At 66.9% G+C, this 45857-nt stretch carries 45 protein-coding genes and 1 pseudogene; 25 read left to right on the plus strand and 21 right to left on the minus strand.

The annotated features are described in order from the left end of the window. Positions 1-61: 61 nt before the first annotated feature. The 6 genes and pseudogenes from ABD088_RS07640 to ABD088_RS07665 form a co-directional block, all read right to left on the minus strand. A pseudogene (locus ABD088_RS07640) lies at positions 62-355 on the minus strand (RidA family protein); the annotation flags it as partial. 130 nt (positions 356-485) lie between these two features. Further along, complete coding sequence (locus ABD088_RS07645) at positions 486-1778, minus strand: ethanolamine utilization protein EutH (protein WP_343901223.1); 1293 nt, start codon at positions 1776-1778, stop codon at positions 486-488. A 30-nt stretch (positions 1779-1808) separates the two neighbouring features. Next, entirely contained in the window at positions 1809-3083 is a 1275-nt protein-coding gene (locus ABD088_RS07650) for a D-arabinono-1,4-lactone oxidase (protein ID WP_343901225.1), read from the minus strand. Between the two features lie 63 nt (positions 3084-3146). Next, a complete protein-coding gene (locus ABD088_RS07655; protein WP_343901339.1) occupies positions 3147-4643 on the minus strand; it encodes an aminobutyraldehyde dehydrogenase in 1497 nt (498 codons plus the stop codon). A 244-nt stretch (positions 4644-4887) separates the two neighbouring features. Continuing rightward, positions 4888-5631, minus strand: coding sequence for a cache domain-containing protein (locus tag ABD088_RS07660; RefSeq protein ID WP_343901226.1), 744 nt, complete (start codon positions 5629-5631; stop codon positions 4888-4890). Then, positions 5628-6368 carry a FadR/GntR family transcriptional regulator gene (locus ABD088_RS07665; RefSeq protein WP_343901228.1) on the minus strand — a complete coding sequence of 247 codons (741 nt, stop codon included), beginning with the start codon at positions 6366-6368 and terminating at the stop codon, positions 5628-5630. Before ABD088_RS07665 ends, ABD088_RS07660 begins: the two co-directional genes overlap by 4 nt. 297 nt (positions 6369-6665) lie before the next feature. Between ABD088_RS07665 and ABD088_RS07670 the strand changes: the two genes are divergently transcribed. Further along, a complete protein-coding gene (locus ABD088_RS07670; RefSeq protein ID WP_343901229.1) occupies positions 6666-6869 on the plus strand; it encodes a hypothetical protein in 204 nt (67 codons plus the stop codon). A 104-nt stretch (positions 6870-6973) separates the two neighbouring features. Here the strand turns inward: ABD088_RS07670 and ABD088_RS07675 are convergent, their stop codons facing one another. After that, positions 6974-7390, minus strand: a complete 417-nt coding sequence (locus tag ABD088_RS07675) for a RidA family protein (RefSeq protein WP_343901230.1) — start codon at positions 7388-7390, stop codon at positions 6974-6976. A gap of 123 nt (positions 7391-7513) precedes the next feature. Here ABD088_RS07675 and ABD088_RS07680 point away from each other — a divergent pair, with 123 nt between their 5' ends. The 8 genes from ABD088_RS07680 to ABD088_RS07715 all read left to right on the plus strand — a co-directional run bounded on the left by ABD088_RS07680 (position 7514) and on the right by ABD088_RS07715 (position 16204). Continuing rightward, positions 7514-8377, plus strand: a complete 864-nt coding sequence (locus tag ABD088_RS07680) for a fumarylacetoacetate hydrolase family protein (RefSeq protein ID WP_343901232.1) — start codon at positions 7514-7516, stop codon at positions 8375-8377. A 25-nt stretch (positions 8378-8402) separates the two neighbouring features. Then, entirely contained in the window at positions 8403-8882 is a 480-nt protein-coding gene (locus ABD088_RS07685; protein WP_343901233.1) for a cupin domain-containing protein, read from the plus strand. A gap of 3 nt (positions 8883-8885) precedes the next feature. After that, a complete protein-coding gene (locus ABD088_RS07690; protein WP_343901234.1) occupies positions 8886-9788 on the plus strand; it encodes an acyl-CoA thioesterase in 903 nt (300 codons plus the stop codon). A 34-nt stretch (positions 9789-9822) separates the two neighbouring features. Next, a complete protein-coding gene (locus ABD088_RS07695) occupies positions 9823-11478 on the plus strand; it encodes an AMP-binding protein (RefSeq protein ID WP_343901235.1) in 1656 nt (551 codons plus the stop codon). A gap of 13 nt (positions 11479-11491) precedes the next feature. After that, positions 11492-13870 carry a bifunctional salicylyl-CoA 5-hydroxylase/oxidoreductase gene (locus ABD088_RS07700; RefSeq protein ID WP_343901236.1) on the plus strand — a complete coding sequence of 793 codons (2379 nt, stop codon included), beginning with the start codon at positions 11492-11494 and terminating at the stop codon, positions 13868-13870. Positions 13871-14059: 189 nt separating this feature from the next. After that, a complete protein-coding gene (locus ABD088_RS07705; RefSeq protein ID WP_343901237.1) occupies positions 14060-14215 on the plus strand; it encodes a hypothetical protein in 156 nt (51 codons plus the stop codon). 19 nt (positions 14216-14234) lie between these two features. Further along, a complete protein-coding gene (locus ABD088_RS07710; protein WP_343901239.1) occupies positions 14235-14876 on the plus strand; it encodes a LysE family translocator in 642 nt (213 codons plus the stop codon). Positions 14877-15052: 176 nt separating this feature from the next. Next, positions 15053-16204: a hypothetical protein gene (locus ABD088_RS07715; protein ID WP_343901240.1), complete on the plus strand. Its 1152-nt coding sequence runs from the start codon at positions 15053-15055 to the stop codon at positions 16202-16204. A gap of 16 nt (positions 16205-16220) precedes the next feature. Here ABD088_RS07715 and bla read toward each other — a convergent pair whose 3' ends face one another. Continuing rightward, entirely contained in the window at positions 16221-17165 is a 945-nt protein-coding gene (gene bla / locus ABD088_RS07720; RefSeq protein WP_343901241.1) for a class A beta-lactamase, read from the minus strand. Positions 17166-17312: 147 nt separating this feature from the next. On the opposite strand from bla, the gene ABD088_RS07725 reads away from it, so the two are divergent. Continuing rightward, entirely contained in the window at positions 17313-19172 is a 1860-nt protein-coding gene (locus ABD088_RS07725) for a serine hydrolase (protein WP_343901242.1), read from the plus strand. An 11-nt stretch (positions 19173-19183) separates the two neighbouring features. Here the strand turns inward: ABD088_RS07725 and ABD088_RS07730 are convergent, their stop codons facing one another. Together ABD088_RS07730 and ABD088_RS07735 are read right to left on the minus strand one after the other, a co-directional pair. Next, positions 19184-20401 (minus strand): MFS transporter, encoded by a 1218-nt coding sequence (locus ABD088_RS07730; protein WP_343901244.1) that lies wholly within the window; start codon positions 20399-20401, stop codon positions 19184-19186. Further along, the gene (locus ABD088_RS07735) at positions 20398-21630 is read right to left on the minus strand and encodes a multidrug effflux MFS transporter (RefSeq protein ID WP_343901246.1); all 1233 of its coding nucleotides are present in this window, start codon (positions 21628-21630) and stop codon (positions 20398-20400) included. The genes ABD088_RS07730 and ABD088_RS07735 overlap by 4 nt, the downstream gene beginning before the upstream one ends. A gap of 271 nt (positions 21631-21901) precedes the next feature. Here ABD088_RS07735 and ABD088_RS07740 point away from each other — a divergent pair, with 271 nt between their 5' ends. The 6 genes from ABD088_RS07740 (at position 21902) to ABD088_RS07765 (ending at position 27777) form a co-directional block, all read left to right on the plus strand. Continuing rightward, on the plus strand, positions 21902-23491 hold the full coding sequence (locus tag ABD088_RS07740) for a long-chain-fatty-acid--CoA ligase (protein WP_343901247.1): 1590 nt from the start codon (positions 21902-21904) through the stop codon (positions 23489-23491). Beyond that, positions 23484-24236, plus strand: a complete 753-nt coding sequence (locus ABD088_RS07745) for an alpha/beta fold hydrolase (protein WP_343901249.1) — start codon at positions 23484-23486, stop codon at positions 24234-24236. Before ABD088_RS07740 ends, ABD088_RS07745 begins: the two co-directional genes overlap by 8 nt. A 171-nt stretch (positions 24237-24407) precedes the next feature. Next, the gene (locus ABD088_RS07750; protein WP_343901250.1) at positions 24408-25544 is read left to right on the plus strand and encodes an aromatic ring-hydroxylating dioxygenase subunit alpha; all 1137 of its coding nucleotides are present in this window, start codon (positions 24408-24410) and stop codon (positions 25542-25544) included. A gap of 13 nt (positions 25545-25557) precedes the next feature. Next, entirely contained in the window at positions 25558-26544 is a 987-nt protein-coding gene (locus tag ABD088_RS07755) for a PDR/VanB family oxidoreductase (protein WP_343901252.1), read from the plus strand. Positions 26545-26652: 108 nt separating this feature from the next. Further along, complete coding sequence (locus tag ABD088_RS07760) at positions 26653-27135, plus strand: pyridoxamine 5'-phosphate oxidase family protein (protein WP_343901254.1); 483 nt, start codon at positions 26653-26655, stop codon at positions 27133-27135. Between the two features lie 99 nt (positions 27136-27234). After that, positions 27235-27777 carry a GNAT family N-acetyltransferase gene (locus ABD088_RS07765; protein WP_343901255.1) on the plus strand — a complete coding sequence of 181 codons (543 nt, stop codon included), beginning with the start codon at positions 27235-27237 and terminating at the stop codon, positions 27775-27777. Between the two features lie 31 nt (positions 27778-27808). Here the strand turns inward: ABD088_RS07765 and ABD088_RS07770 are convergent, their stop codons facing one another. Next, complete coding sequence (locus ABD088_RS07770) at positions 27809-28600, minus strand: SGNH/GDSL hydrolase family protein (protein ID WP_343901256.1); 792 nt, start codon at positions 28598-28600, stop codon at positions 27809-27811. Continuing rightward, positions 28597-29340, minus strand: coding sequence for an SDR family oxidoreductase (locus ABD088_RS07775; RefSeq protein ID WP_343901258.1), 744 nt, complete (start codon positions 29338-29340; stop codon positions 28597-28599). The genes ABD088_RS07770 and ABD088_RS07775 overlap by 4 nt, the downstream gene beginning before the upstream one ends. A gap of 89 nt (positions 29341-29429) precedes the next feature. Here ABD088_RS07775 and ABD088_RS07780 point away from each other — a divergent pair, with 89 nt between their 5' ends. Further along, on the plus strand, positions 29430-29768 hold the full coding sequence (locus ABD088_RS07780; RefSeq protein ID WP_343901260.1) for a YnfA family protein: 339 nt from the start codon (positions 29430-29432) through the stop codon (positions 29766-29768). Positions 29769-29783: 15 nt separating this feature from the next. Here ABD088_RS07780 and ABD088_RS07785 read toward each other — a convergent pair whose 3' ends face one another. After that, positions 29784-31022 carry an acyl-CoA dehydrogenase family protein gene (locus ABD088_RS07785; RefSeq protein ID WP_343901261.1) on the minus strand — a complete coding sequence of 413 codons (1239 nt, stop codon included), beginning with the start codon at positions 31020-31022 and terminating at the stop codon, positions 29784-29786. Between the two features lie 290 nt (positions 31023-31312). Here ABD088_RS07785 and ABD088_RS07790 point away from each other — a divergent pair, with 290 nt between their 5' ends. Next, positions 31313-32569: an acyl-CoA dehydrogenase family protein gene (locus tag ABD088_RS07790; RefSeq protein ID WP_343901262.1), complete on the plus strand. Its 1257-nt coding sequence runs from the start codon at positions 31313-31315 to the stop codon at positions 32567-32569. A gap of 18 nt (positions 32570-32587) precedes the next feature. On the opposite strand, the gene ABD088_RS07795 is transcribed toward ABD088_RS07790, so the two are convergent. Both ABD088_RS07795 and ABD088_RS07800 read right to left on the minus strand, forming a co-directional pair. Continuing rightward, complete coding sequence (locus ABD088_RS07795) at positions 32588-33034, minus strand: SRPBCC family protein (protein ID WP_343901263.1); 447 nt, start codon at positions 33032-33034, stop codon at positions 32588-32590. A gap of 53 nt (positions 33035-33087) precedes the next feature. Further along, complete coding sequence (locus ABD088_RS07800; RefSeq protein ID WP_343901264.1) at positions 33088-34227, minus strand: ABC transporter permease; 1140 nt, start codon at positions 34225-34227, stop codon at positions 33088-33090. Between the two features lie 93 nt (positions 34228-34320). Between ABD088_RS07800 and ABD088_RS07805 the strand changes: the two genes are divergently transcribed. Further along, positions 34321-34914, plus strand: coding sequence for a TetR/AcrR family transcriptional regulator (locus ABD088_RS07805; protein WP_343901265.1), 594 nt, complete (start codon positions 34321-34323; stop codon positions 34912-34914). Here the strand turns inward: ABD088_RS07805 and ABD088_RS07810 are convergent. Beyond that, complete coding sequence (locus tag ABD088_RS07810) at positions 34902-35069, minus strand: hypothetical protein (RefSeq protein ID WP_343901267.1); 168 nt, start codon at positions 35067-35069, stop codon at positions 34902-34904. The two genes, ABD088_RS07805 and ABD088_RS07810, sit on opposite strands and share 13 nt — an antisense overlap. Positions 35070-35162: 93 nt before the next feature. Here ABD088_RS07810 and ABD088_RS07815 point away from each other — a divergent pair, with 93 nt between their 5' ends. After that, complete coding sequence (locus tag ABD088_RS07815; protein WP_343901341.1) at positions 35163-36707, plus strand: long-chain-fatty-acid--CoA ligase; 1545 nt, start codon at positions 35163-35165, stop codon at positions 36705-36707. Here the strand turns inward: ABD088_RS07815 and ABD088_RS07820 are convergent. From ABD088_RS07820 to ABD088_RS07835, 4 genes are all read right to left on the minus strand, one after another. Next, complete coding sequence (locus ABD088_RS07820) at positions 36698-37195, minus strand: hypothetical protein (protein WP_343901268.1); 498 nt, start codon at positions 37193-37195, stop codon at positions 36698-36700. The genes ABD088_RS07815 and ABD088_RS07820 overlap by 10 nt on opposite strands. Before the next feature lie 91 nt (positions 37196-37286). After that, positions 37287-38066 carry a carbon-nitrogen hydrolase family protein gene (locus tag ABD088_RS07825; RefSeq protein WP_343901269.1) on the minus strand — a complete coding sequence of 260 codons (780 nt, stop codon included), beginning with the start codon at positions 38064-38066 and terminating at the stop codon, positions 37287-37289. Positions 38067-38105: 39 nt separating this feature from the next. Then, positions 38106-39446: an APC family permease gene (locus tag ABD088_RS07830; protein ID WP_343901270.1), complete on the minus strand. Its 1341-nt coding sequence runs from the start codon at positions 39444-39446 to the stop codon at positions 38106-38108. Further along, positions 39443-40330: a carbon-nitrogen hydrolase family protein gene (locus tag ABD088_RS07835; protein ID WP_343901271.1), complete on the minus strand. Its 888-nt coding sequence runs from the start codon at positions 40328-40330 to the stop codon at positions 39443-39445. The genes ABD088_RS07830 and ABD088_RS07835 overlap by 4 nt, the downstream gene beginning before the upstream one ends. A gap of 91 nt (positions 40331-40421) precedes the next feature. On the opposite strand from ABD088_RS07835, the gene ABD088_RS07840 reads away from it, so the two are divergent. Further along, positions 40422-41198 carry a FadR/GntR family transcriptional regulator gene (locus tag ABD088_RS07840; protein WP_343901273.1) on the plus strand — a complete coding sequence of 259 codons (777 nt, stop codon included), beginning with the start codon at positions 40422-40424 and terminating at the stop codon, positions 41196-41198. Between the two features lie 17 nt (positions 41199-41215). Here the strand turns inward: ABD088_RS07840 and ABD088_RS07845 are convergent, their stop codons facing one another. Next, a complete protein-coding gene (locus ABD088_RS07845; RefSeq protein ID WP_343901274.1) occupies positions 41216-41890 on the minus strand; it encodes a GntR family transcriptional regulator in 675 nt (224 codons plus the stop codon). 171 nt (positions 41891-42061) lie between these two features. Between ABD088_RS07845 and ABD088_RS07850 the strand changes: the two genes are divergently transcribed. The 4 genes from ABD088_RS07850 to ABD088_RS07865 all read left to right on the plus strand — a co-directional run bounded on the left by ABD088_RS07850 (position 42062) and on the right by ABD088_RS07865 (position 45852). Continuing rightward, entirely contained in the window at positions 42062-43468 is a 1407-nt protein-coding gene (locus ABD088_RS07850) for a purine-cytosine permease family protein (protein ID WP_343901275.1), read from the plus strand. A 29-nt stretch (positions 43469-43497) separates the two neighbouring features. Then, positions 43498-44154, plus strand: coding sequence for a flavin reductase family protein (locus ABD088_RS07855; RefSeq protein ID WP_343901276.1), 657 nt, complete (start codon positions 43498-43500; stop codon positions 44152-44154). A 103-nt stretch (positions 44155-44257) separates the two neighbouring features. Beyond that, positions 44258-44851 (plus strand): dihydrofolate reductase family protein, encoded by a 594-nt coding sequence (locus tag ABD088_RS07860; protein ID WP_343901278.1) that lies wholly within the window; start codon positions 44258-44260, stop codon positions 44849-44851. Next, positions 44848-45852 carry an NAD(P)-dependent alcohol dehydrogenase gene (locus ABD088_RS07865; protein WP_343901279.1) on the plus strand — a complete coding sequence of 335 codons (1005 nt, stop codon included), beginning with the start codon at positions 44848-44850 and terminating at the stop codon, positions 45850-45852. Before ABD088_RS07860 ends, ABD088_RS07865 begins: the two co-directional genes overlap by 4 nt. Positions 45853-45857 lie beyond the last annotated feature (5 nt).

Raw genomic sequence — 45857 nt, forward strand, 5'->3', positions numbered from 1 at the left:
GGTGCATGCACCCGGGTTCCGCCCCGCCGTCGTTCTGCTGCCGGCGAGCGCCGGCGCACCGTCAGGCCGCGGAGATCACCGCGACGCCCTGGATCTCGATGAGGGCCTCCTTTTGCCACAACCGGGAAACCCCGATGCCCGCCATGGCCGGGTAGCCGGTGCCGGCCATCTCGCGCCAGAGGCGCCCGATCTCGCGACCGTGGGCCATGTAATCGTCCACGTCCGTGAGGTAGATGGTCACGCTGACCAGCTCCTCCGGGCGGCCGCCCGCTGCCTCGAGGGTGGCGAGCACGTTGGAGAACGCCTGCCGGAACTGCTCCACGATGCCGCCCGGGACGATGTTCATGTCCTGGTCTCGCACTCGTGGCCGTGCTGCACCAAAGTAGGGGCACCGTTGGTTTAAAACGCGGTCGAGACGGGCCAACAGGGCTTTCACGGGCGTCGATAGGGCCAATGGTACGAACGGATTTCCTATTCCTGCCAGGTTAAGGTGCCTTGGCGGTCTTCTCTACCGTAGAATTCCTCGGCCGTTGTCTCGCCTCAGCCTCGAGTTGGATGTACTCATCAGCATCGACGACCCCAGATTCTCGGTCAATCCGCTCCAGCACGCGGGCGTACGGTACCGCCAGCCACACGGCCAACAGGATTCCGACCAATCCGCCTGTGAGCTTTCCAATAATGAGCATCGGAACGAGATTTGGTTGGAAGTTGGCATTAAAGGCAAGATGATCGCCGAAAGTGAAAGCTGCACAAACTGCGAACGCGATGGTCACTACCTTGTCGCGTGGTGGCATCAGGCGAATGATGCGGAATAGAGCGAGAATATTGGCGGCAGCTGCGAGGATTCCGGCCGCGCCAACTTCGCTGAAGCCCGTGCGGGCACCTACAGCCTTCAACGGTTTCGCTAGCCACTTTTGAATCGCATAGACCATCGGAAAAGCGCCGGCAAGCATGACACCGATGTAGCCGGCGACTTCGAGCGCACGGAACTGATCTTCGCCATCAGCGATGAAAGTAGCAAGCGGCCATGTGCCGAAAATATCGAAGACACCCGTGAAGTATTGGACTACAGATAGTGCCAGCGCGAGCTTGATCACGATGTCCAAAACGCGTCCGAAAGCAATGAAGGCTTTGACCATGAAACCGGAGAGAAATCGCAACCCCAGTGCCAACACCACAACAATCAACGTCAATGGGGCGAGGTTCAGGAGGATGTCCTCCATCGGCAAGTCGAAGGGAGTCGTAGAGGGTGCGGTTGTGGAAATGTCGGACCGCAGTGGTGTTTGGGTTGTTTGGGCCAAGAGAGTCACGGTGAAGACTGCCACTGGAATCGCCAGCAAGCCGGCCATCACACCCAGAGCCATATATTTATGATCGCGCCGGTCCAACATTGAAAGGCCCACCGGAATCGAGAAGATTATTGTCGAGCCGGCGGTGAAGCTGGTCGCAATCGCCATAATCCACGCACCGTGACTTCCGGCAGTGCCATGGGCAAGTTGGAAGCCGCCCATATCGCCGGCAATCAACGTGGTCGCGGCTAGGGATGCATCTGCGTGTACCCAAGCGTAAATGGGTGCGATGTATTTCTCGATGAGGTCGCTCAAGATCGGGATGAGGGTCATGATGCCGGCCACGGGCAAGAAGATTGGCCCGATTGCGTAGATGCCTTCTTTGAATTCCCGTCCAAACCCCTGCTCGGAATCGAACATGGAGCTGACTGCGCCGATCAGGAGAAAGGCCATCATGATGTAGATAATGACTTGTCCGATGAGTTCCACGGTGGATCACATAGTTCCTCTCAGATCGACTCAGGCCAACAGCGATCGGGTGTGATCGTTGAGGAATACGCCGTTGGGATCGAATTCGGCTCGAACTGTCCGGAACTTTTCGAAGTCCGGGTAAAGTGCCGCTATGCGATCTCGCGTGAGGAAATGGATTTTTCCCCAGTGTGCGCGTGCGTCGTAGTCCTGCAGAAGCGCATCAACGTCACGCAAGTACGGCCAATAGTTGGTACCTGGTGCGCCGGACACGGACAACACTGTCGTATCCCGTCCCTGGAAAGGAGAGAGGAATCCGTCCTCTGCCTTTACGAAGCGGACCTCGATGGGATACTTCTGGTCCGGGTGGTCGTTCCGGATCAGTTCCTGAAGCCGCTCCACGGCTTCCATGCCTTGTTCGATGGGCACGTAGTACTCCAACTCGTGGAACGGAAGCCCGAAACCGCCGGCGTAGATGCGGTAGGCCCGGTCCCGGCGGGCCCCTTCCACGCTGGACAAATCGGTATTCTCATTGAGTTCCACCGCGTTGTACTTCTTGGTGTAGCTGCGGTTCACCATGGAAAGCCCGTCAGGCGTCGGGAGTTCATACAATCCGGCGGACTCTTCGCCTTGGCACCAGAGGAAGGAGTAATGCCGGTTGTTCTTGATGTCTCTATCCCAAGTTTCTGAGGTCTCCGCCCATGTGGGATACGTGATTTCTTCTTCGAGGTGGTATCGAGCGATTGCTTGCAACTCGACTTCAAGCACGATGCCGAGCGTTCCCAATGACACTTTTGCCGCTTGGAGCTCGTCAACGTCTGATTCACTAATCTCGACAATTTCACCGTGCCCATTGAGAATCCTTGCACCGCGCACACTGGAGGAAAAGCTGCCTAGGCCTATTCCGGAGCCATGCGTTGCCGTTGCAGTCGCGCCCGCGATGGTTTGCTTGTCGATATCGCCTTGATTGGACAATGACAGGCCTGCGTTCCAGAGTGGTTCACCGAACGCGCTGATTGGCGTGCCGCCGAGCGCGCGTACCCTCCCGGTAGTGGTGTCGGCACCCGTCACACCGGAGATTTCTGACAGATCCATGAGGATCCCACCGGTTTGAACCAAGGGAGTGAAGGAATGACCGGCACCAACGACACGAACCGGCAATCCTTCCTTTATGGCGAAGCGGGTGACCGCCAGGACTTCGGACTCTGTGCGCGGCCGGGCCCCGTAAGTTGGAGTCGCTGTTTGGTTCCCACCCCAATTCGACCATTGAGGATGTTCTTGATGTGGTACATCTGGAAACGTTGCGCGAGCGTGGGGAAGTGCCATGGGAAATCTCCTAGTTGATTGTCGCGGTGGTGGCGTGCGTCGATGCGGGTCTACTGAAGCGTGCTACCCGCCGTGGTTGAACATGACGTGTTTGGTTCGACTGAAGTCGTCCAGTGCATACAGCGAGAGATCGCGGCCATATCCCGACCCCTTGAACCCACCCCACGGCAATTCATTGGCCAAGGTCAGGTGCGAGTTGACCCAGACGGTGCCGAAGTCGAGGAGCCGAGGAAGCCTGATGCAACGTTGTGCGTCTGAGGTCCACACGGAGGCTGACAGGCCATATTGGGTTTCATTCGCGCGGCGGATCGCTTCACCTTCGTCGGCGAAAGTCTCGATCGTGACAACTGGCCCGAAGATCTCGTTCGTGGCCGCCTCCGCGCCTGCGGGTACGTCGGCGAGCACAGTCGGTGCGACGAAATAGCCGACCCCAGGAAGGGGGCCACCTCCGGTGACGGGGCGCAGACCGTCAGCTAATGCGCGCTCCAGGAAGCCGGTGACCCGATCGAAGTGCTCCTTGGAAACCAACGGACCAAGCTCGACGTCCGGATTTCCGGCAGGATCTCCAACGGTAATTTGTGCGACCTCGCTGGCTAGCGCAGCTATGAGTTCGTCGGCCAGGGTGTCTTGGACCAACACGCGGCAGGCCGCACCACACTCTTGTCCGGAATTCCAGAATCCGGCCTCGCGGATGGTCCGTGCGACTGCTGTCAGATCAGCATCGGCGAAGACGACGACAGGGGCCTTGCCGCCGAGCTCCAGATGGACGCGCTTTCGGGAGGGTGCTGCGGCGGAAGCCACTGCGGAACCGCTGCCTATGCTGCCCGTCAAGGCGATCATGTCGATGTCTGGGTGCTCGGCGATTCTGTTTCCAACGGGGAGGCCGAATCCAGTCACCACATTGAAGAGGCCGGCCGGCAGAATCTGCGCCGTAATCTCAGCTAGTTTCAAGGTGCTGAGGGGAGTTTGTTCCGAGGGCTTTAGGACAATGGAATTGCCGGCAGCCAGGATGGGGGCGAGCTTCCAAGCTGCCATCAGGAGGGGATAATTCCAAGGGGTCACGACACCGATTACGCCTACGGGCTCGCGCAGAATGACGGACGTGTGTTCCTGGACGTAGTCGCCAGCCGCCATCGAGGTAAGTGACCGGCAGGCGCCGGCCATGAATCTGAAGGCATCCATGGCAGACTCGACGTCGTCCTGGACGACGGCCTGGGGTTTTCCAGTGTTGAGCGACTCTAATGCCATGAGGATGTCGGCATGGGCCTCGATTGCGTCGGCAACGTTATGTAGTGTTTCCGATCGTTCCCGAGGAGTGAGCGCGCCCCAAGCCGGTTGGGCCTTTTGAGCCGCAACCACTGCTTTGTCCACATCTGCTGCAACCCCTGCGCAGACTGTAGTGATGACCTCGCCGGTCGCCGGGCGGAAGATTTCGGTGTGCCCTCCCTCGGACTCCGCAAATTGCCCTCCAATGAACTGTCCAGCAGGGGGGAGAATTATTGTGGGTTCCTCCCCAGAGCTGCGAATAACGGTAGGGATCGACCCTGACGAAGTTTGCATCACTTACTTGCTCCTCAATAGTTCTCAGCACCACGAACGGTCCTTGTGAGTTGAATCACGTCACCTAAAACAAGTAAAACTTAGTTTTAAAGGTTAAACAAGGATGTAGTGAGGACCTTCGATTCAGGACGGGCAAATGAAGCGACAAAAACAGCTTCATGATTCCCCGCCGAGTAGCACCTGCCCTGGCTGAAAGGTGTTGTGAACCTATTGGCTGGGCGGGGAGGCGACAGCTCCCCAGCGGTTACTTGGTTCCCTCGCGCAACGTACCGATATGCCACTGGAGCCGGCTTGTGTGGGAACAAGGGACGGCAATGTCCTCTTCAAAAAGTAGGCCCATATCCGCGGCAGGGACATCCAATCTGGTGCCGGTCACGTAGCTTGCCGTATTTGAGGCAATCACACGCCCGAGGTCATTGACCATCAGTACACGACCTGCTTTCGTGTTCAAGGTTTCGAGAAATATAGATTCCAAGGGTTGCACCCGGATGTCCGCCCCTATGACACTGCGGCGCCCGAGCCGGTCTTGCGCCGGGACGCCCAGGGTCAGGATGTTCAGATTGGTGCCGCCGCTGTCGATGAACGGGCCGACTACTGCGGCTTGGCCGCTTCTCGAGGGAACCTCGAACCATGGCATCGCGCTGTAGTCGTAATAGTGGACGGATGAAGGATCGAAATCGTGTGGGGCAAATAAAGGCCCACCTGCACCGTCCCCGCGCCACCATTCCAACCAATATTCAGCGTCACTGAGCACATTTTGCCCGAAGGCAATCCCCGCGCCATCCACCAATCCGGCATGATCGTTGACTAGTTGACCGAGACTGGCGTCAAGATGGCCCAGCGATCTACGTGAGGGGTGCGCGTCGCTAGCTGTGTCGACGGTATCCACGAGCTGCCGCGCAATGTCCGAAAGGCCAGTGAAAATTTCGTCCAATAAAGCGCCGATGACTTTCGCGGTGTTCTCCAGATGGCTGGACTCGTTTTTCATTGGTCCTCCGCACTGCCCGTGATCAGCTTGAAGTAGAAGTCTATGAGTTCTTCGGTTTCGCGTTCGATGTGCGTGCCCGAAAGCCTTGCGGCGGCGCTGGCATCACGGTTGCGGATGGCGGCCAGAAGTTGTTCATGCTCATCGTATGCTTGTGCGGCTGCTTCTTGGCTGGCTTGGTCGAGCCATGTCAAAGAAGCCAAATCGGAGAACACTTGGATGGTTGCATTGGTCAACCGGCGAGACTGTGAAGCGACACCGAGGCCAATATGAAATCGAGTGTCCGTGCGTCTTAGCTCGCTCTGTGAACTCGAATTTCGGAACCGCAGGTTAAGGTCACTCAGGCGACGCCAGTCCTGTTCGTCGGAGCGAAGTGCCGCGTAGCGTCCGATTCCAGCAGCTACTGACGCTGCAAGATCCCCCAAATCACGCAATCCGTCCGGGCTCTGTTGCCTTAGTGATTGCAAGAGGTCCTGTCGTGAGGCTAATGGTGGCGAGCTGACGTAGCTTCCTCCTCCACGCCCACGCCGAGTTTCGATTAGTCCGAGTTGCCGCAGCACGGCCAGCGCTTGTCGGAGGGTAAGCGATGAGACGCCAAGTTGTTCCGCGAATACGTTTTCGGGTGGCAGCTTGTCGCCGTGGGCCAGCAAGCCCATCGAGATTGCGCTACGCAACTGGCGTGAAATCCGCTCGGATAGGCCACTCGTTGGGGACCCGTCTCCGCGAAGCTGCGCGATCATTTGTGCAGTTGACTCTGCAACGACTGCCTCTTGTTCTGCCGGTATCGCGCCCACATAGCGAGACTAACAGGCGGCTTGTCTTACCGGCTGGCGCTCTGCGCTTCGACTCCGCATTCGAGCGTGGGAAGGATCTTTTGGGCTGGACTATTGGAGTTCGCTCGATCCTGCGCTCCTGGCGGAAGCGTCATGGCAGGTAATGCCAATGGTGCATTCGATGGCGTCACTCAACAATATTCGGCAAGCAAATATTCGCGTGGTCTATCGCGTGGCTCTCGATGATTGAGTGTGGGCGTTGCCATGCCTCTTGCGAAGCACCTGACCGCGGCGTTCTACTTCTTCCCCGTGCAGGGCAGGGGACGACCGCTCATTATTCGCGGCGTTCTGCCGGAGGGATGGCGAGGGCCGGCCGCCCGGCGCGCGTTCACCGGGGCCCACCGGCTGATGATCGCCCCGCTGGCCGAACAGCACGCCCGGAAGGTCATCGACGGCGGCTCCACCTGATGACCCAGGGCCCCTCGACATGACGACGGCGGGGCGGAACCCGGGTGCATGCACCTGGGCTCCGCCCCGCCGTCGTTCTGCTGCCGGCGAGCGCCGGCGCACCGTCAGGCTGCGGAGATCACCGCGACGCCCTGGATCTCGATGAGGGCCTCTTTTTGCCACAACCGTGAAACGCCGATGCCCGCCATGGCCGGGTAGCCGGTGCCGGCCATGTCCCGCCAGATGCGCCCGATCTCGCGGCCGTGGGCCATGTAGTCGTCCACGTCCGTGAGGTAGATGGTCACGCTGACCAGTTCCTCCGGGCGGCCGCCCGCTGCCTCGAGCGTGGTGAGCACGTTGGAGAACGCCTGCCGGAACTGCTCGACGATGCCGCCCGGGACGATGTTCATGTCCCGGTCCAGTGCGGTTTGTCCACCGAGGTACACGGTGTTGCCGGCCAGGATCCCGTGGGCGTAGCCGGAGGGCTTGGGCAGTGACCCGGGGTTGATGGTCTGGTGGGCATTTGCTGTCTGGGTGGTCATGTCCGCTCCTGGGTCGAAATTTCCGGATGTGGCCTCTTGCACATTCTGTCGTGCGTGTTAGGTTGATCATATGTTGCGACCGTAAAAAAGTCGACATATCGATTTCGAGCAAAGGAGCTCCGGATGAAGCTGGCCACCCTGCGCACCGCCGAGGGAACCACCGCCGCCGTCGTGGTCGACGGCGGATACCTGCCGGTGGATGCCCCCGACATCGGGGCGCTCCTGGCCGTGGACGGCTGGCGGGAGAACATCGCCGCGGCGCTGGCCCACGGTCTCACCGATGCCATCCCCGCCGACCGGGCCGAACTGGCCGCCGTCGTGCCGCACCCGGCGAAGGTCATCTGCTGCGGACTGAACTATGCGGACCACATCCTGGAAATGGGCCGCGAACTGCCCGAGTACCCCACCCTGTTCGCCAAGTTCGCCGACTCGCTCACCGGCCCGCGGGACACCCTGGCGCTGCGCGGCAGCGAGAAGGTCGACTGGGAAGCGGAACTGGCAGTCGTCGTCGGCCGCGAGATCTCCCACGCCGACGAAGCCGAGGCGGCAGGAGCCATCGCCGGGTACACCGTCGCCAACGACGTTTCCATGCGTGACTGGCAGCATCGCACCCTGCAGTGGCTGCAGGGCAAGGCCTTCGACGCCAGCACGCCGCTGGGGCCGGTGCTGGTCACCGCCGACGAATTCGGCGAGGATCCCTCCTTCACCGTGCGCGGCTACGTCAACGACGAGCTGGTCCAAACCGGGGACACCGCCACGCTGGTCTTCGGCCCGGCCCGCCTGCTGTCCTACATCTCAGGGTTCACGACCCTGCGCCCCGGCGACATCATCCTCACCGGCACCCCCGGCGGCGTCGGCGCCGGCATGAGTCCACAGCGCTTCCTCGCCGACGGCGACGTCCTGACCACCGACATCCAGGGGCTGGGACGGCTGCAGAACACCGTCAGCCTGATCCCCGCCGGGGCAACCGCCACGGCCCACGCCTGAACCCGAACCAGCAAGGAGAACCACGATGAGCACCAGCACCGACTACATCCTCGAAGGCGACAACAGCCAGTACGCCAACGCCGGCGGGCAGGTCGTCCCGGTCGTCACCCGCAGCGGCGAGGAGGACACCAACACCGCCCAGTCCGGGGACTGCGTCCGTGTCTCCGGCGTCTCCATCCAGCACACCCCGGCCACGAAGATCTGGTTCGGCCAGGTCTCCAACGTCCCCGGCTACCGCTCGCTGCCGCACCACCACGCCGAAGCCGAAACCGGCGGCTACGTGCTGCGCGGCCACGGGCGGATCTACTTCGGTGAGGGCTACTCCGAATTCCTGGACATGAAGGCCGGCGACTGGGTCTTCGTCCCGCCGTTCATGCCCCATGTGGAGGCCAACATGTCGGTGACCGAGGAACTCGTCTGGCTCACCGCGCGCACCCCGGAGAACCTCGTCGTCAACCTCGAGGACGTCCCGGACGAAACCCTCGCCGACTACCGGAGGGCCTGAACCGTGGACGCCACCACCGCAGCGCGGATCCACGCACCCGACACGACGGACACGTTCCTGCGTTCGATCGAGCTCACCGCCGTGGACGGGCCGGCCGACGCCTCCTTCGAGGCGACCACGCAGTACGTCCCCTGGCCCAAGGCCTACGGCGGGGACATGACGGCCCAGGCCACCGCCGCCATGCAGTCCACCGTGGACGCCGACCGCACGCTGCATTCGATGCACAGCTACTTCATGCGTCCCGTCGACATCGGCGCACCGGTGCGCTATGACGTCGAGACCCTGCGTGACGGCCGCGGCTACTCCACCCGCAGCGTCCGCGGCATCCAAAACGGCAAGACGGCGTTCACCGCCCAGGGCTCCTTCCATGTCCGCGAAGAAGGCCCTCAGTTCCAGCAACAGGCCCCCGCCGTCGTCGACCCCGAGACCTTGCGCACCGCGGCGCAGGTGCTGGACGGTGTGGAGGGTCCGGCCGCCGAATACTGGGGGCACGGACGCAGCTTCGACATGCGCCACATCCCCGGGCCGCTGTACCTGGGCACCGAGGGCGGCACCGTTGCCAGCCAGGCCGTCTGGGTGCGTGCCTTCAACGCCCTGCCCGACGCCGCCGACGCGAAGGCGACAGCCGACCGGCACCGCACCGCGCTGGCTTACGTCTGCGACTACACCATCCTGGAGACCCTGCTGCGGGTCCGCGGACTGAACTGGTCCAGCCCGAACCTGGCCACCGCCAGCCTGGACCACTCCATGTGGTTCCACCGCGACGGTCGTGCCGACGAGTGGATCCTCTACGCCCAGGACGCGGTGTCCGTGCAGGACAACCGTGGGCTGGCACTGGGCCGGTTCTTCGACATGTCAGGTCGCCTCCTGGCCACCGTCGCCCAAGAAGGCATGATCCGCGGCTAGACCGCACCACACCCCTCCCGCGAAAGGAACGGCCATGCCGCTCACTGAATCGGCCCACGTGGACACCTACACGCGCGACCACCTTCCTCCTGCCGACCAATGGCCGACGATCGAATTCACGCTTCCGGAACTGCAGTACCCCGCAAGGCTCAACGCGGCCACCGCGCTCATCGACGTACCGACCGCGCGCCACGGGGCGGACCGGCCCGCCCTGCGCACCCCCGACGGGGAAATCTGGACCTACGGGCAGCTGCTGGAACGGTCCAACCAAGTCGCTCGGGTGCTCACCGAGGACCATGGCATCGTCCCCGGCAACCGTGTCCTGTTGCGTGGGCCGAACAACCCGTGGATCGTCGCTGCCTGGTTGGGCGTGCTGAAGGCCGGCGCGGTCGTGGTGACGACCATGCCGCTGCTGCGTGCGCCGGAAGTCGCCTCGCTGATCAAGCTGACCCGGCCCACGCTGGCCATCACCGACCATCGGTTCCATGACGAGATGACCTTGGCTGCAGCCGAAACGGGACTGCCGGTGCTGGCCTACGGGTCGGATGCCGAGGACGATCTGGCGGCGACCAGTGCCGCGAAACCGGGCACCTTGGAGAACGTCGACACTGCAGCAGATGATGTCGCACTGCTGGGACCGACGTCAGGAACGACCGGGACGCCCAAGATCACCATGCACTTCCACCGTGATGTGCTGGCCAATGCGGATACCTTCGCGCGTCACCTGCTCCAGCCCGCACCGGAGGACGTCTTCGCCGGGTCCCCGCCGCTGGCCTTCACGTTCGGGCTGGGCGGACTGGTCGTCTTCCCGCTGTACTTCGGAGCCTCCGCACTGCTCACCGAGCGGGCCGCCCCCGTCGAACTGGCAGAACGCGCCGCAGAGGCCGGGGCCACGATCCTGTTCACTGCCCCCACCGCCTACCGCGCCATCATCAAGGCAGGACGGGCCGATCTGCTCTCCCGGCTCCGTCTCGGCATTTCCGCCGGAGAGCATCTCTCCCAGCAGACCTGGGAAGCCGTCGAGGAAGCCTCGGGGCTGCGCCTCATCGACGGCATCGGAGCCACCGAGATGCTCCACGTGTTCATCTCCGCCGCCGGCGATGACATCCACCCCGGCGCCGTCGGCGTCCCCGTTCCGGGGTTCCGGGCGACGATCCTGGACGTGGACGGCAACGAGGCACCCGACGGCGAGGCAGGACGCCTCGGCGTCATCGGTCCCACCGGCTGCCGCTACCTCGATGACCCCCGCCAGGAAAACTACGTCTGCAACGGCTGGAACGTCACCGGCGACACCTTCCTGCGCGACGCCGACGGCTACTTCGTCTACCAGGCCCGCTCGGACAACATGATCGTCTCCTCCGGCTACAACATCGGCGCACCCGAGGTCGAGGCGGCCATCGACCAGCACGAGGACGTGCTGGAGAACGCCGTGGTTGCCCGGCCCGATGAGGAACGCGGATCCGTGGTCTGCGCGTTCATCGTCCTGCGTGAGGGCGTCACCGGCGACGCCGCCAAACGCCAGGAGATCCAGGACTTCGTCAAGGCCACCATAGCGCCGTACAAGTACCCGCGCGATGTCCGTTTCGTCGACGAGCTGCCGCGGAACCCCAGCGGCAAACTCCAGCACTTCCGGCTGCGCGAGGCACTGCAAGCCGACCCCACAGAACTTGCCGGCGCGAGCCAGGCCTAGAAAGGACAACACCATGAAGATCGCCATCGTTGGTGGAGGCCCCGGAGGTCTCTACTTCGCCTCGCTCATGAAGCAGCTGGACCCGTCCCACGACATCACGCTCTTCGAACGCAACGCCGCGTCGGACACCTTTGGCTTCGGCGTCGTGTTCTCGGATGAGACCCTCGGCGGCATAGGCAACGCCGACCCCGTGGTGGCCGACTACATGTCCCGGCGCTTCGCCCGCTGGGCGGACATCGACATCCACTACCGCGGCGAGCAACTGACCGTCGGCGGGCAGGGCTTCGCCGCAATGAGCCGCAAGGAGCTGCTGCACCTGCTGCAGGATCGCGCCGTGGAACTCGGCGTCGACGTCCGCTTCTCCACCCAGGCGCCGGACGTGGCCGAACTCGAGGCCACCCACGACCTGGTCCTGGCGGCCGACGGGATCAATTCGCAGATCCGCACCCGCTACGCCGAGGACTTCGGCCCCACGCTGGACGTGCGCCGCAACAAGTACATGTGGCTGGGCACCGACCAGGTGTTCGAGGCGTTCAAGTTCTTCATCAAGGACACCGAGCACGGCACCATGCAGATCCACGGCTACCCGTTCTCCGAATCCGGTTCCACCTTCATCGTCGAAATGCATGAGGACGTCTGGCACGCCGCGGGATTCGATGCCACCGCCGACACCGTGCTGGGGCGGGGTGCCTCCGACGACTACGCGGTGGAGAAGGTCCGCTCGATCTTCGCCGACGAGCTCGCCGGACATGAGGTGCTGGCGAACAACTCCAGGTGGTTGAACTTCACCACGGTGCGCAACCGCAACTGGCATCGCGGCAACGTCGTACTGCTCGGCGACGCCGCGCATACTGCCCACTTCTCCATCGGCTCCGGCACCAAACTGGCCATGGAGGACGCCCTCGCGCTGGCCGCCTGCCTGCACGAGCACACCGGCATCCCCGAGGCGCTGGAAGCCTACGAGGCCGAACGGCGCCCCGTCGTCGAATCCACCCAGCGTGCCGCCCAGGCCTCGATGGAATGGTTCGAATCCATCGGCCAGTACCGGGGGCAGGATCCGGTGCAGTTCGCCTTCAACCTGCTCACCCGCTCGCGCCGGATCACGCAGGAGAACCTGCGGATGCGGGACCCGGAATTCGCCCACCGCGTCGAGGAGCACTTCGCCACCAGCCAGGGCCTGGAACAGGTCGCCCCCGCGATGTTCCAGCCGCACTCCATCGGCGAATTGGAGCTGAAGAACCGCATCGTGGTTTCGCCCATGGACATGTACTCCGCGGAAGAGGGAGTGCCCACCGACTTCCACCTGGTCCATCTGGGCTCCAAGGCGCTCGGCGGTGCGGGGATGGTGATGACCGAGATGGTCTGCGTCTCGCCCGAGGGGCGGATCACTCCCGGTTGTTCCGGGCTCTATACCGACGAGCAGACCCAGGCCTGGTCGCGGGTCTCCGCGTTCGTCCATCGACGTTCCGGCGCCAAGCTCGGCGTCCAGCTGGGCCACTCCGGCCGCAAGGGCTCCACCCGGTTGATGTGGGAGGGGATCGACCAGCCACTGCCCGAGGGCAACTGGGAGACGCTCGCTCCCAGCGCCCTGCCCTACAGCCCGGAAAACACCGCGCCCCGGGAAATCGACCGGGCCGGCATGGAGACGGTCATCGCCGACTTCGTCGCCGCCACCCGCCGTGCCGCCGACGCCGGCTTCGACCTGCTCGAGGTCCACGCGGCCCACGGCTACCTGCTCTCCGGGTTCCTCTCGCCGGTGTCCAACCAGCGCACCGACGAATACGGCGGCAGCCGGGAAAACCGGCTGCGCTTCCCGCTGGAGGTCTTCGACGCCGTCCGCGCCGCCTGGCCGTCGGACAAGCCGGTCACCGTGCGCATCTCCGCCACCGACTGGATCGATGGAGGCAACACCGCGGATGACGCCGTGGAGATCGCCCGGGCCTTCATCGCCCACGGCGCCGCGGGCATCGACGTGTCCACCGGCCAGATCGACGCGGAGGAGAAGCCGGCCTTCGGGCGCAGCTACCAGACCCCGTTCGCCGACCGGATCCGCCAGGAGGTGGCCGCCCCCGCCGGGGCCACCGTCATCGCCGTTGGTGCCATCTCCTCCTATGACGATGCCAACTCCATCCTGCTCGCCGGACGCGCCGACCTGATCGCGCTGGGCCGCACGCACCTCTATGACCCGCAGTGGACGCTGCACGCGGCGGCCGAACAGGACTACCGTGGCGACGGCGCCGAGTGGGTCGACCAGTTCCGGGCCGGCCGGCGCAAGCCACCGAGCGCCCGCACCGACGCGGTCCGCCCGCGGCTCTCGCTGTTGCGCGAACCAGAGCCGACCGAGGATCCGCACCTGCGCTGGCAACCGAAGGTCGCCGCCGCGGCGCAGTAGGGCAAGGTGGCGACCGGGCGGGCACCCGAGGGCGGTGCCGCCCGGTACTGTGCCCAACGGCACCACGACGCGGCCGGTCATCTACCAGCCGGTACCCAGTGTGGGGCGTTACCGTGAAATAAGGCAGATTCGCTGGACGAACCCTGCCGGTGTCGACGACACGATCACGACTGGGGAGGAACTCACAGCATGTTGTTCACGATCATTGCCAATGTCATCGGGCTCGGACTGGTGGGCGCTTTGGTAGCCGCCGTCATCAAGAAGGACCGCGCGAACCGCGACGATGTGAACCCGTCAGCGGACGGCCGCGAAACCCAGGGAACGATGGCGGGGCACGGCGCCTGACGCCGAAAAACCTGCACCTATGACCGTTGCCCAGGCCCTGTTGTCCTTTGCCGTAGTCGCCGCGTTGCTGACCATCATCCCGGGGCTCGACACGGTGCTGGTACTGCGCTCCTCCATCAGCCAGGGGCGCCTGCACGGCTATGCCACCGCACTGGGCATCAATACCGGGGCCATGGCGTGGGGTATTGCCGCCGCGGTCGGCGCATCCGCCCTGCTCGCCGCGTCGGAAACGGCGTTCACCGTGCTCAAGCTCGCCGGAGCCGCCTACATGGCCTGGCTCGGAGCCACCATGCTGTGGCGCTCCTTCAACCGGAGGCCCGCCGCGGTGGTCTCCGGACAGCAGGCCCCCGCAGGACGCGGCGGCCTGCTGCTCTCATGGGCCAAGGGTGCCGGTACGAACCTGCTCAACCCCAAGGTCGGGATCTTCTACATCGCGATGATCCCGCAATTCATCCCCGACGGGACCTCCACGCTGCTGATGGGCATTGCGCTGGCCGGCGTGCACAACGTGCTCGGCCTGGCCTGGTTCTCCTTGATCATCAACGGCACCCACCTGGTGCGCGGCACGTTCCAGCGCCCCGGATTCATCCGCTGGACCGACCGCGTGACCGGCACGGCCCTGCTCGGATTCGGTGCCACGCTGGCCCTTAAATCGCGCTGATTCCGGAGCGTCGCAGGAGGCAGGATGTTCCCGATGCGACAGTGGTGCCAAAACGTTATGGGCACCTGGCCGTGGTGCCCTCCCCGGTGCCATAAGCTGCTGCCAGTTGGTGGCTGGAATGCCTCCGACGCCGTGCATATTGGGGGAGCCGAGGCTCCGTGGGAGAAGGGGCCGCCGTGCGCAGGTCACCCGTTGTCGTCGCCTTGCTGGCAGTGCTGTCGGCAAGCCTGGTCGTGGCCCTGGGCACCGGCACAGCGGTCGCCACCGCACCCGCCGGACTGCCCATCGGGACCGTCCAGCCGGCTGCCGGACGCACCGCGGCACTGTCGCTGACCTCGGTCTCGCCGCGGCACCAGATCACCAAGTACTTCACCCTCCGCGGCAGCCTCCGCACCGGGGACCGCGTGCTGCTCCAACGCAGGACCGGCACGAAGTGGACCACCGTTTCCACCCAAACCCTGGCCGGCCCGGCCACCAGCACGCGGGCCAAGTATCGTTTCCAGCGCGAAGGCGCCTCCAATTTCCGCGCCGCCATCATCCGCCGGGGCAAGACCATCGCGACCACTCCCGCGCGGGCTTCCACGTATCGGCGGGTGGCCACCGAGGCGTGGACCAACGCCGCCGACAACCGCCTGTTCACCCGTATCGGCGGCCGGATTGCCGCCGGCGAGCGCACCAGCGACACCGTCGTCGTCTTCGGCCAGTTCAGCCGTCGCACCATCTCGCTGCAGGTGTTGCGCGGCACGAAGTGGACCACCATCGCCCGCCGCACCACGGACGGTCCCGGCTACGGCCTCGCGAAGTTCACGACCCCATCGACCACCGCCACGGTGACCCGCAAGTACCGCTACCAGGTCTCCGGGACGACGGCGGAACGCGGGGTGACCTCGCGCGTCACCACGGTGCGCCACATGAACCCGCGCGACTACCGCGGCGCCGTTCGGACCGCCTACACCTACATGAAGTCCTACTGCCCGCGCCAGGTGATCACCCTGTCCTCCAACCCGCGGCAGAACACCAGCTTCTCCACGTACCCGAACATGCAGATCGAGCTTGCTCGGACGCTCACCCCCGGCAAGATCATGCAGTACATCGCCCTGCACGAATGCGCGCACATCCGCACGTTCAAGGTCTACGGCGATTCGATCGACGCCGGGGAGAAGAAGCTCGACAAGATCTACGGCAAGGGCAACGGCGTCGAGATGCTCGCCGACTGCATGGCCTACCGGATGGGCGCCGATAAGCGCTACGGCGGTTCCTACACGACCCGGTGCACCGGCGCCCGCGGGACCGCCGCAGCCAAGGTGCTGGCCGGCAAGAAGGCATAGACCGTCAGGCGGTGGCCTACCCCCACCGCGCGGAGAGCACAGCCCGCGCCGCGGCGGCGACGACGGCATTGCTGCCGGTTGCGTCCCGGCCGCGGTGCTCCCGGTTGCTCATCACCACCAGGATTCCCTGCCGGTTCCCGGGGCCGCGGACCAGCCCCGCATCGTTGACCGTGCCGAAGTCGCCAGCGCCGGTCTTCGTCGCCGCGGTCCACCCCTCGGGCAGGCCGCCCCGGATCCGCGGCGCCGTGACATTGGCGTCCAACCAGACGACCAGCTCGGCCCGGGCCGGGACGGACAACGCGCCGCCGAGCAACAACGCCCGCATCCCGGTGGCCAGCCCCTGGGGGGTGCTCGTGTCCCGCAGGTCCCCGGGGACCGCATTGTTGAGCTCGGGTTCCCAGCGGTCCAGCCGCGTCTGGGCATCGCCGATCCTGCGGGCGAAGCCGGTCACCGCGCCGGGTCCGCCCAGATGCTTGAGCATGACGTTTCCTGCGGTGTTGTCGCTATGCGTCAGGGCGACCTTGCAGCACCACCGCAGGGGCATGGTGTACCCGGCGAACTCCGTGGACTCCGGGGAGTTGACCACGATCCCGTCCGCTCCCACCACTACGGGTGAGTGCAGGTCGGTGCGGCCGGCGTCGCGCCCCTGAAGCAACGCGGCGGCTGCATACGCCTTGAACGTCGAGCACATCGCGAACCGGTGCGTCTGCCCATAGCCGAAGGCAATGCCCCGGTCCGGTTCCAGATAGGCGAGACCGAGCCGGGCGTCATATTCGCGTTCAAGGGCCCTCAGCCGTCGGGACAGGGCCCGTGCCGCACCGGGGGTGGCTGGGGCGGCGCCGGGGGCGGCAGCCGCGGGCCCCGCCGTCGTTCCCGTGGCCAGCAGCGCGGCGGCCAGCGTTCCACCTGCCCCCCAGAGGACCTTGCGGCGTGCGGGTCCGGTGGTCGTTGACGTGTCCATGGTGCCTCCCAGCGTGCGCGGCGGCCCGGGTGGCCGCCGTCGGGACCAGCAGAACACCAGGGCGCGTACTGCCGCCAACACCATCTGCCGGGCTTGGGCATTGCCCGGCGCTATGGCACCGTGGGGTGGGGCGAGACGGGAGGCGTCATGGCAGGGGAACGTGGTGCAGGCATCAACCTGCTGCGCTCGCTCGAATACTTCATTGCCGCTGCGGACCACGGCGGCATCGGGGTCGCGGCCGAGGCCCTGGGCACCGCCCAGCCTCCGGTATCGCAGAGCATCCGCCGGCTCGAGGAGGACCTCGGCGTGCGGTTGTTCGACCGCACTCCCGCCGGGGTGCGCCTGACCTCCGGTGGCCGGGAGCTGTTGCCGCGGGCCCGGTTGCTCTCCAGCGAGGCCGGGCGGCTGCGTTCGGTGGCCCGCGAGGCGGCCGCCGCACCGGGCCGGATGCGCCTGGGCTTCTCACGCTCCGTCCCCGACGACGTCGTCGCCACGGTGCTCCATACGCTGCGCGGACCCGGTGACCCGGTGGCCGCCGAACCCGTCATCGAACCGGCGCGGTCCATCGTCACCGGCCTGCGCGAGGGGACGCTGGACCACGGCATCGTCGACGGGCCGGTGGTCTCCGGTGGGCTGGAGGCCTCGAAGCCGTTGCGCATCGACGCCGCGCTGGCGCTCCCGGCGGGCAGCGGCATCCAGGCGGTGCGCGATGGCCTCCTGGTCTGCTCGACGCTGCCGCGCACCGACAACCCCCCGGCGTTCGACGCGCTGGCCGACCAGCTGGCCGGCCTGGGACTGGAACCCGGCTACCGCGCGGTGGTGCGCCCCGCGGAGCGGTTGGCGCTGGTGGCAGCGGGTGCGGCGGTGGCGGTGGTCCTGCGGGGCCAACGGCTGCCCCGCGGCATCGAGGCCCGGGCGTTGCCGGGCGTCCGGCTCTCGTTCGCCGTGCTGTCCCGGCCCGGCGCGGCCGAGGATGGCGGTGCTGGTGGCGGCGCTGACGGCGGCGCTGATGGGGGGCCGGGCCCAACGCGTCGAGACCGCCCTGCGCCGGGCCCTGCGGACGCTGTGAACGGCCGAGATCCCGGGAGCACCGCCACGGCGCGCGCGGAAGCCGCGATCCGTGCCACCTTCGCCGACGCCGGATGCGAGGGGTGGCTCCACGCGGCCCCCGTGGCCAGTCCCGGGAGCCAGCAGCCGTCGTCGTGCGTGTCGGTCGGTGCCCACCAGCCGGTGGCCATGGCCTCGGTGTACAAGCTGCCGTTGGCGATCGCGCTGGCCCGGGCGTTCGATGCCGGACGGCTGGATCCGACCGGGACCGTGGACGTGGATCCGGGGACCGTCACCGCCGGGGCGAGCGGGATCAGCCTGCTGCGCCACCCGGCCCGGATGTCCCTGCGGGACCTGGCCGTCTCGATGATGGCCGTCTCCGACAACGCGGCGGCCGACCTGCTGCTGGCCCGCGTCGGCCTGCCCGCGGTGGACGCGGTCCTGCACGACGCCGGCTGCCGGAGCACGCGGGTGCGCTTCGGCACCGCCGGCATGCACGAATGGCTGCTCGAGGCCACCGGCACCACCACCCTGGGGGAGGCGCTGTCGGCGATGCGCGAGGACACGTCACTGGATGTGGGGGCCCACGATCCGGCGTTTGTCTCCAGCACGACGGCGGCGGACATGGTGGCGCTGCTGGCAGGACTGTGGGAGGGGCGGCTGGCCTCGTCCGCGGAGACGGCCGACCTGCAGGCGACGATGACCCGGCAGCTCTTCCGCCACCGGCTGGCCTCCGGCTTCGCGCAGCCCGGGGTCATGGTCGCGGGAAAGACCGGCACCATCGGCCGGCTGCGCCACGAGGTCGGCGTGGTGGAGCATCCGGGGGAGGCGCCGATCGCCGTCGCGGTGTTCACCCGGGCAGCACGCAGCGAACCAGCGCTTCCCGTGGTGGACGCAGCCATCGGGCGCGCCGCCCGGCAGGCAGTGAACGCGCTGCGCCCCGGCTGGCTGGGGGACTGAACCCGGCCGGATCAGTTCCGGTCGGACATCCGGGTGGCACACACGGTGCCCACGGTGAACGCCAACGTCGCGACCAGCACCAGCAGCAGCGGGGCCGTCCACCCGCCGGTGGCGGTGTTCAGCCAGCCGGCCACCGGGGGAGCCGCGGTGGCGGCCAGGTAGCCGCCGCCCTGGATGCGTGCCGAGGCGAAGGCCGCCTCCCCATCGCTGTGGGAGATCCGCGGGATGACGGAGAAGATCGCGGTGAACCCGCCGCCCTGGGCGACGCCCCCGATGATGGACCAGAGGACAAACGCCTGCGGGGCCGCCAGCAGGCCCACCGGCAGGATGATCCACAATCCGGCCAGGATGGCGGCGGGGACCCACAGCCGGAACCGCGCGGCAACCAGCGGCACCCCGAACGCCCCGATGATCGCCGCCACCTGGAACAGGGACGCCGAAGCCCCCGAGGCTGCCGGCGCGAGCCCACGCGTCTCGCTGAGCATCAGCGGCAGCCACGCGGTGGTGGCGTAGTAGGCGGCCGACTGGCCGCAGAAGGCGAAGACGAGCAGGGCCACGATCCGCCGGGTGTGTGCCTTTTGCGCGGGGGTGCGCTCCGGGGCGAGGGGCGTGGCGGCGGCCGGGGAGCCAGCCGGGAGAGTTGGTGCGATGACGGCGGCGGGTGCGCTCCGGCGTCGTACCAGCCAATAGCCCAACCCGATCGCCGTGATGATCGACCACGCGGCGATCGCCCACCGCCACCCGGCGAAATCCGCCAGCGGGGCTGTCCCCAGCAGCACGGCCATGGATCCGACGTTCATGGTCGCCGAGTAGGCGCCGGTGACCGCGGAGACCTTGTTCCACGGCACGTCGCGGCGGATCAGCACGGGCACCGCGATGTTGCCCAGCGTCATGGCCGCCCCGATGAGCGCGGTGCCGGCCAACACCACCACTGCCGGGCCGGAGGAGCGGATCAGCGTGCCCGCCAGCACGCCGGCCAGGCACAGGGCAACGGTGGTCTCGGGGCCATGTCTGCGGATGATGCGGGTGGCCAGCGGGGTGGCGATCGCGAAAAGCAGCACCGGCAGCCCGGTCAGCAGGCCGGCGCCGGCCGCGGAAAGGCCGGTGCCCTCGCGGATCTGGGCGATCACCGCGGTGGGGGCGATGATCGGGGCGCGCAGGCTCAACGCGACCATGACGATCCCGGCGATCACCCACGGCAGCGCTGAACGCCCGGTGGCCCGCGTCATCTTTGGGCTCCCGTCGCGGCGAAGGGGTGGAAGCGGTCGCGGGTGGAGTACAGGGCGCCGGCGGCCAGCAGTGAGCAGCCCAGCAGCACCAGCCCGAGCGGGAGGGCACTGTGTCCGCCGCTCAATCCGCCGAGCGGGGAGACGATGGCGCCGAGGGTGAACTGGGCGCCGCCGAGCCAGGCGGATCCGCTGCCGGAGACGTGCCTGACCTCGGCCAGTGCCAGCGAGGTGGTGTTGCCCATGACGAAGCCGATGGAGCAGGTCGTCAGGAAGACCAGCGCCGCCAGCGTCCACCCGGGTGCCCCGAGCAGTGCGCAGAGCGTGAAGGCGGTGCCGGTGCAGATCAGGGCGGTGACCGCTGCGGTGACGGTGCGGCGCAGCGGGATGTGCGTGGCGATGCGGGCGGAGATGAGCCCGCAGGCCATCATGCCCAGCGCGTTCGCCCCGAAGAGCAGCGCGAATACGGTGGGGGAGAGCCCCAGGACGCCCTGGTAGATGAACGGGGACGCCGAAATGTAGCCCATCAGCATCCCGAAGGAGGCGCCGAAGAGCACGATGTAGCCCACGAACCGGCGGTGCTTGATGGCCTCGCCCAACCCGCCGAACAGGTGCCCGGTGCGGCGTCGTTCAACGGGCAGGGACTCGCGGACCTGCCAGAGCGCCCCGAGCAGCATCAGCGCCGCCATGAGGGTGATCGCCCACAGGACCGCCCGCCAACCGGCAGCCGTGAAGACCAGGCTGCCGACATTCGGCGCCAGGGCCGGGGCCACGCCGGAAATGGTCATCATGATGCTGAACAGCCGGGCCGCCTGCCCGCCCACGGCACGGTCGGAGACCACGGCGCGGGCCAGTACGACGCCGGCTGCCGCACTGAGTCCCTGCAGGAACCTGGAGCCGATCAGCAGTTCGATGGTCGGCGCCAGCGCGACGGCCACGGAGGAGAGGACGAAGACCGATGAACCGATCAGCAGCGGACGGATGCGCCCGAACCGGTCCGAGAGCGGACCGAAGAACAACTGGCCGGCGCCCATGCCCAGCAGGAACCCGGTCAGGGTGAGCTGGATGGTGGAGGCGCTGACGTCGAACTCGCGGGCCATCGCCGGGAAGGCCGGCAGGTAGAGGTCGGTCGCGACGGGCCCGGCCATCGTCAGCAGGCCCAGGGCGATCAGCAGCAGTGGCGGGAACGGGGTGGGTTGGCCCGGAGCTGGGGTCCTGCGGCTCTCGGGCATGGGTTCGATGCTATCGCCGCCGCGGCCCCACCGGTTGATCAGGGGTCATGTATGACGTTGCCGGGGATCATGGTCTGCCGAGATACGCGAACGACAGGCAGGCAACGCCGTTCCGCCGAAACGCGGGCTGGCCTACAGGTGACGGGCGATTCCAAAACATGAAACCGGGTTCTGGAACCTCTAGTCTGGACGGTGAATGTCGCCTCCGTCACAGGTTCCAGGGTGCGGGCGGCAGGAAACCGACGAATACCGGAACACGTGAGGATCCCCCATGAGCATGAACGGACTGGCCAACCACTCGGAACTGACACCGTTGCGCTTCCTGCAGCGTTCGGTCGAGGTGTATCCCTCCCAGGAAGCGATCGTCCACGGGAAGCGGTCCTACGACTACGCCGCGTTTGGAGCCGAGGTGCAGCAGCTGGCCCGGGCGCTGGCGGCGCGCATCGACCCCGGCGATCGCGTCGCGGTGCTGGCCCCGAATATCCCGGAGATGCTCATCGCCCACTATGCGGTCCCGTTGGCAGGAGGAGTGCTGGTCGCGCTGAACACCAGGCTTTCGGCCCGGGAGCTTGCGTACATCATGGAGCACTCGGCCACGAAGCTGCTCTTCGTGGATTCCGCACTCCTGGATGCCGCGGCCGAGCTGCGGACCGCGATCCCCACCCTGGAGGAGCTCATCGAGATCCAAGACCCCGAGTTCTCCGGGACACGGCCGGATGTTGCCGTGGATTCCACGTACGGGGAATTCATCGCCACCGGCACGGGGCCGGATCTCGGCTACGCCATCGCCGACGAACGCGCCCCCATCACGCTCAACTACACCTCGGGGACCACCGGAAAGCCCAAGGGGGTGCTGTACTCGCATCGCGGCAGCTACCTGAACTCGATGGGGGAGGCCTTCCACCAGGGTTTTGATGCGCACACCCGCTACCTCTGGACCCTGCCGATGTTCCATTGCAACGGCTGGTGCACACCCTGGGCGGTCACCGCCGCCGGGGGCACCCACCTGTGCCTGCGCGCCGTGCGCGAGGACACCGTGTGGCAGGCGATCGACGAGCTGGACGTCACGCATCTGTGCGGGGCCCCGACCGTCTGTTCCATCATCGCCGATGCTCCCCGGGCCCACGTCCTGGATCGTGGCATCAAGATCACCACGGCAGGTGCGCCTCCGTCGCCGACCATCATCCGCAAGCTCCAGGCGCTGGGCATCGAGGTCGTCCACGTCTACGGCCTCACGGAGGTCTACGGCCCCTACACCATCTGTGAATACCAGGACGCGTGGGACGAATTGGACGTCGATGCCAGGGCCCAGAAAGTCTCCCGGCAGGGCGTGGGCATGGTCCAGGCCGAATCGGCACGCATCGTGGACACCGAGATGCAAGATGTGCCCGCCGACGGCGAAACCATGGGGGAAATCGTCCTCCGAGGGAACAATGTCATGATCGGCTACTACCGCGACGACGAGGCCACCGCTGCGGCATTTGCCGGCGGATGGTTCCATACCGGGGACCTGGGGGTCATGCATCCCGATGGCTACATCCAGCTCAAGGACCGGGCCAAGGACATCATCATTTCCGGCGGCGAGAACATCTCCACCGTCGAGGTTGAACAGGCATTGGCCGACCACCCGGAGGTCCTCGACGTGGCGGTGATCGGCGTGCCGGACGAAAAATGGGGCGAAACCCCGGTCGCCTATGTCATCCGGGCCAGCGGGTCGACGGTCAGCGCGGAAGCGCTGCAGCAGCATGCCCGCACGCTCCTGGCAGGATTCAAGGTCCCGAAGACCATCCACTTCTCGCAGGATCTGCCGCGGACGTCCACGGGGAAGGTGCAAAAGAACGTGCTGCGGAAGAATGCCTAGCGCCTTCCCTCCGGCGGCAGGACGAGGAGGAGATGTCGGATCCGGTTCCGAGGTGGTCTTCATTCCCGGCACCCTCATGCCGCCGTCGTGCTTCGACGCCGTGGCGACGCCGGACGGTGCCACCGCGACGTTGCTGGATTGGATGGACGCCGTCCGGCCGTGTGGGCTGGACGCCACGGTTGCCCACGTGATCGCGCAGCTCAACACGGGGAGTCCGACGATCCTGGTCGGCCACTCGACCGGCGGTGCCATTGCTGCGCTGACGGCGCTCAGCCGCCCGGACCTCGTGGCCGGGCTGGTGCTGATCAATTCGGGGCCCAACATGGTCGGTCATGGGGCCGTCGAGGGAATGCTGGAGCGGCTGACCGGCCCCATGGATGATGCCCTGTGGGACGGGTTTGCTCGCAAGAACGTCCCGCCCGGCAGCCCGGAGGGGTGGATCCACACGATGGTCGAGTACGGTCGGCGCATCGGCGGCGCCCAGACCGCCGCCATCCTTGCCGACCAGGCGGCCACTGACCTGTTGGAGTGCGAAGCGCTCGAGGATTTGCCGGTTGAGGTGCTGCACGGCGCCCTGGACGCCAAGCGATCCGTCGACGATGCGCGGGCCTGGTCCACGGTGTTCCCCGCAGCCCGGCTGACCGTGCTCGAAGGCTGCGGTCATACCCCGCCGTTGGAACGGCCGGACGTCGTGGCCGCTGCCATCCAGCGTCTGGTCAGGCGCATCCCCGTCACCGTCGCCTGAGTGGGCGTGTCCCGGCGCGCCCGCTGTCCGTCACGATCCCGCGCGCTGGGGACCCGATCTTGCCAACTATCTATGTTCATAGTTAGTCTGTGGTCCACGCCACACCACTATCAACATAGGTAGTCGCCCGGATGTGCTCGTCGTTCCGGAGGACTCATGAAGGGACCACCCATGACCGCCTTCGCCGCACCGCACACCGCTCCCGGGGGACCACCCGCGGAATCCGCAGGATCCACCACCGCCAAGGTCTTCAACTACCCGCTCAACGCCTGGTACGTCGCCGCCTGGGACCATGAGGTGACCCGCAAGCCGATGGCCCGGCGCATCGCCAACCAGCCGCTGGCCCTCTTCCGCACGGAGGACGGACGCCCCACCGCGCTCGCCGACGCCTGCTGGCACCGGCTGGCCCCGCTGTCGATGGGCAAGACCATTGGTGCCGACGGCATCCAGTGCCCGTACCACGGCATCGTCTACAACTCCGCGGGCCGCTGCATCTCCATGCCCGCCCAGGAGACCATCAACCCCAGCGCCACCGTGCCGTCCTACCCGGTGGTCGAGCGCTACCGCTACGTCTGGGTCTGGTTGGGCGATCCAACCCAGGCCGACCCGGACCTGGTGCCGGACATGTCGCAGATGGACTCCGGGGAATGGGCCGGCGACGGCGAAACCATCCAGGCCGCATGCAACTACCAGCTCATCCTGGACAACCTGATGGACCTCACCCATGAGGAGTTCGTCCACGCCTCCTCGATCGGCCAGGAAGAGCTCAGCGACTCCGAATTCGAGACCACCCATGACGGCAACCGGGTCACCGTCTCGCGCTGGATGTTCAATATCGACGCCCCGCCCTTCTGGCTGAAGAACATGCGCGACAAGTTCCCCGGCTTCACCGGCAAGGTCGACCGCTGGCAAATCATCCACTTCGAGGCACCCGGAACCATCCGTATCGACGTGGGCGTGGCCCAGGCCGGCACCGGAGCCCACGAGGGGGACCGCAGCCAGGGCGTCAACGGCTACGTCATGAACACCATCACCCCGGAAACCGACAGGACATCGCACTACTTCTGGGCATTCATGCGCAACTACCGGCTGGAGAGCCAGCTGATCACCACCCAACTGCGCGACGGCGTCCACGGGGTCTTCGGCGAGGACGAGACCATGCTCAAGGCCCAGCAGGAGGCCATTGACGCCAACCCGGACCACCAGTTCTACAGCCTGAACATCGACGCCGGGGGCATGTGGGTCCGCAGGATCCTGGAGAAGATGCTCGACGCCGAAGGCCGCCCGGCCGCCATCGCCCAGAAGTAGGACGGGGAACACCATGGCAGTGAACAGCACAGCAGTGTGGCAGGACGCCGTCGTCGTCGAGGCCGGCGACGTCGCCGAGAACATCCGTCGGATCGTGATCGAACCCGAGTTCCCGGTCCATGCAGCACCCGGCTCCCATCTGGACCTCATTGTTCCGATCCAGGGGGAACCGGCTACCCGTTCGTACTCCATCGTCGACTCCGTTGACGGCGGGCGTCGGCTGGCCATCAGCGTCTTCCGCGCACCGGCCTCGCGCGGTGGCTCCGTCCATATGCACACCCTGCAGCCGGGCGCCCGGCTGCGGATCACCCGGCCCCTGCAGAACTTCCCTTTGCGCGTCGGGGCTCCCCGCTACGTCCTGCTCGCCGGAGGGATCGGCATCACGGCGATCGCCCACATGGCCCGGGTGCTGAAGTCCATCCAGGCCGACTACCGGCTGGTCTACGCCGGCCGCAGCCGGGATGCGATGGCCTATCTCGCCGATCTCGAGGCCGAACACGGCGACCGGATCTCCGTCCAGGTCGATGCCGAGGGGACGGCGTTGAAGGTACCGGACCTCCTCTCCTCGCTGGAAGCTGGAACCGAACTGTACATGTGCGGGCCCATCCGCCTCATGGACGCCGTCCGGCGCGGCTGGATCGATGCCGGGCTCGACGCTCCCAACTTGCGCTATGAGACCTTCGGGAACTCCGGCTGGTACGACCCGGAGGAGTTCACCGTACGGATTCCCCGCCTGGGCGTCGAGACAACTGTCGGGGCTGGCAGCTCCATGCTCGAGGCGCTCGAAGAGGTCGGAGTGGAGATGATGTTCGACTGCCGCAAGGGCGAGTGCGGCCTGTGCCAGGTCAAGATCCTCGACCTGGACGGCACCGTGGACCACCGCGATGTCTTCTACAGCAAACGGCAACAGGATGCGGCCTCGCAGATGTGTGTCTGCGTCTCCCGGGTGGCGCGTCCGGGCGCGGAGGGCGGCGCCGTCGTCACCGTCGACGTCGGCTGAACTGCTGCGTCCCACCCTCGAACCCGTGACGTGGACGCTCGGGGGACGTAGCGTGGGCCGTGCACCGTCCGGTGCCCGAGGACCCACACCCCAGGAAAGGGTGATCGCATGACTGAGAACGATCCGATGATCCGGCTCGCGACGCTGCTCCGAGAAGCCGACACTGCGATGCTGACCACCGTGTCGACGGACGGCAAGCTGATCAGCCGTCCGATGACCACGCAGGATACCGACTTCTTGGGCGACCTCTGGTTCGTCTTTTCCAAGGAATCCCCGCAGGCTTCCCAGATCCAGAAGGCCGCGGAGGTCAACGTTGCCTTCGAGACCAAAAATACCTGGGTCTCCATTTCGGGCAGCGGACACATCGTGGAGGACCGGATCAAACTCGAGGAGCATTGGACCTCCGCCATGGATGCCTGGTTCCCCCATGGCATCGACTCACCGGAAGTCGCCCTGCTGCGGGTCGAGGTCGAATCCGCCCAATACTGGGAGACAAAGGCCGGACCGCTCACCGCGGTCATCGAGAAGATCAAGGCCCGCGGATCGGACGAACAGCCGGATATCGGCCAGTCCCAGAAGGTCGAATTCTAGGAACCGTCCCGGAGCACGCCAGCCGGGTCCCGGCGTCGTGCTCTGCAGTGCATCGGTGGGACGGCCCAGTAGCAGCGGTCACCCGGTAGCATCGGTTTCGTGATCCCTGCCATCCAGCTTGCCGATGGGTTTGTCCTGCGACCGACCACGCCAGAAGACGCGGCGGCGGTGGCCGATGCCCACCGCCGGAACCGGGACTACCTGCAGCCGTGGGAGCCGGTCCGCCCCGAGTCGTTCTACACCGAGGCCGGCCAGCAAGCCCTGCTGGGCCAGCAGATGCAGGACCGGGAAGCGGGGCGGTCGTTGCCGTTGGCGTTGTTCGACGCGGATGCGGTGATCGGCCAGGCGACCCTGTCAGGCATCACCCACGGGGCCTTCGAAAGCGCCGCCGTGGGGTATTGGATCGACGAGCAGTACCAGGGCCGGGGCATCATGACCAGCACCCTGAAGGCGGTCATCGAGCTAGCCCGCACCGTGCTGGGGCTGCACCGGCTCGAGGCCCAGACCTTGCCGGGGAACCAGAGGTCCCAACGTGTCCTGCACCAGCTCGGCTTCGAGCACATCGGGTTTGCCCCGCGCTACGTGCGCATTGCCGGCCGGTGGCAGGACCATGAGATGTTCCAGCTCATCCTGCACGACTGAGACCGGCGGTAGCGGTGTGGGCGGGGGAGCCTCAGCCTGCGACGGTGGCGAGGACGGCGTCGGCGACGGCACGCATTCCCGCCGCATTGGGGTGGAACGAGGAAGCCAACGCGCTGGGCCGCGGACCCAGGGAGTTCACCCACGGCTCCGCGGCCCCCACGCCGTGGGACACGCTGAGCGTCGAGGCCCGCACCAGGCCCGCGCCCGTGGACGCCGCGGCGGTCTCGAACGCCCGTGCCACCTCAGCGCCGATGGCCCGGATCTGTTCCACGGTGGCCCGGTCGAACGGGACATCCCGTCCCGGTTCGGTGTCCTCGCCCAACAGGGTCAGGTAGTCCACCAGGACCACTCGGGCTCCCGGTGCCCGGTGCCGGGCCGCCTCGACGACGCGGGACAGCCCGTCCGCGGCCTGCCGCACCTCGGTCGCGGAGGGCCGGGGGACCCGGGGTGCGGGGAAGCGGCGGGCGACCGGGCCGATCCACCGGTTGCCGCGCAGCGACCCGGTCACCGCACACCGGAGCAGCGAACCCACGTAGTGCAGATCGTTGCCACCTGCAGTGACGGTGATGAGGTCGGCGTCCGGCGGCAGCAGGCCCAGCTGGGGCGGGAACGAGCGCAGTCCCACCCGTTGGCGGCGCTCCAGGATGGTGGCCGTCGTGGCCCCGGAAACGCTCAGATCGGTGATGCGCGCCCCGAGGTCCCCGGCCAGCAGGTGCGCGTAGTTCCTGCCAGATTGGCGGGCCGCGGCGTCGACCACGGGGTCGATGCCTGGCCCGGCGGCGAAGGAACTGCCGAGCCCGGCCACCTGCCGGTAGCCGCTCACGGGGTCGCCCGCGCCCGCAGGTACTCGGTGAACTTCTGGCGTCCATAGGGCTCCCCGGGCACCAGGTTGGCACCGGCGTCGAGCCCCTTGAACGCCCGCAGGAACGGCAAGCGGATCCGGACCGCGGGGCGTCGCCCGCCCCGGGCCGCGCGCCACTGCCGGTACAGCTCACCGACGTCGAGCTGCTCGGGGCCGCCGATGTCATCCACGCGGCCCTGCGGGTCGCCGGCGGCCAGTTCGGCCAGCCGCTGCGCCACCTCGGGCACGGCGATCGTCTGGAACCTGGCCGCCGGCGCGAAGACCACGGGCAGGCGGCGCTGGGCGGAGAAGAGCTGGTCGATCAGCGGGTGGAATTGCGTGGCACGCTGGATGGTCAGCGGTACCCCGGAGGCCCCGGCGATCTTCTCGATCTGAAGTCGCTGGTCGTAGTACGGCAGGGGGATGTCCTCGATCCCGACGATCGAGATCAGCACCAGGTGCCCCACGCCGGCGCGTTGGGCCGCGGCCGTGAGGTTGCGGGCCAGCCGCAGGTCCTTCCCGCCACCGGTCTGCGCACAGTGCACGATCGTGTCGACCCCGCGCAACGCCTCGTCCAGCCCCTGGCCGGTGAACAGATCGGCGGGGCGCAGCCCCTGGCGGCCGGTGCTGGAGGAACCGGAGGCGTCCTGGCCTGCGGCGCGGAGGGCGGAGAGCGTCGGGGCGCCGAGTTGCCCGGTGGCCCCGGTGACGAGGATGGTCATGATGGTCCTTTCGGGTTCCCTGGTCCCAGTCTGCCGCCGGATGCCGGAATGCGGTAGCTGCCGGCGGACGAGTAGAGAAGACTGGGACCATGAACATCACCAAGTCGGTCGTCCTCTTCGTCCTCGCAGCGGTCGCGGAGATCGGCGGGGCGTGGCTGATCTGGCAGACCGTGCGGGAGGACAAGGCCTGGTGGCTGGCTGGACTGGGCGTCATGGCGCTGGGCGCCTACGGGTTCGTCGCCACCCTGCAGCCGGAGGCCAACTTCGGGCGCATCCTGGCGGCCTACGGGGGAGTGTTCGTCGCCGGATCGCTGGCCTGGGGGATGGCCATCGACGGCTTCCGCCCCGACCGCTGGGATGTGGTCGGGGCGATGATCTGCCTGGTCGGCGTCGCGGTCATCATGTTCATGCCCCGCGACGCCGCCTGAGCGCGGATCGCCGGCTCAGGTGTACCAGGACGGTTCGGGCAGCCGGCCGATGAGCTCGTATTCGCCGACCTCGCGGCGCTTGTGCGCCACCGGATCATGCAGCGAGTGCGTGCGGATGTTCCGCCAGTAGAGGTCCAGGCCCACGGCGTTCGAGGTGGCGCGCGCCCCGGTGAGCTCGAAGATCCGGTTGGTCGTCTCCAACGCCACGTCGTTGGCTACCTGCTTGGCGGCGGCAATCCGCACGGCCACCTGCCCGCGCGCCTCGGCGGTCACCTCCCCGCGCGGGGCGTGCAGCAGGGCCGAGAGCTCGGCATCCACCGCCTCCGCCAGCGCCTGCCCGGCCCACAGACGCGAACGCAGTTCACCGTAGGCGGCCAGGATGTAGGGGTCCTGGGTGGCCGATTCCTTCGGGTCCGACGTGTAGGGCCAGGCGCGCGTCCGCTCCCGCGTGTAGGTCCCGGCAGTGGCCAGCGCCCCCTCGGCGATGCCCAGGTAGATGGCGGTGAAGATCTGCTGGATCAGCGGCACGTTCAACGTGTTGTAGACCAGCGGCTGGAATTCCTTGTCCACAAAGCCTGCGGCCTCCGCCCAACTGATCTCCACATCGGTGATCGTCACGCCCCCGGATTCGGAGAGCCGCTGGCCCAGGTTGTCCCAGTCGCCGGCGAACACGATGCCCTCCTGCGCCGTGGGGACGATCGCGAACACGTGCTCCCCGGTCGGCAACGCCCCTTCGAGGACCACCAGGTCGGCCACCCGGGCCCCGGTGCTGAAGGACTTGCGGCCGGTGAACACCAGGGTGTCGCCCCGGTCCTGGACCGCCAGATCGTTGTCGCGTGGGTTCACCGCCCCGCCGAAGAACAGGTTCGCCGTCGTGTAGAGCTCCTCGACGGCGGCAATCTGTCCGTCGGTGCCGACCAGGCGCACGGCCCAGGCCCAGAGCAGGTGGTAGCCCAGCAGCTGCCCGATCGACGCGTCCCCGGCGGAGACCGCGCGGATGCTGCGCAGCGCCGTCGTCCACTCCTGCCCGCCGCCGCCGTGTTCTGCGGGTGCCAGCAGCAGGGTGAGGCCGGAGTCCTTGAGCAGCTGGACCTCGGCGTCGGGTTTGGCCCCGGCCCGGTCGCGCTCCAACGCATCGACGGCCAGGATCGCGGCGACCTCCTCGGCCCGGGCGATCCAGGCGGCCGGCGTGGCCGGCGTCGGCTGGCCGGTCCAGGGCGAGGTGGCCAGTGCCTCGGTAAGCGTAGTGGTCATGGGTGGTCCCTTCGTCGAGGGCGTCGTGCGCCCGGTTCGTCATCGGTGCACCCCACGCTAGGAACCGGGGCGGCTGCGCAACAGCAGATGACCGGGATGGACGTCCCGCGACCGATTGTGTCCCTGGGTGACGTCGAAAAGTCACAGTACGACGGCGGCACCAGCAGTTTCCGGGGTGTCCCCACGTCATCTCCGGTCACCGGCCGTCATGCGCCGTCACGGTGCCCCGACGCGCCCTGACGGAGGCTAGTTTCGGCAGCAGGAGCCACGAACCAACGCCAGGAGCAACCATGACCCAGCAGACCGCCGAACCCACCACCGCGTCCTACCCGGAGCTGGCCGCCCGCTTCCGCCCCATCTTCGGGCGCATCGCCGCGGGTGCCTCCCAACGGGAAAAGGACCACGAGCTGCCCGCCGCCCAGATCCGCGAGCTGGCCGACGCCGGCTTCGGCGCATTGCGTGTGCCCGCCGAACACGGCGGCCTCGGCGCCTCCCTGCCACAACTCTTCGCACTGCTGACCGAGCTGGCCGCCGCCGACTCGAACATCGCCCAGGCCCTGCGCGCCCACTTCGCCTTCGTCGAGGACCGCATCCTCGCCGAGCCCGGTCCGGGGCGGGATGTCTGGCTGGATCGGTTCGTGCGTGGGGAACTCGTCGGCAACTCGTGGACCGAAATCGGTGCCGTGGAGGTCGGACAGGTGCAGACCAAGGTCGTCCCCGCCCCGGATCTGGGACCGGGGAAGTTCCGGGTGAACGGGACCAAGTTCTACTCCACCGGCAGCATCTTCGCCGACTGGATCGACGTCTACGCCGAACGCACCGACACCTCCACCCGCGTCATCGCCGCCGTCGACGCCCACCAGCCCGGGGTGCGGCACGGCGATGACTGGGATGGCTTCGGCCAGCAGACCACCGGCTCCGGATCCTCCACGTTCACCGACGCCGTGGTGACGGAGGAAAACCTCATCGACTTCGAGACCCGGTTCAAATACCAGACGGCGTTCTACCAGACAGTGCTGCTGGTGGTGCAGGCCGGCAGCATCCGGGCGGCCCAGCGCGAGTTCTCCGACGAGGTCCGCGCCCGGACCCGGACCTTCAGCCACGCAGCGGCGCCGGTGTGGCGCGAGGATCCGCAGATCCTGCAGGTCGTGGGCGAACTGGCCGCCGCCGGGTTCGCCGGCGAGGCGATCGTCGACAAGGTGGCCGCTGCCCTGCAGGACGCCCACGACGCGGCGCTCCAGCTGCGGGCCGGGGAGATCACCGGCGACCAGGAGGAGCAGGTGAACGACGCCGCCGAACTGGCCTCGGCGGAGGCCCAAGTGGCGCTGACCCCGCTGTCGGTCAACGCGATTTCACACGCCTTCGACGCCCTGGCCGCCTCGGCGACGTCCACCACGAAGAACCTGGACCGGCACTGGCGCAACGCGCGGACTGCCTCGAACCACAACCCGTACGTCTTCAAGGCCCGCCTGGTGGGGGACCTGTCGGTGAACGGGACCGCGTTGCCCCGGGTCTGGGCGATCGGGGCTTCGACCGCGGCCAAGTAGGCGGCGGCTTGGCCGCGGCTAGTGGGAGCCTTGGAAGTGCGCGGCCAGGCGGTCCAACGTGCGTTCGATGTTGCCCGGTGTGCTGCGGGTGAAGCCCATCAGCCGCAGGATCCACTGGTGTTTGATGCGTGAGGCGTCCCAGGTCTCGCTGACCAGTGTCCCGCCGGGCGCTTCCGCCAGCTCATAGCGCCAGCGGTGGCCATTGAAGTGGCGCCACGCGATCTGGCGGTCCTCCTCGAACTCCACGACGGTGTTCTGGATCCGGTATGGAACGCCCAGTCGCATGTCCATCCCGAACTCGGATCCCAGGGCGAGCCGCTGGGGAGCCGCGTCGCGTGAGGCCTTCACGGTCCCCGATCCGTCGATGAGCGCGTGCTGTGCCGGGTCGGCCAACAGGTCGAACACCGCGGCGGGCGGGGCAGCAACCAGGCGCTGGCGGGTGACGAAATACGGGGTTTGTTCCATGGGCCATTCCTACGCTGTGGTGGTTGCCGGATGCAACTTGGGGCGTGTGATCCCTAGGCGAGGTGTTTCGCCGTCGTCCCCGCCCCGGTGGCTGCCTCACGGCCGGCGACGGCTTCTGCGTCCGCGGCCAGCGGCTTGGCGTGCCTGCCGGCTTCCCCGGCGGCCACGTCGGCATCCGTGGACCCCGCGACGTGGACGACTTCCTGGTTGCGGAAATGTCCGGCGAGGGTGAAGACCACGCCCAGCAGCGCCCAGCCCGCCAGCACCAGCCAGGAGAAGGTGGCGTTGGCGTCGGGGAAGTAGGAGATGTCCTTCAGCAGGCTGGTCGAGGCGCCCGGGACAAACCATTGCCCGATGACGCCCGAGGGGCCCGGCAGGAACTGCGGCGGGACGTTGGCACCCGAAATCGGATTCGCCACCAACATGGTCAGGACCGCGCCCACCGGGATGCCCGGTGTGCCGATCAGTGCATTGAGCCCCACGATCAGCGAGCTGGTCCCCAACAGTGCCAGCCCGGAGGCCAGCACGTTGAGCAGTGCGTTGCCCTGCAGGACCCCGTACATGCCCTGCATGAACACGGTGATGACCACGCCGCCCACCAGGGCGTAGACCACCAGGGCGGTGATGCGGCGCCGGTTGCCGACGACCACCAGGGAGACCAGGATGCCGCCGAGCATCCCGCCCATGGCCAGCGGGAACGAGGCCAGGGCGAGGCCTGACCCGTTCGCGTCGGCCTGGACCAGCGGCACGATGTCGGAGAAGGCCACCTGTGGTGTCGGCTGGTGGGCGGCCCCCGCGGCCTTCGAGAGCTGGCCCTGGAGCTGCTGGCTGACGCCCTGGAGGATCTGCGTGATGGCGGCGCCGTTGGCTCCTCCGTCGAGGACCTCGGGCTTCGCGCCCAGGATGATGGCTCCGTAGGCGTCGCGCGTCTGGATGCGGTCCACGGCCTCATCGCGGCTGCCGACGGTGGTGATCTCGAAGACTCCGTCGGTGTTCTGCTCCAGCGCCTGGGTCACCTGCTGGACCTGGGCGTCGGGCCCGGAGATGGCCACCGGGATGTTCTTGGGCGACGCGTTCAAGCCCGGCCAGGTGAAGGCCAGCAGGATGATCCCCACGATGGCGGCGGCGGCGAAGGCGAGCACGAAGACGCGCGGCCACTTGGTGTGGGGCGTCTGGACGCTGGTGTTGGACATGAGAGGTCCTCGCTAGTAAAAAGAATGAACGTTCTCTATAGTGGGCGTTGAGGGAAATGCTGTCAAGAACGATCATTCTTTTTCGAGGTGGACATGCCGAAGGTCACTGACGACTACCGCCGGGCCCGCCGACTGGAAATTAGCCAGGCGGCCCTGCGGTGCTTTGCGCGCAAGGGATTCCAGGCCACGTCCATGGCTGACATCATTGCCGAATCCGGCCTCTCCGCCGGGGCCATCTACGGGAACTTCAAGAACAAGGACGAGCTCATTGCCCGGGCCGTGCGCGAAGTGCTCGAAGACCAGCTGTCCATCATGGACCAGCTGCACGACGACGGCAGGGTGCCCCCGCCGCGGGAGATCATGACCCGTTTCATCAGCGGGGTGACCAGGGGCCTGGGGGACCTCGGGTTGATCGTCCAGATCTGGGCGGAGTCCACGACTGACCCGGGATTGCGGGTGGCTGCGGAATCGGCGGCCGTCGGGCTGCGGTCGATGTTCGAGGATTACGCGCTGGCCTGGTTGACCCGCCCGGAGGCGGAGGGTGTTCCGGAGCCCGAGGTGCGGGCCCGTCAGTATGGTTCGGTCATGCTCGGGCTGTGCCAGGGGTTCATCGTCCAGTCCACGCTGGTCGGGGATTTCGACGCCGACACCTACCTGGCGGGGCTGGATGCCCTTCAGTTGCCGTAGGAGTCGTTCGCGGAGGCGTTGTCGGCCTGGTTTCCGGAGGCTTGTCCCGCCGTCGAGCTGGCGAGAACGGCGAAGCAGCAAACCCCCAGAACTGAAATGACGGGCCCGGGCGAGGTGACGTCATCACCGATGAACTCATACCCTCGCAGGGCCATTCCCTCCGGAATCTGGAACTGAGTTTCTTGACTTGAACCCCAGTTTCATTACACACTGATGTGACACAGACCACCCTGATCAGAGGAGCGGCGATGTTCGCCACCATGTCAGTTGCTGCCATCCTGGCAGAATCCGCCCACCGCTTCGCCGATCGTCCGGCAGTGACCCTGGGAGGCGAATCGGTCAGCTACGCCGATCTCTGGGACCAGACGCGTGCCTATGCGGGGGCGCTGCGCGATGCCGGCGTGGAGCAGGGCTCGAGGGTTGCCGTGTTGATCCCGAATGTCACCGACTTTGCCCGCACCTACTACGCGGTGCTGGCCTTGGGCGGGACGGTCGTCCCGATCCACGCGCTGCTCAAGCGCCACGAGATCGAATACATCCTGCGCGACGCCGAGGCAGGACTGCTGGTGTGCGCCGCCCCGTTGCTGGAGCAGGGTGCGCTGGCTGCCGAGGCTGCCGGGGTCGATGTCCTGACAGTGCTGGCTCCCGAGGGAGCGGAACATCCGCGGCTCGAGGACCGTGCCGCCGCCGCGGAACCGATCGACACCTACTTGCCCATGCGCCCGGATGACATCGCCACGATCCTCTACACCTCGGGCACCACCGGCAAGCCCAAGGGTGCGCTGGGTTGCCACTTTGCCCTGCTCGAGCAGGTCAACGTCCTGTTGACCAGCACCTTTGATTTCCGTGAGGGCGACCGGATCTTCGGCGGCCTTCCGCTGTTCCATACCTTCGGCCAGACCGTCGTCCTGAACGCTGGACTGCGTGCCGGAGCCGAGATCCTCCTGCTGCCCAAGTTCACGCCGACCGCGGCCCTGGACATGGTGATCGACGAGAAGATCGAGATCTTCTGCGGGGTGCCGACCATGTACCTCGCGCTGCTGCAGGCCTTCCGCGACCGGCCGGAGAAGCCGACGGCGTTGCGCTATGCGGTCTCCGGTGGGGCTTCGCTGCCCCTGGCCGCCTTGGAAGCCTTCGAGGAGAACTTCGGCTCGACCATCTACGAGGGGTATGGCCTGACGGAGACCTCCCCGGTGGCGTCGTTCAACCACGTTGGCCGTCCGCCGGTGCCCGGCACGGTCGGGACCCCCGTCTGGGGCGTCGACGTCGAAATCGCTCGCCCCGAGGTCTTCGACGCCATCGAACTGCTGCCGCGCGGGGAACTCGGCGAGCTCGTGGTCCGCGGACACAACCTCTTCGCCGGTTACCTGAACCGCCCCGAGGCGACCGCCGAAGCGGTGGTCGACGGGTGGTTCCGCACAGGGGACCTGGGCACCAAGGATCAGGACGGGTACCTGCGGATCATGGACCGCAAGAAGGACATGATCGTGCGCAACGGCTACAACGTGTACCCCCGTGAGGTCGAGGAGTACCTGATGAAGCACGCGGAGATCTCCAACGTCGCAGTCTTCGGCATCGACGATGAGATGCACGGCCAGGAAGTCGTCGCGGCAGTGACCCTCGTACCCGACAGCCAGGTCACACCGGAGGCGATTCGCGATTACGCCGCCGACGGGTTGGCAGCCTACAAGTTCCCCCGCGTGGTGCGGATCGTCAGCGAATTCCCGGTCGGACCCAGCGGAAAGATCCTCAAGCGCGAGCTGGTCGCCCACTACACGAAGGATCAGGACTGAAGTCCCTCGGCCGGCGTTCCCGATTGGCGTCGACGGAGCCTGGCGCGTCCGAATGAACTGCCCACCACATCTACGCAGTAGCCGAGGCCAAACACCAGCATCAAGGACGGGATGCGTCCCACCGTCAATGTACTGTGCAGGGCGGAATTCTGATCGGAGAGGATCGGAAGCACATCGGCGACGTACCAGCCATTAACTACCTGTTGCTGCGGCGCGCCCTCCGCTGACGCGTCGTTGATGGTCTTCCGGGCATCGGCAGCTGAGACCTGGGAGACCCAGTTCTCAGCGTCCTCACCGCTGGGGGCAGCGAACCAAACGATCACTGCCGTGACTGCAACGATCAGCCACACCACGGCGCGGAAGGTGTCGGGTTCGAAGCGTGGGAGCCTTTTCGCCGCGGTACCCCGTGCGGGGACGGGAACTTGGCCGAAAGGATTTGCTGCGGACTGCGAGTGGGCAGGGGCGGGTACGGCCGGGTCGTGCGACATGAGGGCTCCAAGGGAACGATGCGGGTGATGGCGAATCCACTGATGCGCCACCACGAGACTAGCGCCGCAGGGGGACAGAATGGCTCCGGGGTCAGAGCCGGCGCTGGGTGGCGACGGGGAAACTCCGGCGGGCCAGCGCCACTTGGTCCGGGTCGATGTCCACGAGGAGCAGTTCCGGGCCGGTGCCGAGGCTCCCCACCACGGAGCCGAAGGGGTCGATGACAGAGCTGTGCCCCACCGAAACCGGCGCCGCCTGGCAGCCCCCGATGGCAAAACTGCAGGTCTCGATGGCCCGGGCCGCCGTGAGCACCTCCCATTGGCGGGTCTTGCCGGGTCCGGGGACCCAGGAAGCACAGACCAGCAGGACATCGGCTCCGGCATCGGCCAGGGCACGGGAGTGCTCGGGGAAGCGCAGGTCGTAGCAGGTCTGCAGCCCGAAGCGCAGGCCGTCGAGCTCGAACACCACCGGGCTGGGAGTCGGAGCGGGCTGGATGTGATCCGATTCGGCATGGCCCTGGGCGTCGAAGAGGTGGATCTTCCGGTAGGACGCGCGGAGCTCGCCGGTGTCGGTGAAGGCGACCAACGTGTTGAAGGCCCGGCCTGGCTGCGTGCCCGTTTCGATGACCCCGGCGACCAGGGCCACCGCATGCGCGGCGGCGATCCGCCCCAGCTCGGTGCACACCCGCCCGTCCAGGGCCTCGGCAGCCTCGACGAAGGAGGCGTCGACCGCCTTCTTCTCATACGTCGCGTACTCCGGAAGGACCAGCAGCCGGGCCCCGTCCCGCGAGGCCCGCGCCGCGAGGGCCTCGATGGAGGCCAGGTTGGCATCGACGTCGTGCCCCGAGTCCATTTGGCCGACGGCAATGCGCATCCTGGGTCCCTTCCTGGAGTCCTGCGGTGGTGTGGGTATCTAGCCTGCCATGTCCTCGGAGGCCATCTCCGGTGGTGCCGTCCGGAATCCGTGGGTGATGAAGCCGAGCACCACGACGCCGACGACCAACCAGATCACGCCCAGGGTCAGCGCGTGGACGTCGAGCTGGGAGAGCAGGAAGGCGCAGATCACGGCGCCGATGGAGGGGATCACGACCCAGCTGAAGACATTCAGCCGGTACCCGGCCCGCTGGGCCCGCACATAGTGGAACACGACGGAGACGTTGACCAGGGTGAAGGCGGTGAAGGCGCCGAAGTTGATGAACGACGTCGAGGTGGCCACGTCCATGAAGATCGCGATCAACCCGACGGCACCGGCGATGACCAGGTTCACCACGGGGGTGTGGAAGCGGGCGTTGAGCCGGCCGAAGACCGCCTTGGGCAGGACCGAGTCGCGGCCCATCGCGTAGAGCAGGCGGGAGGCGCTGGCCTGGGCGGCGAGCCCCGAGGCGAACTGCGCCACGACCAGTCCTGCCAGGAACACCGCGCCGAAGAAGGTCCCGCCGATCTGCAGGGCGATGGAGCTGGCTGCGGAGGAGGAATCGTCGAAGACGCCGCCGGGATGGACCAGCTGGGTGGTGTAGGAGACGATCACGAAGATGCCGCCACCGATCAGGGCGATGAGCATGATGGCGCGCGGCATGTTCTTGCGCGGCTCGATGGTCTCCTCGGTCAGCGTGGTCACTGCGTCGAACCCCAGGAACGAGTAGGCGGCGATCGCTGCCCCCGCGGTGATGGTGCCGAAGCTGGACGTGGGGTTGGAAAACGGTCCGGCGCTGACCAGGCCGCCGGCCCCTGCGCCGGAGGCCACATGGGAGATCGACAGGGCGACGAAGAAGACGATGACCAGCAGCTGGAAGGCCATGAGAATGTAGTTGGCCTTGTCGGCGACCTGGATGCCCAGGACGTTCAGTGCGGTGGTGATGGCGATGAACCCGATGATCCACACGGCCATGGGGATGCCCGGGAACTGGGCGTTGAGGTAGGAGCCGCCGATCAGCCAGATCACCATGGGCAGGAACAGGTAGTCCAACAGGATCGCCCAGCCCACCAGGAACCCCGCGCGCGGGTCGATGGAGCGGCGCACATAGGTGTAGGCGGAACCGGCAACGGGGTGGGTGATGGCCATCCGCCCGTAGCTGTGGGCGGTGAACAGCATGGCGATCATCGCCACGAGATAGGCCGCGGAGGAGGCGCCGCCGGTTTCCTCGGCGATCACCCCGAAGATGCCCAACACGATCAGTGGCGTCAGGTAGGCCAACCCGAACAGGACCAGCGAGGGCAGCTTCAGGGTGCGGGTGAGGGCCGGTGCGTTGCTCATGCGTTGCTCCTGGGGGTTCGGTGCGTCGGGGTCCAGCTGGCGGGGTTGATGCGCCCGTCGTAGACCGGAAGGTGGATGGGCGCCTCGCCGGGCCGGAACTGCGACCACATGCGGTTCACCCCCGCCGTGCCGTTCGTGCGCACGCGGTCGATGGCGGTGAGGTCCAGCTCGACGAAGAGCAGCTCGGGGTCGGCGCCCGCCGCCTCGGCGAGCACCTCGCCCTCGGGACCCACGATGATGCTCTGGCCCCGGCCCACGGGCCCGGCGCAGTTCACCGAGACCAGGAAGACCTGGTTCACGATGGCGTTGGCCCGCGCCAGCACCAGCTCCTGGGCGCGGTCCGCGGTGGTGGTCTTCACGACGTTGAGGATGACCTCGGCCCCCATCCAGGCCAGCTGGCGGGTGGTTTCGGGGTACCAGGCGTCGTAGCAGATGTTCAGGCCCACGGTGGTGTTCTCCAGCTCCGCGGTGGCGAACTCCGCTCCCGGGTCGTAGGGCTCGTGGGGGCGCCACGGGAAGATCTTGCGGTACGTGCCGGCGATCCGGCCGTCGGGGGCGATGACCAGTTCGGTGTTGAACAGCTCGCCGGCCGGTCCGCGCTCGCAGACGCTGCCGGGAACCAGCCAGATGCCCAGGTCCCGGGCGATCTCCCGCAGGCCATGCACGCGCGGGCCGTCCAGCGGCTCGGCGGCGCCCTGCAGCGCCTCGGTGCGCTGCAGATCCGGGGATCCGTCCCCGAACAGATGCAGCTCGGGGAAGACCACCAGCCGCGCCGTGGGATGGGCGGCCAGGACCTCGGAGACCTCGGCCGCGAAGTCCGCGAGGGGTGTGCCGATCAGGCGGGGCGGCGCCTGGACGGCGACGAGGGGAAGTGTCGAGGGCATGTGCGACTCCGAACGTTGTTGTGACTCGGAACATAATAGATCACAATGAACGAATAGAAAACATGTCCGACGACGGACCTAGGGTAAGGGGATGAGCGTGCCCGACGAAGTTCCCGCCGGCGGGGAGGACGCCTCGGCGCAAGCGGAAGGCGAGTCGCCCATCGGCGGCGCCGTACTGGCCGGCATCGAGAGGATCACCGCCATCGACGCCGTGCGTACGCGCATTGGGGTGGCCGTTTCGTTGGGGCTGCTCAAACCGGGGGAGCGCCTGCCGGATCAGCAGGAAGTCGCTGCCGGCCTCTCGGTTTCCACGATCACGGCCCGTCGGGCGATGACCAGCCTGGCCGACGAGGGCATCGTGGTGCGCCGGCGTGGCCGCCATGGTGGGACCTTCGTGGCCGACGAACCACCGGTTGAGGCCCTGCGGGCGCTCGCCGTGGGGTCCACCGACTTCGAGGCAGTGCACCAGCTCGTGGACCGGCGGGTGCTCTTCGAATGTTCGGTCACGCATTTCGCGGCGTTGGCCGCCACGGAGGGCCAGTTGGCCGAGCTCGATCAGCTGGCCGCGAAGATGGCGGCCTCCGCGACCTGGGCCGAATACCACCAGGCCGACGAGCATTTCCATCGATTGGTCGGCACGGCGGCCGGGATGAACGGCGCCACGGAGCAATATCATCGCACCCTGGCCGAGCTCTACGCCTACTTCATCCCGTATCCGATCCATGAACTGCATGCTGCCAACGCCGACCATGTCGAACTGGTGGCCGCCCTTCGTGACCGGGATGTGGTGCGGTCCGTGGAGATTTCCCGGCGCCATGTCGACGTCCTGCACCGCACCATGTTCATGGGGCTGCTCGAGGCGACCTGATTCCGCCCCGTATCCCTTCAGGACGCCGGGGTGGAGGCCTTTCCCGTGCGCGGTGAGGGGGCGAGGCTGCCGTAGGCGAATTCGACGAGATAGTCATTCAGGGCGGTGGAAGCGGTGGTAGCGCCCGTCTCGTCGGCCGCGAGAATCGCCTGGAGGATCCTTTGGTGGAGTCGTGCTCCCACGTGGATGTGGTGTTCCGGGTCCCGCATGTGTGCGATCCAGAATCTTCGGGACAATGCCTGGGCCGGGGCCAATGCCTCGGAGACATAGTCGTTGTCGGCGGCTGCGGTGATCAGGTGGTGCGTTGTGCTCACGGTCTCGAGGTAGGACACCAATGTGAAGGTCTCCTCCTTCAAGCGGCGCACCATGGCCGTCATGTGCTCCCGATCATCTGCCCCGGCCCGCTGGCAGGCCAGGGTGACCGCGAGGACCTCCAGGGCGCGGCGCATTTCCAGCAGCCGCAGCTGGGACTCCACGGAGGTGGCGGGGATGAGCACCCCCTTGTTCGGGTGGATCTGCACCATCCGTTCACGTGCCAGGCGCTGCAGGGCCTCGCGGATCGGGGTGCGGCCATACCCGGTCATTTCGGTCAGGCGTGACTCGGAGACCAGCGACGCCGGGGCAATCTCCTGGAAAACGATCATCCGTTCCAACTCCGCGTACGCGCTTTCGGCCTTCCCCATGGCTGGCATCTCCGACCTCCCGTGACTGTTCCCCAATGTGACGGGGGAGTGGAACCCCCCTGGCACCAACGTAGGTGACAACCCATTGACTTCTTGTGATCTTACCCATATGTTACCGATATATCGGTTGCACATCGCTTTCCTGACGGGCAGCCCGACCCCTTGATACGGAGGCTTCCCTTGAACACCCCACCCCGGATAGAGAAACGCACCATAGATTTCATCCCGGACGCCGAGCGGCACGGCTCACCCCGGAGCCTGTTCTTCGTCTGGTTCGCCGCGAACACCTCCATCACGGCGGTGGTGACCGGTTCGCTGTTCGTCGTCTTGGGGAACTCCGCCCTGTGGGCCATCCCGGCCGCGGTGATCGGCAATATCCTGGGCGGGTTCGTCACGTCGCTGCACTCGGCCCAAGGGCCGGTTCTCGGTGTTCCCCAGATGATCCAAAGCCGGGCGCAGTTCGGCTACTACGGAGCGATCCTGCCGCTGATCCTGTCCCTGATCATCTACCTCGGCTTCTATGCCACCGGACTGGTACTCGGAGGCCAGGCCATCGGGGATCTTCTCCACATCCCCACCCAGGCGGGCGCCATCATCTTCGCGGCGCTCTCGACGCTGCTCGCCATCGTCGGCTACCGGTACATCCACAAGTTCTCCAAGGTGGCCACCGCGTTGAGCGCACTGGTCTTCGTCGTGCTGTTCATCCGCATCCTGGCCGGTCCCGGCGCCGGGATGTTGACGCAGGATGCCGGCTTCGCCATGGCTCCCTTCGTGCTGGGGATATCCCTGGCCGCATCCTGGCAGTTGACGTTTGGTCCCTACATTGCCGACTACTCCAGGTACCTGCCCCGCAACACCTCCAAGAAGGCCACCATGGGCTGGACCTTTGCCGGAAGCGTCATCGGCGGCTCCCTGGCCATGACGCTGGGCGCCCTCGGCGCCACGCTGGGCGGGGACAGCTTCAGCGCCAACCAGGTGGGATACCTTGCCGACCTGGGCGGAAAATTCGCCTGGCTGGTCCTCCTGGCCGTGATCTGCGGCAAGCTCACCGGCAACACGCTGAGCACCTATGGCGGATTCATGTCACTGGCGACCATCGTCACCGCGATCACCCGCACCGAACTGGTGGGACGAGTGGGGCGGACCATCTACATCCTGCTCATTTCGGCGGCGGCCCTGGGCCTGGCCCTGGCGGCGACCAACAACTTCGTCTCCACCTTCACGAACTTCCTGTTGTTCCTGCTCTACTTCATGACGCCGTGGTCGGCCATCAACCTCGTCGACTTCTACTGGGTCCGCAAGGAGCGCTACAACGTCGAGGCCCTCTTCCAGCCCGATGGCGAATACGGCAAGGCCAACATCGTGGCCATCGGCGCCTACATCGCCGGCGTCCTGGTCCAGATCCCCTTCATGAACAGCTCGCTATACGTTGGCCCGATCGCCGACTGGCTCGGCGGGGCAGAAATTGCCTGGCTGATCGGCCTGGTCGTCTCCGGCGCCGGCTACTACGTCTTCTCACCGGCACGGAAGGCCCTTCGGCAGTACCCCGGCGCCCACGACACCGACCTGATGAACCCCACCCGCTAAGCACCTCACCGATCCCGATAAGGAACCTCATGAAATACGATCCGCGTACCGAAAAAAGCCCGCTGCCCTTCGCCCCGTTCAAGGCGCTCACCGTTCCCCGACCCATCGGCTGGTTGTCCAGCACCAGCGTGGACGGCGTCGACAACATCGCCCCCTACAGCCAGTGGCAGAACCTGACCTTCGATCCGCCCATGGTGATGTTCGCGGCCAACCAGTATCCAGACGGTCGACGCAAGGACACCGTCATCAACGCCGAGGAAACCGGCTGGTTTGTCTGGAACATGGCCACGTGGGACCTCCGTGAGGCGGTCAACACCAGTGCGATGGCACTGCCCCGCGGGGAAAGCGAATTCGACCGGTTGAACATCACCCGGCGCAGCGCCGAATTGTCCGCGGCGCCCATGGTGGCCGAGAGCCCCTTCCACTACGAATGCAAGTACCTCTCGACCCACCGGCTGCCCGGCAACTCCAAGGTCGGGAGCATCGACGTCGTCTACGCAACCGTCGAGCGGATCCACCTCGACGAGTCGGCGCTGACCCCCGACGGACGGATCGACATCCCCAAGGTCAAGCCCATTGCCCGCATGGGCTACTACGACTACACGGTCGTCACGGACACCTTCGAGATGCGCGTTCCGCAGTCGGATGCCGATGAAATGGCGGGCCTGGCGGGCCAGCCCGCCTGATCCAGGGGGCATGGAGTGCCCTCCGTCCCGCGGTCGGCGCGTGGCTCTTCCCCGTGCCGACCGCCCGCCGGTAGTGTCGGGGGAACCGAACGGGAGGCAGTCCATGCGCGAACTGGTCTACTACATCGCCGTATCCATTGACGGCTACATCGCCGGGCCGGGCGACGAGATCGACTTCTATCCCAGCTCGGACGAGTACATGGCCCATATGCTCGCCGAGTACCCGGATACGATCCCGTCCCACATCCGCTCCCAGGTGGGCCTGGCGGACGCGCCGTTGAAGACGTTCGACACGGTGGTGATGGGGCGGCGCACCTATGAACCGGCGATCGCCGAAGGCATCACCAGTCCCTACTCCCACCTGCGCCAGGTCGTCGTCTCGCGCAGCATTCAGCAGCTGGATCCCGCGGTGGCCGTGGTGTCACAGGACCCCGTGCGGGCGATCCGGTCGCTGAAGTCCGAGGACTCCCCACTGGACATCTACCTGGCCGGCGGCGGGGAACTTGCCGGTGTGCTGTTGCCGGAGATCGACAGGATCATCGTCAAGCAATATCCGGTGGTCGCCGGTGCCGGCCGATCGGCCTTCTCCGGGGCATTTGCGCCGACGCTCTTCGAGCTCGAGGACCTCAGGAGGTTCGACGGCGGCAACGCGATCATGACCTATACCCGCCGCCCGGCCGAGAAGGGGCAAGCATGAAGAACCCCAGTGCCGTCCTGCGCGGCATCCGCGAGGTCGCCATCGAGGACCGGCCCGTCCCGGTGCCCGCGTCCCACGAAGTCCTGGTCGCCGTCAGGGCCACGGGCATCTGCGGTTCGGACGTGCACTACTACGAGCACGGGAGGATCGGCGATTTCGTCCTGGAGGCGCCGATGGTCATCGGCCACGAATCGGCGGGCGTCATCACGGCGGTGGGCAGCGACGTCGATGCCGGGCGCGTCGGCGAGACGGTCGCGCTCGAACCGGGGGTCCCATGTCGACGCTGTGAGCAGTGCCGGGCCGGGCGTTACAACCTGTGTCCCGACGTCGTCTTCTTTGCCACCCCGCCCGTGGATGGGTCGATCGCCGGGTTCGTGGTGATCGACGCCGACTTCGCGCACCGGGCCCCCGACGGGTTGGCCTTCGAGCAGGCAGCCATGGCCGAACCGGTCTCCGTGGGCGTCTGGGCCGCGCGCAAGGCGGGCATCACTGCCGGGGATCGGGTGCTGGTGACAGGGGCCGGTCCCATCGGGCTCTTCGCGGCACAGGTGGCGCGGGCGCAGGGCGCCGCCGAGGTCACGATCACCGACCTGAGTGGGTACCGGCTGAAGGTGGCCCGGGAGCTGGGTTTCCAGACGGCGTCGGCCGATAGCGATCTGCCTGGTGGCCACACCGTTTTGCTGGAATGTTCGGGCGCCGGCCCGGCAGTGGAGTCGGGCCTGCGGGCGCTGGCTCCCGCCGGGCGGGCCGTGCTGGTGGGCATGGGAGCTGACCAGGTCTCGATCAGCGTCCCCCTCGTGCAGGGGCGCGAGCTCTCCATCACGGGGGTCTTCCGCTACGCCAACACCTACCCCACGGCGCTGGCGCTGATTGCCTCGGGTGCCGTGGCCACGGATCCGCTGATCACCCATCGGTTCACCCTGGAGCAGACGGAGTCGGCCCTGACCCTGGCACGCCGCGCACCAGAATCCCTGAAGGCAGTCGTCCTGCACGGCGGCTAGCCCGA

The sequence above is a fragment of the Arthrobacter rhombi genome (assembly GCF_039526245.1).
Taxonomy (GTDB): domain Bacteria; phylum Actinomycetota; class Actinomycetes; order Actinomycetales; family Micrococcaceae; genus Arthrobacter_H; species Arthrobacter_H rhombi.

Coding starts and splice junctions, on each gene's coding strand:
- ABD088_RS07840 (WP_343901273.1), top strand. CDS start 40,422: ATGAGCGTGCCCGACGAAGTTCCCGCCGGCGGGGAGGACGCCTCGGCG.
- ABD088_RS07810 (WP_343901267.1), bottom strand. CDS start 35,069: ATGGCCCTGCGAGGGTATGAGTTCATCGGTGATGACGTCACCTCGCCC.
- ABD088_RS07815 (WP_343901341.1), top strand. CDS start 35,163: ATGTTCGCCACCATGTCAGTTGCTGCCATCCTGGCAGAATCCGCCCAC.
- ABD088_RS07705 (WP_343901237.1), top strand. CDS start 14,060: ATGTTGTTCACGATCATTGCCAATGTCATCGGGCTCGGACTGGTGGGC.
- ABD088_RS07710 (WP_343901239.1), top strand. CDS start 14,235: ATGACCGTTGCCCAGGCCCTGTTGTCCTTTGCCGTAGTCGCCGCGTTG.
- ABD088_RS07785 (WP_343901261.1), bottom strand. CDS start 31,022: ATGACCACTACGCTTACCGAGGCACTGGCCACCTCGCCCTGGACCGGC.
- ABD088_RS07730 (WP_343901244.1), bottom strand. CDS start 20,401: ATGACGCGGGCCACCGGGCGTTCAGCGCTGCCGTGGGTGATCGCCGGG.
- ABD088_RS07675 (WP_343901230.1), bottom strand. CDS start 7,390: ATGACCACCCAGACAGCAAATGCCCACCAGACCATCAACCCCGGGTCA.
- ABD088_RS07745 (WP_343901249.1), top strand. CDS start 23,484: ATGCCTAGCGCCTTCCCTCCGGCGGCAGGACGAGGAGGAGATGTCGGA.
- ABD088_RS07650 (WP_343901225.1), bottom strand. CDS start 3,083: ATGGCACTTCCCCACGCTCGCGCAACGTTTCCAGATGTACCACATCAA.
- ABD088_RS07750 (WP_343901250.1), top strand. CDS start 24,408: ATGACCGCCTTCGCCGCACCGCACACCGCTCCCGGGGGACCACCCGCG.
- ABD088_RS07660 (WP_343901226.1), bottom strand. CDS start 5,631: ATGAAAAACGAGTCCAGCCATCTGGAGAACACCGCGAAAGTCATCGGC.
- ABD088_RS07800 (WP_343901264.1), bottom strand. CDS start 34,227: ATGTCCAACACCAGCGTCCAGACGCCCCACACCAAGTGGCCGCGCGTC.
- ABD088_RS07795 (WP_343901263.1), bottom strand. CDS start 33,034: ATGGAACAAACCCCGTATTTCGTCACCCGCCAGCGCCTGGTTGCTGCC.
- ABD088_RS07725 (WP_343901242.1), top strand. CDS start 17,313: ATGGCAGGGGAACGTGGTGCAGGCATCAACCTGCTGCGCTCGCTCGAA.
- bla (WP_343901241.1), bottom strand. CDS start 17,165: ATGGACACGTCAACGACCACCGGACCCGCACGCCGCAAGGTCCTCTGG.
- ABD088_RS07865 (WP_343901279.1), top strand. CDS start 44,848: ATGAAGAACCCCAGTGCCGTCCTGCGCGGCATCCGCGAGGTCGCCATC.
- ABD088_RS07665 (WP_343901228.1), bottom strand. CDS start 6,368: ATGATCGCGCAGCTTCGCGGAGACGGGTCCCCAACGAGTGGCCTATCC.
- ABD088_RS07790 (WP_343901262.1), top strand. CDS start 31,313: ATGACCCAGCAGACCGCCGAACCCACCACCGCGTCCTACCCGGAGCTG.
- ABD088_RS07835 (WP_343901271.1), bottom strand. CDS start 40,330: ATGCCCTCGACACTTCCCCTCGTCGCCGTCCAGGCGCCGCCCCGCCTG.
- ABD088_RS07805 (WP_343901265.1), top strand. CDS start 34,321: ATGCCGAAGGTCACTGACGACTACCGCCGGGCCCGCCGACTGGAAATT.
- ABD088_RS07685 (WP_343901233.1), top strand. CDS start 8,403: ATGAGCACCAGCACCGACTACATCCTCGAAGGCGACAACAGCCAGTAC.
- ABD088_RS07780 (WP_343901260.1), top strand. CDS start 29,430: ATGAACATCACCAAGTCGGTCGTCCTCTTCGTCCTCGCAGCGGTCGCG.
- ABD088_RS07825 (WP_343901269.1), bottom strand. CDS start 38,066: ATGCGCATTGCCGTCGGCCAAATGGACTCGGGGCACGACGTCGATGCC.
- ABD088_RS07760 (WP_343901254.1), top strand. CDS start 26,653: ATGACTGAGAACGATCCGATGATCCGGCTCGCGACGCTGCTCCGAGAA.
- ABD088_RS07740 (WP_343901247.1), top strand. CDS start 21,902: ATGAGCATGAACGGACTGGCCAACCACTCGGAACTGACACCGTTGCGC.
- ABD088_RS07695 (WP_343901235.1), top strand. CDS start 9,823: ATGCCGCTCACTGAATCGGCCCACGTGGACACCTACACGCGCGACCAC.
- ABD088_RS07700 (WP_343901236.1), top strand. CDS start 11,492: ATGAAGATCGCCATCGTTGGTGGAGGCCCCGGAGGTCTCTACTTCGCC.
- ABD088_RS07670 (WP_343901229.1), top strand. CDS start 6,666: ATGCCTCTTGCGAAGCACCTGACCGCGGCGTTCTACTTCTTCCCCGTG.
- ABD088_RS07735 (WP_343901246.1), bottom strand. CDS start 21,630: ATGCCCGAGAGCCGCAGGACCCCAGCTCCGGGCCAACCCACCCCGTTC.
- ABD088_RS07830 (WP_343901270.1), bottom strand. CDS start 39,446: ATGAGCAACGCACCGGCCCTCACCCGCACCCTGAAGCTGCCCTCGCTG.
- ABD088_RS07775 (WP_343901258.1), bottom strand. CDS start 29,340: ATGACCATCCTCGTCACCGGGGCCACCGGGCAACTCGGCGCCCCGACG.
- ABD088_RS07655 (WP_343901339.1), bottom strand. CDS start 4,643: ATGCAAACTTCGTCAGGGTCGATCCCTACCGTTATTCGCAGCTCTGGG.
- ABD088_RS07855 (WP_343901276.1), top strand. CDS start 43,498: ATGAAATACGATCCGCGTACCGAAAAAAGCCCGCTGCCCTTCGCCCCG.
- ABD088_RS07755 (WP_343901252.1), top strand. CDS start 25,558: ATGGCAGTGAACAGCACAGCAGTGTGGCAGGACGCCGTCGTCGTCGAG.
- ABD088_RS07860 (WP_343901278.1), top strand. CDS start 44,258: ATGCGCGAACTGGTCTACTACATCGCCGTATCCATTGACGGCTACATC.
- ABD088_RS07680 (WP_343901232.1), top strand. CDS start 7,514: ATGAAGCTGGCCACCCTGCGCACCGCCGAGGGAACCACCGCCGCCGTC.
- ABD088_RS07820 (WP_343901268.1), bottom strand. CDS start 37,195: ATGTCGCACGACCCGGCCGTACCCGCCCCTGCCCACTCGCAGTCCGCA.
- ABD088_RS07845 (WP_343901274.1), bottom strand. CDS start 41,890: ATGCCAGCCATGGGGAAGGCCGAAAGCGCGTACGCGGAGTTGGAACGG.